General features: G+C 48.1%; 57 protein-coding genes, 1 pseudogene and 2 riboswitches (2 of these 60 cut by a window edge). Of the genes and pseudogenes, 56 read left to right on the top strand and 2 right to left on the bottom strand.

Translation table 11 applies throughout. The features are described 5' to 3' along the window. From THEAE_RS0108545 to THEAE_RS20480, 12 genes are all read left to right on the top strand, one after another. On the top strand, positions 1-303 hold the 3' portion of the coding sequence (locus tag THEAE_RS0108545) for a PRD domain-containing protein (RefSeq protein WP_028987175.1). The gene continues 51 nt to the left of window position 1, outside the view; only the last 303 of its 354 coding nucleotides appear in the window; its start codon lies beyond the left edge, outside the window; it ends in the stop codon at positions 301-303. Positions 304-309: 6 nt separating this feature from the next. Then, entirely contained in the window at positions 310-684 is a 375-nt protein-coding gene (locus THEAE_RS0108550; RefSeq protein WP_005584117.1) for a DUF2620 domain-containing protein, read from the top strand. A 12-nt stretch (positions 685-696) separates the two neighbouring features. Then, positions 697-2,052: a YhfT family protein gene (locus THEAE_RS0108555; RefSeq protein ID WP_005584118.1), complete on the top strand. Its 1,356-nt coding sequence runs from the start codon at positions 697-699 to the stop codon at positions 2,050-2,052. An 87-nt stretch (positions 2,053-2,139) separates the two neighbouring features. Continuing rightward, the gene (locus tag THEAE_RS0108560; RefSeq protein WP_039944379.1) at positions 2,140-3,054 is read left to right on the top strand and encodes a phosphotriesterase family protein; all 915 of its coding nucleotides are present in this window, start codon (positions 2,140-2,142) and stop codon (positions 3,052-3,054) included. 10 nt (positions 3,055-3,064) lie between these two features. Continuing rightward, entirely contained in the window at positions 3,065-4,162 is a 1,098-nt protein-coding gene (locus THEAE_RS0108565; RefSeq protein WP_028987177.1) for an aminotransferase class V-fold PLP-dependent enzyme, read from the top strand. Then, positions 4,155-5,198 (top strand): amidase family protein, encoded by a 1,044-nt coding sequence (locus THEAE_RS21980; RefSeq protein ID WP_028987178.1) that lies wholly within the window; start codon positions 4,155-4,157, stop codon positions 5,196-5,198. Before THEAE_RS0108565 ends, THEAE_RS21980 begins: the two co-directional genes overlap by 8 nt. 4 nt (positions 5,199-5,202) lie before the next feature. After that, entirely contained in the window at positions 5,203-6,354 is a 1,152-nt protein-coding gene (locus tag THEAE_RS0108575) for an alanine racemase (RefSeq protein WP_028987179.1), read from the top strand. Then, positions 6,351-7,541, top strand: coding sequence for a phosphopentomutase (locus THEAE_RS0108580; RefSeq protein ID WP_028987180.1), 1,191 nt, complete (start codon positions 6,351-6,353; stop codon positions 7,539-7,541). Before THEAE_RS0108575 ends, THEAE_RS0108580 begins: the two co-directional genes overlap by 4 nt. 37 nt (positions 7,542-7,578) lie before the next feature. After that, a complete protein-coding gene (locus tag THEAE_RS0108585) occupies positions 7,579-7,836 on the top strand; it encodes an HPr family phosphocarrier protein (protein ID WP_005584127.1) in 258 nt (85 codons plus the stop codon). A gap of 76 nt (positions 7,837-7,912) precedes the next feature. Further along, positions 7,913-8,662, top strand: coding sequence for a glucosamine-6-phosphate deaminase (gene nagB, locus THEAE_RS0108590; protein ID WP_005584129.1), 750 nt, complete (start codon positions 7,913-7,915; stop codon positions 8,660-8,662). A gap of 60 nt (positions 8,663-8,722) precedes the next feature. Beyond that, positions 8,723-9,532 carry a Cof-type HAD-IIB family hydrolase gene (locus THEAE_RS0108595; RefSeq protein WP_028987181.1) on the top strand — a complete coding sequence of 270 codons (810 nt, stop codon included), beginning with the start codon at positions 8,723-8,725 and terminating at the stop codon, positions 9,530-9,532. Between the two features lie 55 nt (positions 9,533-9,587). Further along, positions 9,588-10,814 carry a methyl-accepting chemotaxis protein gene (locus THEAE_RS20480; protein WP_052329871.1) on the top strand — a complete coding sequence of 409 codons (1,227 nt, stop codon included), beginning with the start codon at positions 9,588-9,590 and terminating at the stop codon, positions 10,812-10,814. A gap of 12 nt (positions 10,815-10,826) precedes the next feature. Here THEAE_RS20480 and THEAE_RS0108605 read toward each other — a convergent pair whose 3' ends face one another. Further along, entirely contained in the window at positions 10,827-11,153 is a 327-nt protein-coding gene (locus tag THEAE_RS0108605; protein ID WP_005584131.1) for a hypothetical protein, read from the bottom strand. A gap of 279 nt (positions 11,154-11,432) precedes the next feature. Continuing rightward, positions 11,433-11,552, top strand: a riboswitch (SAM riboswitch). A gap of 98 nt (positions 11,553-11,650) precedes the next feature. Here THEAE_RS0108605 and metX point away from each other — a divergent pair. The 37 genes from metX (at position 11,651) to THEAE_RS21990 (ending at position 51,098) form a co-directional block, all read left to right on the top strand. Beyond that, positions 11,651-12,751, top strand: coding sequence for a homoserine O-acetyltransferase MetX (gene metX / locus THEAE_RS0108615; RefSeq protein ID WP_245605544.1), 1,101 nt, complete (start codon positions 11,651-11,653; stop codon positions 12,749-12,751). A 44-nt stretch (positions 12,752-12,795) separates the two neighbouring features. Continuing rightward, complete coding sequence (locus tag THEAE_RS0108620) at positions 12,796-14,076, top strand: O-acetylhomoserine aminocarboxypropyltransferase/cysteine synthase family protein (RefSeq protein ID WP_005584132.1); 1,281 nt, start codon at positions 12,796-12,798, stop codon at positions 14,074-14,076. A gap of 586 nt (positions 14,077-14,662) precedes the next feature. Then, positions 14,663-15,562, top strand: coding sequence for a branched-chain-amino-acid transaminase (gene ilvE / locus THEAE_RS0108625; protein ID WP_028987183.1), 900 nt, complete (start codon positions 14,663-14,665; stop codon positions 15,560-15,562). Positions 15,563-15,680: 118 nt separating this feature from the next. Next, on the top strand, positions 15,681-17,354 hold the full coding sequence (gene ilvD / locus THEAE_RS0108630; protein ID WP_028987184.1) for a dihydroxy-acid dehydratase: 1,674 nt from the start codon (positions 15,681-15,683) through the stop codon (positions 17,352-17,354). Between the two features lie 45 nt (positions 17,355-17,399). Further along, entirely contained in the window at positions 17,400-19,124 is a 1,725-nt protein-coding gene (ilvB, locus tag THEAE_RS0108635) for an acetolactate synthase large subunit (RefSeq protein WP_039944382.1), read from the top strand. Next, complete coding sequence (gene ilvN / locus THEAE_RS0108640; RefSeq protein ID WP_028987186.1) at positions 19,121-19,609, top strand: acetolactate synthase small subunit; 489 nt, start codon at positions 19,121-19,123, stop codon at positions 19,607-19,609. The genes ilvB and ilvN overlap by 4 nt, the downstream gene beginning before the upstream one ends. A gap of 321 nt (positions 19,610-19,930) precedes the next feature. Then, positions 19,931-20,926 carry a ketol-acid reductoisomerase gene (gene ilvC / locus THEAE_RS0108650; RefSeq protein WP_005584136.1) on the top strand — a complete coding sequence of 332 codons (996 nt, stop codon included), beginning with the start codon at positions 19,931-19,933 and terminating at the stop codon, positions 20,924-20,926. 9 nt (positions 20,927-20,935) lie between these two features. Further along, positions 20,936-22,495 (top strand): 2-isopropylmalate synthase, encoded by a 1,560-nt coding sequence (locus THEAE_RS0108655; protein ID WP_028987187.1) that lies wholly within the window; start codon positions 20,936-20,938, stop codon positions 22,493-22,495. After that, positions 22,492-23,589, top strand: coding sequence for a 3-isopropylmalate dehydrogenase (gene leuB, locus THEAE_RS0108660; RefSeq protein WP_028987188.1), 1,098 nt, complete (start codon positions 22,492-22,494; stop codon positions 23,587-23,589). Before THEAE_RS0108655 ends, leuB begins: the two co-directional genes overlap by 4 nt. After that, positions 23,586-25,025 carry a 3-isopropylmalate dehydratase large subunit gene (gene leuC / locus THEAE_RS0108665; RefSeq protein ID WP_028987189.1) on the top strand — a complete coding sequence of 480 codons (1,440 nt, stop codon included), beginning with the start codon at positions 23,586-23,588 and terminating at the stop codon, positions 25,023-25,025. Before leuB ends, leuC begins: the two co-directional genes overlap by 4 nt. Continuing rightward, positions 25,003-25,614, top strand: coding sequence for a 3-isopropylmalate dehydratase small subunit (gene leuD / locus THEAE_RS0108670; RefSeq protein ID WP_028987190.1), 612 nt, complete (start codon positions 25,003-25,005; stop codon positions 25,612-25,614). Before leuC ends, leuD begins: the two co-directional genes overlap by 23 nt. 344 nt (positions 25,615-25,958) lie before the next feature. Further along, a complete protein-coding gene (locus tag THEAE_RS0108680) occupies positions 25,959-28,133 on the top strand; it encodes a molybdopterin-containing oxidoreductase family protein (protein ID WP_028987192.1) in 2,175 nt (724 codons plus the stop codon). Between the two features lie 5 nt (positions 28,134-28,138). Then, a complete protein-coding gene (locus THEAE_RS0108685; RefSeq protein ID WP_028987193.1) occupies positions 28,139-28,678 on the top strand; it encodes a 4Fe-4S dicluster domain-containing protein in 540 nt (179 codons plus the stop codon). 5 nt (positions 28,679-28,683) lie between these two features. Beyond that, positions 28,684-29,589 carry an NrfD/PsrC family molybdoenzyme membrane anchor subunit gene (nrfD, locus tag THEAE_RS0108690; RefSeq protein WP_028987194.1) on the top strand — a complete coding sequence of 302 codons (906 nt, stop codon included), beginning with the start codon at positions 28,684-28,686 and terminating at the stop codon, positions 29,587-29,589. 89 nt (positions 29,590-29,678) lie between these two features. Further along, positions 29,679-30,893, top strand: coding sequence for a 4Fe-4S dicluster domain-containing protein (locus THEAE_RS0108695; protein WP_028987195.1), 1,215 nt, complete (start codon positions 29,679-29,681; stop codon positions 30,891-30,893). Positions 30,894-30,946: 53 nt separating this feature from the next. Then, positions 30,947-31,576 carry a TorD/DmsD family molecular chaperone gene (locus tag THEAE_RS20485; protein ID WP_052329873.1) on the top strand — a complete coding sequence of 210 codons (630 nt, stop codon included), beginning with the start codon at positions 30,947-30,949 and terminating at the stop codon, positions 31,574-31,576. Between the two features lie 203 nt (positions 31,577-31,779). Continuing rightward, the gene (locus THEAE_RS0108705; RefSeq protein ID WP_005584151.1) at positions 31,780-32,007 is read left to right on the top strand and encodes a WYL domain-containing protein; all 228 of its coding nucleotides are present in this window, start codon (positions 31,780-31,782) and stop codon (positions 32,005-32,007) included. A 97-nt stretch (positions 32,008-32,104) separates the two neighbouring features. Then, positions 32,105-33,361, top strand: a complete 1,257-nt coding sequence (locus THEAE_RS0108710) for a replication-associated recombination protein A (RefSeq protein ID WP_028987196.1) — start codon at positions 32,105-32,107, stop codon at positions 33,359-33,361. 107 nt (positions 33,362-33,468) lie between these two features. Next, positions 33,469-33,810: a histidine triad nucleotide-binding protein gene (locus THEAE_RS0108715; RefSeq protein ID WP_028987197.1), complete on the top strand. Its 342-nt coding sequence runs from the start codon at positions 33,469-33,471 to the stop codon at positions 33,808-33,810. A gap of 135 nt (positions 33,811-33,945) precedes the next feature. Next, positions 33,946-35,763 carry a translation elongation factor 4 gene (gene lepA, locus THEAE_RS0108720; protein WP_028987198.1) on the top strand — a complete coding sequence of 606 codons (1,818 nt, stop codon included), beginning with the start codon at positions 33,946-33,948 and terminating at the stop codon, positions 35,761-35,763. Positions 35,764-35,788: 25 nt separating this feature from the next. Further along, positions 35,789-36,964 carry a radical SAM family heme chaperone HemW gene (gene hemW, locus THEAE_RS0108725; RefSeq protein WP_169729978.1) on the top strand — a complete coding sequence of 392 codons (1,176 nt, stop codon included), beginning with the start codon at positions 35,789-35,791 and terminating at the stop codon, positions 36,962-36,964. A 95-nt stretch (positions 36,965-37,059) separates the two neighbouring features. Next, positions 37,060-38,091: a heat-inducible transcriptional repressor HrcA gene (gene hrcA / locus THEAE_RS0108730; RefSeq protein WP_028987200.1), complete on the top strand. Its 1,032-nt coding sequence runs from the start codon at positions 37,060-37,062 to the stop codon at positions 38,089-38,091. Between the two features lie 44 nt (positions 38,092-38,135). Beyond that, positions 38,136-38,753, top strand: coding sequence for a nucleotide exchange factor GrpE (gene grpE, locus THEAE_RS0108735; protein ID WP_245605545.1), 618 nt, complete (start codon positions 38,136-38,138; stop codon positions 38,751-38,753). Between the two features lie 39 nt (positions 38,754-38,792). Beyond that, positions 38,793-40,625, top strand: coding sequence for a molecular chaperone DnaK (dnaK, locus tag THEAE_RS0108740; protein WP_005584159.1), 1,833 nt, complete (start codon positions 38,793-38,795; stop codon positions 40,623-40,625). A gap of 126 nt (positions 40,626-40,751) precedes the next feature. Then, positions 40,752-41,879: a molecular chaperone DnaJ gene (dnaJ, locus tag THEAE_RS0108745; protein WP_005584160.1), complete on the top strand. Its 1,128-nt coding sequence runs from the start codon at positions 40,752-40,754 to the stop codon at positions 41,877-41,879. Positions 41,880-41,917: 38 nt separating this feature from the next. After that, positions 41,918-42,859 (top strand): 50S ribosomal protein L11 methyltransferase, encoded by a 942-nt coding sequence (gene prmA / locus THEAE_RS0108750; RefSeq protein WP_005584161.1) that lies wholly within the window; start codon positions 41,918-41,920, stop codon positions 42,857-42,859. 2 nt (positions 42,860-42,861) lie between these two features. Next, positions 42,862-43,620 (top strand): 16S rRNA (uracil(1498)-N(3))-methyltransferase, encoded by a 759-nt coding sequence (locus THEAE_RS0108755; RefSeq protein ID WP_028987202.1) that lies wholly within the window; start codon positions 42,862-42,864, stop codon positions 43,618-43,620. A gap of 14 nt (positions 43,621-43,634) precedes the next feature. Beyond that, positions 43,635-44,339 carry an SOS response-associated peptidase gene (locus tag THEAE_RS0108760; protein ID WP_028987203.1) on the top strand — a complete coding sequence of 235 codons (705 nt, stop codon included), beginning with the start codon at positions 43,635-43,637 and terminating at the stop codon, positions 44,337-44,339. 236 nt (positions 44,340-44,575) lie between these two features. Then, entirely contained in the window at positions 44,576-45,262 is a 687-nt protein-coding gene (locus tag THEAE_RS20490; RefSeq protein WP_169729979.1) for an urease accessory protein UreH domain-containing protein, read from the top strand. 88 nt (positions 45,263-45,350) lie between these two features. Then, a complete protein-coding gene (locus THEAE_RS22970; protein ID WP_156920582.1) occupies positions 45,351-45,524 on the top strand; it encodes an ATP-binding cassette domain-containing protein in 174 nt (57 codons plus the stop codon). A 34-nt stretch (positions 45,525-45,558) separates the two neighbouring features. Then, a complete protein-coding gene (locus THEAE_RS0108775; protein ID WP_005584166.1) occupies positions 45,559-45,864 on the top strand; it encodes an urease subunit gamma in 306 nt (101 codons plus the stop codon). Positions 45,865-46,105: 241 nt separating this feature from the next. Continuing rightward, the gene (ureB, locus tag THEAE_RS0108785; RefSeq protein WP_028987204.1) at positions 46,106-46,480 is read left to right on the top strand and encodes an urease subunit beta; all 375 of its coding nucleotides are present in this window, start codon (positions 46,106-46,108) and stop codon (positions 46,478-46,480) included. Positions 46,481-46,512: 32 nt separating this feature from the next. Further along, positions 46,513-48,195 carry an urease subunit alpha gene (ureC, locus tag THEAE_RS0108790; protein ID WP_039944966.1) on the top strand — a complete coding sequence of 561 codons (1,683 nt, stop codon included), beginning with the start codon at positions 46,513-46,515 and terminating at the stop codon, positions 48,193-48,195. Between the two features lie 153 nt (positions 48,196-48,348). Then, the gene (locus THEAE_RS20495) at positions 48,349-48,849 is read left to right on the top strand and encodes an urease accessory protein UreE (RefSeq protein ID WP_052329876.1); all 501 of its coding nucleotides are present in this window, start codon (positions 48,349-48,351) and stop codon (positions 48,847-48,849) included. Positions 48,850-48,884: 35 nt separating this feature from the next. Beyond that, positions 48,885-49,544 carry an urease accessory protein UreF gene (locus THEAE_RS21985; protein WP_052329878.1) on the top strand — a complete coding sequence of 220 codons (660 nt, stop codon included), beginning with the start codon at positions 48,885-48,887 and terminating at the stop codon, positions 49,542-49,544. A gap of 148 nt (positions 49,545-49,692) precedes the next feature. Then, the gene (gene ureG / locus THEAE_RS0108805; protein WP_005588772.1) at positions 49,693-50,307 is read left to right on the top strand and encodes an urease accessory protein UreG; all 615 of its coding nucleotides are present in this window, start codon (positions 49,693-49,695) and stop codon (positions 50,305-50,307) included. Continuing rightward, a complete protein-coding gene (locus tag THEAE_RS21990) occupies positions 50,304-51,098 on the top strand; it encodes an urease accessory protein UreD (RefSeq protein ID WP_005588773.1) in 795 nt (264 codons plus the stop codon). Before ureG ends, THEAE_RS21990 begins: the two co-directional genes overlap by 4 nt. 62 nt (positions 51,099-51,160) lie before the next feature. Here THEAE_RS21990 and THEAE_RS0108815 read toward each other — a convergent pair whose 3' ends face one another. Further along, positions 51,161-51,472, bottom strand: a complete 312-nt coding sequence (locus THEAE_RS0108815; RefSeq protein ID WP_005588774.1) for a winged helix-turn-helix transcriptional regulator — start codon at positions 51,470-51,472, stop codon at positions 51,161-51,163. Between the two features lie 246 nt (positions 51,473-51,718). After that, positions 51,719-51,822: riboswitch (TPP riboswitch) on the top strand. Positions 51,823-51,911: 89 nt separating this feature from the next. Between THEAE_RS0108815 and thiM the strand changes: the two genes are divergently transcribed. The 7 genes and pseudogenes from thiM to deoC form a co-directional block, all read left to right on the top strand. Next, entirely contained in the window at positions 51,912-52,721 is an 810-nt protein-coding gene (gene thiM, locus THEAE_RS0108820; RefSeq protein WP_425426427.1) for a hydroxyethylthiazole kinase, read from the top strand. After that, positions 52,699-53,499, top strand: a pseudogene (gene thiD, locus THEAE_RS20510) (bifunctional hydroxymethylpyrimidine kinase/phosphomethylpyrimidine kinase); the annotation flags it as partial. The gene thiM and the pseudogene thiD, both read left to right, overlap by 23 nt. Positions 53,500-53,657: 158 nt before the next feature. Beyond that, positions 53,658-54,332: a thiamine phosphate synthase gene (thiE, locus tag THEAE_RS0108830; protein WP_005588778.1), complete on the top strand. Its 675-nt coding sequence runs from the start codon at positions 53,658-53,660 to the stop codon at positions 54,330-54,332. A 98-nt stretch (positions 54,333-54,430) separates the two neighbouring features. After that, positions 54,431-55,762 carry a tRNA (N(6)-L-threonylcarbamoyladenosine(37)-C(2))-methylthiotransferase MtaB gene (gene mtaB / locus THEAE_RS0108835; RefSeq protein WP_005588780.1) on the top strand — a complete coding sequence of 444 codons (1,332 nt, stop codon included), beginning with the start codon at positions 54,431-54,433 and terminating at the stop codon, positions 55,760-55,762. A 179-nt stretch (positions 55,763-55,941) separates the two neighbouring features. Then, the gene (locus THEAE_RS0108840) at positions 55,942-56,352 is read left to right on the top strand and encodes a YugN-like family protein (protein WP_028987207.1); all 411 of its coding nucleotides are present in this window, start codon (positions 55,942-55,944) and stop codon (positions 56,350-56,352) included. A 157-nt stretch (positions 56,353-56,509) separates the two neighbouring features. Beyond that, positions 56,510-56,965: an NUDIX hydrolase gene (locus THEAE_RS0108845; protein ID WP_039944387.1), complete on the top strand. Its 456-nt coding sequence runs from the start codon at positions 56,510-56,512 to the stop codon at positions 56,963-56,965. A 156-nt stretch (positions 56,966-57,121) separates the two neighbouring features. Beyond that, on the top strand, positions 57,122-57,671 hold the 5' portion of the coding sequence (gene deoC, locus THEAE_RS0108850) for a deoxyribose-phosphate aldolase (RefSeq protein WP_028987209.1). It continues 128 nt past the right edge of the window; only the first 550 of its 678 coding nucleotides appear in the window; the start codon lies at positions 57,122-57,124; the stop codon falls past the right edge of the window.

Here is a 57,671-nt window from a genome sequence, read left to right on the forward strand (position 1 = left end):
ATTACTCCTCCTATTCGGGAACACGTTAAGCGATTTGTGGAGTGGTTTGAAAATACCTACCAGATTCCTCTCGGTGAAGAAAATGCAGGAGCGTTTGTTACACACTTTGCCGTCGCGTGCGCCAGACTGCAACGTGGGGAACCGGTAACGGAGATCCCTGAGAGTATTGCGGAAATCGTTTCCCGGCATCCGGAAGTATACCAACAGGCACTCGGAATGTTTGAAGGGATTGCGGACAACGCCACTGAGGCAGAAATAGGCTTTCTCACCATGTACCTATGCCTGTTATTAGGAAAGGAGTAATAAGCGATGACGATTCGGATTATGATTGGCGGTCTCAAGAAAGAGGTGATGGAACGGGCCGTTCGTCAGGCTGGCGGCAACAAGGTAGAGGTAACGGTGACTTCTGATTTCGAAGCTGCAAAAAAAATTAAAGCAGGACAAGCGGATTACTATTTTGGAGCTTGCAACAGCGGAGGGGGTGCTGCCTTATCCGTTCCGATCGGAATACTGGGCTATGGGAATTGTGCAACGGTAGCCAAAGCAGGGGGACGTCCGAAAGCGGAAGAAATCGAAAAGCTCGTTCACGAGAACAAGATCGCGTTTGGCATGGCTGTGGAAGCGATTGAAGAAGCTGTACCCATTTTGGTAAGGTGCTTGTTAAAAAAACATGGTTTAGAATAGGGGGGATGTGGTATGGTGTTGAAACTTATTATCGTAGGCGTCCTTTGTGCCTTGACATCATTGGCGTCACACACAGGGCGAGCCGTGTTCCACGATGGGGTTCGACCGATTATGCCGGAGTATGTTGAAGGGAGAATGAGACGTGGAGAGATGGCATCCATCGCCTTTGGTTTGAGCGCCGGATTCGTATTTTCGGTTGGATTCGCATTTACCCTTGCATCGAAACTTTTAAATCCGTGGTTGCTCTTTTTGCCGACAGATATCCTTGGCGTTCTTGCTCCGAACAAGTGGATTGCTATCCTTTTCGGGGGAGCATGGGGGATCGCTGTAACCGTTGCGTTTGATGCACTCAACGTCTTTTTCGGTCTGTTGCCCATCAATTTCTTAAACGCTTTGGGTGCACTCTCTTCTCCCGTCGTTGCGGGTTTTGCATTGTTCCCTGTTCTAGCGGTTTTCTACCAGTTTGGCAAAGTGAAAGGTATTATTACACTTGTTCTTGAATTAATCTTCCGTCAATTGGCCGCCACCAAAATTCTCACCGTGGGTGGGACGGCGATTTATCCGGAAGCGTTGGAAATGTTCGTCGGTGTAATCCTCCTTGTTGGGTTTGCGATTGCCAAGGATGTGAAGGAAAATAAGACGAGAGAAAAAAGCGAAGGTTCCGGCGAAAGCATATTTGCAGTTCGTACTAAGCGCATTATGTCGTCCATTCCTTTGTTGGCGGTAATTGGTGGTTTGGTGGCTTTGATTAGCAACATGCAATATTTTGCGGGCTCCGAAGTTGACTTCCAAGCTCTTCACACTGCCTACCAATCGACCGCATACCAGTCGGGAGACATGAGTCAAATTGGAACGATTGCGTTTGCCGACATGATTCGGGGCCTGGCCTTTATCCCCCTGATTGTGACAACGGCGTTGGCTTCGGGGGTTTACGGGGTAGTCGGGCTAACCTTCGTCTATCCCATCGGATATTATGTTGCCCCTGTTTTGTTCGGAAACGGTGTGGCAGGTCACATCGCCGCGTTCGTTCTTGGAGCCGTCTGGATAAGCCTCGAGATGTTGGCCCTTCGGGCTATTGGGAAAGGACTTGAGAACTTTCCGTCATTGCGTGAAGCATCGGACAGTATCCGCAATGCGATGAACAACGTGTTGGAGATCGCTTTGCTCATCGGTTCGGCATTAGCCGCCCTGGGAATGACCCACTCACCTCAAGATCCGCAAAACTTCTTTGCTTTCGCAGTATTCGGAGCGTTGTATTTGATTAACGAGGCCCTTGGCCGCCCCGTCATTCGGTTGGCCGCCGCCCCTCTCGCAGCCATTATAACCGGTGTTGTCGTCAACATTTTCTATGTCTTGAACTTATTGTGACCTGACTTCCACTGCAAAAAAAACGGAACACCCATGGTAGGATGGGCCTTGCCCATCCTACATGGGTTGTTTAATGGGGTGAATCGTATGGGATTGATCAGAACCGTACTCGGCGATGTGAAACCGGAATCCTTGCAAGCAACCATGATCCACGAACACATCGCATTTGATTTGTCTCACGTTCGCAATGAATCGGATTCAATTCTTGGAGATACTCCGGAATTGGCGAACGAGCTTCTTCTTACGAAGGATTATGGGTGCAACGCGTTCGTGGAAGTAACGAACCGTGGGATGGGGCGGGACGTTCAGGCGTTGGCTGAATTGGCAAAGAGACTTGATATTTACATCATATGTGCAACCGGTTTTTATAAGGAAAATGTTTATCCCGTCGAGGCGTTTGAAAAGTCCAGAGAAGAGCTGGCGGAACTGTTCGTATCCGAGATTACCGCCGGAATTGACGGAACTCACATCAAGGCAGGGATCATCGCCGAGATTGGGAGCAGTTATCAGGAACTGACGAAAACGGAAGAGAAGGTGTTTCGAGCTGCTTGTGATGCCCATAAAAAAACAGGCGCACCGCTCAGCACACACTGTGAATTAGGCACGATGGGAATCGCGCAACTGCGGATATTCGAGTCTGAAGAAGTTGATTTTCGCCATATCTCGTTTGGTCATCAGGATCTCAACCGAAATATCGATGAACAAGTAACGTTGTTAAAAAGTGGAGCTTTTATCCAATTCGACACCGTCGGCAAGAACAAGTATCGTCCTCACGACGAGCGTGTATCGAACTTGTTGGCCTTACTTGATAAAGGCTTTGAGGATCAACTGATGTTATCTGTCGATCTTACGAGGAAATCCTATTTTCGCCAGAATAACGGTCCAGGTTATGTATATCTGTTTGATACGTTTCTACCGGATTTGCGGAACGCAGGTGTGCCGGATAGGGTCATCGAGAAAATGCTTATTGAAAATCCACGTCGTTTCCTGACGTTCGCCTAAGGTGATCAGAATGAAGTTCTACCCATTGGAACCCATTTCTCTGGACGATGCAAAGGAAGTGCAGTTTCGGTTTGTCCGGGCAATTGCCGATGTTTTTTCCGGTTCGGAATTTTTTCAGATGGGGGATGTGGGAGTCCCCCCGTCCGGAGCCCCTCTTAGGACACGGAAGGTAGAGAGGGTCTTAGCCAAGTTCTTTGGTGTTGAAGATTGTGCGTTGGTTCGCGGAGCCGGGACGGGGGCGATTCGATTGTCCCTGGCGGCGTATCTCGAAGCTGGTGAGACGGTGATTATCCACGATGCGCCTGTCTATCCTACCACTAAAGAGACATTTCGAATGTTGGGTCTAAAGACCTATATCGTCGATTTCCACGATGAAAAAGCCCTCTCGGATGCCGTACACCACGGCAAGCTGCTTTATATTCAGCACACGCGCCAAAAACCGGATGATCACTACGACTTAGGGAGAGTCATCGCTATCGCCAAACGCGTTCGTCCGGAGCTTCCGATCGTGGTGGATGAAAACTATGCCGTCTTTAAGACAAGACATATCGGAGTGCAAGTGGGCGCGGATGTGTCTACCTTCTCCGCCTTCAAACTGCTGGGACCCGAAGGGATTGGCGTCGTTTTGGGAAGCAAGGACTGCATTGAGCGGATCCATGAGAGGAACTATTCCGGTGGAGGACAGGTTCAAGGCCCTGAGGCGATGGAAGTGTTGCGGGCATTCACCATCGCACCGGTCCTGATTGCTGTCCAATCGGAACAGGTATCCCTCCTCGCAGACCTGTTAAATGCCGGATCTGTTCCGGGGATCCGCGAGGCTTACATTGCCAATGCCCAGTCCAGGACCGTCATCGCTCGCCTCGATGAACCTATTGCTCCCCAGGTGATTGCAGCCTGTGAAGCATTTGGCGCAGCACCCTATCCTGTTGGGGCGGAGTCAAAATATGAGGTTCTTCCCATGATCTATCGCGCTTCCGGAACGGTTTTAGAAAGTGAGCCGGCATTGAAACCCTATTTGTTACGGATTAATCCGATGAGAGCCGGTGCCCGGCTCGTTGTGGACATCCTAAATAAGGCGTTGGCGAAGGTACGATCCGATCATGACTAAGATGGAATGGATGGAACGGTTCGCCTACGCCTACGCTAACGCCTATCGGTACACCGATTCTATCGTCTGGGTTAACCCGACAGCTCCCACGAGCGCTAGGAAAAAACTGGAGCAGCATATGGAGCTTATTTTATTCGGTGTGAAGGATACCGATCAAATACCGATGAATGCAGTCCGGCAGCTCATCGAGGCACCCGACTTCGTATGGATGACCGTGGACCGAATGGCTCCGTATGGGAGGGCAATGGATCCGGGATTGACGAATCCGTTGACCGGCCGCCTCATGACCGGTTCCTCAAGCGGTAGCGCCCTCAATATTTTACGTGGAATTCATGATCTCGCCATCGTTACGGACGGAGGCGGATCAATCTTAGGCCCGGCGCTTGCCACTCAGTTATATGGGATCAACGCCAAGGGAATGGGGTTAACCGGGCTGCACCCGTCTCGTTCCACCGACGGATTTTCCCTGGAAGTGGGGATTGGAGTTATCAGTCACTCATTCGCCTTTGCGAAGAGTGGTATCGAAACGCTGTTGTGTCGAACCCTGGACGATCATGTAGAAGGACTGTATATTGCACTGGACCGTGCGGCGCCGGATAATGTAGAGGACCTATTGCGTCAGTACGGATGTACGATTCGCCGATTTGATAAAGGGGATTCGTATGAGAGAACTCGTGGGCTTTCTCTGATGAATGAACTTTTCAATGAAAACCAAGTGATTATCAGCATGGAAGGCCCCGTAGATGTAAAAGAGTATGCAGACTCTTTGGTCATGGACGGACGTCCGGACGGGCTGGGTGGAAAGTTTCTTCTGCGCAGCGCGAACCTGGCAAATACGACGTCCGTGGCCGTCCCGGGGAATAAGGCCGCATCGGGATTTATCGTCATTGCGCCAAGTGGCGTAGAATCGGGTAATCATGCGATCGCAGTGGCCGGCCTGCTGGCGAAACACTATCCACGATCCGCGCTATTTGAGGATTACTTCCTTCGACGCATGCGTTACGGGCAGACTGGTTTTTTTCATGAAGGGATGTGACATCATGTTTCTCGCTCAATTGCTCACTAGAAATGAAACGTTTATCGATCGTGCGCTTCAACTCTACAAGTCCGGATTCATCCCCCCCAATTCCTATGTTTTAGATGTGGACCAAATCCAACGGAACACCGAGTCCATCGTACAAACCGCAAAAAAAGAGAGAATTAATCTTTACTTCATGACCAAGCAATTCGGTCGGAATCCGGTTGTTTATCAATCCATCGTGTCGGCAGGTATAAAAAAGGCCGTTGCGGTTGATCCGGTGGAAGCCCTAACCTTGGCGCAAAATGGGGTGGAATTGGGACATGTGGGGCATCTTGTGCAAATCCCCCGATATTACATGGAGCCAATTCTCCGGTGGCGTCCGGAAGTGGTCACAGTTTTTAGTATCGATGCGGCGAGGGAGGTCTCCCGGGTGGCTTCCGACCTTGGCTACGAGCAGGATCTTCTGTTGCGTGTCGTACGGCCGGATGACTATTTGTACGACGCACAAGAAGGGGGGATACCGCTTAACGATTTGGAGGAAGTGGTTCAGACCATATCGGCACTTCCCAATGTGCGTGTGGTGGGAGTCACCTCTTTTCCGTGCGTCATTGTGCAGGATGGTGTCCCCACGTTCACCAACAACCTTAAAACACTTCAGTTGGCTAAAGAGCGACTTCAGGAATTGGGGGTTGAATTGAAGCAGGTGAACGCACCAAGCGTCACTTGTGTGGCAACCCTTCCCATGTTGCGAGCCGCGGGCGTCACTCATGGGGAACCGGGGCATGCTTTGACGGGGTCCACCCCTTTGCATGCGTTACCCGGGCAGGTGGAAGTGCCGTCCTACCTCTACATTACCGAAGTCTCCCACTACTTCAACGGTTATAGTTATGTTTATGGAGGCGGGTATTATGCCCGTGGACATATTCAACATGCGCTTGTGGGAGGTTCCTTGACAACGGCGGAACATGTTGAGGTAGCTCCTCTCCATGCGGAAAGCATCGACTACTACTTGAAAATTGCCGGTAAATTTCCAGCAGGAACACCCGTGATCCTCGCTTTTCGAACGCAGATGTTCGTAACCCGAGCTAACGTGGTTCCTGTAACGGGAGTTCATGAGGGGCGACTTAAGGTTGCCGGAATTTATAATGTTGAAGGGAAGCGAATCGGATGAAACGAGCAGTCCTGTGTGTTCTTGATGGATTCGGTGCGGGGGCGATGGAAGATGTTTCCGCTGTCCGTCCGCAAGATAGAAATGCGAATACGATGCGGCATGTCATTGAACAAACAAGTGTAAAGATACCCTTCCTTAGTCGGTTAGGGCTCCCCCATATCCTTAACGATCCTTCGTTATTAGCGCTTACTCCCCCTCTGGCGAGTTATGGCAAATGCAATCTATATCATTACGGGGCGGACAGTTATACCGGTCATAACGAAATCATGGGAGCAAAACCGATTATGCCAAAAACACAGTTTATCCGTGAATTGGCGCCGCTGATTGAAAAACGGCTGGTGGAAAGAGGGTTCAAAGTAGAATATCCGGTTGCAGGTACCGGCATTCTGCTCGTCGACAACGAGGTTGTCATCGCCGACAATATGGAAAATGACCCGGGGCAGATCATCAACATTACAGGAGCATTGGATACGACCCCGTTTGAAAAGATCTTTGAGATTGGGAAAATTGTACGGACCATCGCCGAAACCAGCCGCGTCATTCCTTTGGGAGGGACCGGCATTACCGTAAGTGATATTCTCTTGAACATTGTGATAAAACCGGAGCGGACCGGTGTGGATATGGGACGTCTAAATATATACAACGAGAACTATCAAGTTCGGCATCTAGGTTTTGGAATTGATCCCGACAAACAAATACATTCCATCCTCATGAAGCAAGGATTGGAAGTATATCTGTATGGGAAGATGGCGGATGTGATCACGGGAGAGGTGATGGAACGAAATCCCATGGTCAACAGCCAGGGCGTGATGGACCTAATCTGTAATCGATTGGAGAATATGAAGAGCGGATTTATCTCCGCTACCATTCAGGAAACGGATTTAGCCGGTCATGAGCAGAACCCGGAAAAGTTCGCGGCGGTCTTGGAAATTGCGGACGCAGGTTTACGCCGTATTTACGATATGCTTCATCCCGGAGAGCTCCTGATCGTAACCGCCGATCATGGCAATGACCCGACCATAGGCACAAGCCAGCATACCCGGGAAACAACCCCGCTTCTCGTCTGTGTAAAGGGATCTCCGGCGCGGGAACTGGGGCTACGCACCACACTCGCCGATGTTGCGGCCACAATAGCGGATTACTTTGGGGTGAGCGCACCGGAATTTGGGACTTCCGTGTTGTCGTAATCCCTTTTAAATGCTTCGTAAGGATAGGTGACGAATTATGTACGAAAAAAAAGCAATTGTTAACTTAAACCAAGGGCTGCACGCACGCCCTGCCACTGAGTTTATCCAAAAGGTACGTCAATTTGGAAGCAAAGTATTTGTGATCAAAGAAGGAAAAGCTGTGGATGCCGGAAGCATTCTAGGGTTGATGTCGATGGCTGTCGTTAAGGGAACCGAAGTTACCATTCGGGCCGAAGGGGCGGACGAAGTGGAAGCGGTAGAGACTCTTTGTAAATTTCTTACGCAGACGGAGTGAGATAAGTTATCACAAAATTCTTCAATGACAACGTGAAACCATTCTTGGGTCAATGGAAGAGAGGAGGGATGGCAAAGTGAAGATTCGAATCTTCAACAGCCCCCATGACGCGGGCATCTATGTTGCTGCATTAGCGGAACAGATCATTGAAAGTCGAAGGAAACCTGTTTTGGGACTTGCCACTGGGTCTACGCCGATTCCTTTTTACGAGGCATTGGTTCATCTGCATCAGTGTGGTCTCGACTTATCACGGGTAACGACCATCAACTTGGATGAGTATATCGGATTAGATTCTTCCCATCCTCAAAGTTATTCGTGGTTTATGTGGAAACATCTCTTTTCCCATGTAAACATACCAAAAGAGAATATATATCTGCCAAACGGGGTAGCAACCGATTTGGAAGCGGAATGCCGCAGATACGACGAAATCATCCATTCTCATCCGATTCACCTTCAGATCCTTGGGATTGGCGTTAATGGGCACATTGGTTTCAATGAACCGGATGACACCTTACTTTCCGGAACGCACATTGTTGAATTGCGCCCGGAGACCGTAATGAGCAACGCGAGATTTTTCAACGACATTGGAGAGGTGCCAAAGCGTGCGATTACTATGGGGGTTCAGGCCATATTACAAGCCGATAAAATCGTGTTGATGGCATTTGGGCGCGAGAAAGCGAAGATCATCGCTAAATCCGTCTACGGTGAGGTTCGTACGGACGTTCCTGCGAGCATCCTCAACTTGCACAAAGACGTGACCGTGGTACTTGATCGCGACAGTGCCGGTGAGTTGTTGGACGAAAGCGGCCGGTTGCGGACGAAATAACCGAAATGGCCCGAAGTTGGGTGTAAAAAGCCCAATTAGAAAGAAAAAAGGGGAAATGCCATGATTCGTATGTTCTTTTTTGATATCGACGGAACTCTCATCGTTCCAAAAAAAGGTGAGGTTTCGGAACGCGTTCGCCGTGCCATCTTCATGCTCCATGAACGAGGCATTGTTCCCATCCTAGTATCCGGCAGGCCCCTCTTCTCCATGATTCCGCTCGCCGAATCTCTTTCCATCAGGGGGTGTATCGCTTATAACGGAGGACTGGTTGTTGTCGATGGAGAGGTGGTGTATGACAACCCCATAGACGAAAGCAGGGTAGAACAGCTGGTTTCCTTTGCAAATTCTAATATGCATCCACTCATATTTCCTGGAATGGACGGTTATTACGCAACGACGCTGGATCATCCGAAGGTACGGGAAATTTTTCAATATACTACCACACTCAACCATTCCTATTGGAAACATTATACTCCCAAACTAAACCCATCGTATTGGAAAACCCATCCTATCTATCAAATGGAACTGATCGCGCCGATGGAAGAACTAACCCTATACCAGGAACGTTTTGGACAAGAATTTCAGTTTTATCCATGGCATGTAGCCTCGTCCGCGGCGAACATAAATCCTCTCGCCAACTCCAAAGCGATTGGAATGCACCATGTGTTAAAACGGTTTTCACTAGATGAATCCGTTGCGGCCGCCATCGGCGACGGACCGAATGATATCGAGATGATCCGCTCCGCACATCTCGGCATCGCCATGGGAAATGCTTGTAAAGAGCTTAAGTCTGCGGCGGATCTCGTTGCAGAAGATGTTACTGCGGACGGGGCCGCCAAGGCGATTGAAATGTTGTTGGAGAGCGGGTAAGGGAATGCTAGCGGTTTCGATAGAAGAGAACGTCTGAAAGAAAGGAGAGTTGAAGATGAAAATGAGGATCAAAATACCAATTCGGGTGAAACTGGTCGGTTTTATTTTATTCGTCGCCTTTTTATTCGGCATTACAAACGGTATTTCATCCTATTCCATAGGAGCCTTTATTGTAACGATTTTGATCGGTCTCGTCATTTCCCGGAAGATCACAAAACCGATTGCGTCTATGACGAAATTTGCGGAACAAATTGCAACAGGGAATTTAACTGCGGAGGAGATCAGAGTAAAAAACCGCGATGAAATTGGAGATCTTGCGAATTCGTTCAATAAGATGACCACAAACTTTCGCAGTCTAATCCATCAGATCAAAACCAGTGCGGAACAGATCGCCGCGTCATCAGAGGAATTGACAGCCAGCGCCGAACAAACCAGCAAAGCGACCGAACAAATTGTTTCGACCATGCAAGAAGTGGCGATGGGTTCCGAGAATCAAGTCCGCAGTGTAAGTGACGGCATAAGTGCGATTTATGAAGTCTCCACCACCGTGCAACAAATTGCTGACAATGCAGAAAGTGTCTCTGCTGCTGCGATTCAAGCTTCGGAAACAGCATCCGCAGGAAATCTTGCCATTCGGACGACGATCAAGCAGATGAATTCCATTAGTACTACGGTGAATGAGCTGGCCGAGGCGGTGAAAAGATTGGGTAAAAGTTCCCAAGAAATCGAACAGATTGTAGATGTGATTGCAAGTATTGCCGCACAGACCAATCTATTGGCTTTAAACGCTACGATCGAGGCCGCCAGAGCCGGGGAGCACGGACGTGGATTTTCTGTAGTCGCTGAGGAAGTTCGCAAATTGGCCGAGCAATCGGCTCGATCAGCACAAAAAATTGCAGAACTGATTAACTCGATCCAATATGAAACGAATCATGTGGTTCAATCGATGGAGACCACGACAAAAGAGGTGTCTGATGGGATTAAAGTTGTCAACAAAGTAGGTGAATCGTTTGAAGAAATTCAGCGCTCGGTAAATAACGTAGTGGCGCAGGCGCAAGATGTATCAGCCGCCACAAAGCAAATTTCTACGGGAACAGATCGAGTAGTCCATTCGATTAACCAAATTGCCAGCGTGGCAGGGGCAACCGCATCCGGAACCCAAAACGTAGCGGCGGGCACCGAAGAACAGTTGGCATCGATGGAGGAAATCTCATCGTCTGCCGCTTTCCTCTCAAAAATGGCGGAGGAATTTCTGGCGCTTGTGGGCAAATTTAAGGTGTGATCTCCCCGCCCTTCATGAAAGATATTCTTCATCTCCCTCTTCTTTTCTTTTGTCGATCACCCACTCATGGAGCAGGAACTCGATAAGACCAAGGAGGGTTATTCCCCATAATCCTTTAACTAAAGATTCCCTCCCCAATCGGCGGAGGAGATAGTACATAAGAGGAAGTCCAATGGATAGACTCCTTTTTGCTCCCATCTTAGACAACCAAATGGGATCTGCCACAGATCCTATAAGGGCCAGAAGAACTCCTGCACCTAACCATCTTTTGATCCCTCCTCCGCGCAGAAGAAGGGGGAAAAATAAAAATTTCATGAGGCTATTGGAGATGAAGATCACACCTTTCCCTCCTTTGGTTCTAACGATTGTTGAGGTTTTAAGGCGATTCGTATCATCCTTTTTCTTTTAAAAGGGATCGGGGTATGTCTCGTCCGATTCTTGGACCGTTATTTTCATTTTTGAGCGGTGCATCGAATCGGGAATCTTTCCTTTACAGGTTAGTATTCGAAAAAAAAAAGGAAAAAATAAAAATTACCGTTGACAAATGAATCCAGGTCGACTATGCTATATAGCAAATAGGATTTCACAATGAACTCACAATTGAAAAGAAATGAGATTCTCTTATCCAGAGAGGCTGAGGGACTGGCCCAATGACGCCCGGCAACCGGTTTTAAGCGGAAAGGCTTAAAAACGCGGTGCCAATTCCTGCAGAGCTTTAAAAGCTCTGAGAGATAAGATGAGTGTGATGGTGTGACAAAATCCCTCTTCTTATCGAAGAGGGATTTTTAATTGGGGAAATGAAGTGCGAAGAGAAAAAGGAGAAGGAGGGGATCAGGTTGACAAAAGCTGGGACAGCTATTCAACCCCATACAGGGGTACTCCCCATTGGGGACTTACTACTGGAATCCGGCAAGGTATTGCCGAATGTTAAGATTGCTTATGAACGTGTGGGTCCGGAAAGTGCACCTACCATCCTGGTCTGCCATGCCCTAACGGGAAATCAATACACCGTAGGGAGTGAATCTGCCCCTGGATGGTGGAGGGAATTGGTAGGCCCCGAACGTTTTATTGATACAAACCGTTTTCAAGTCATTACCACCAATGTGATCGGGGGTTGTAACGGTTCGACGGGCCCGCTAAGCCCCGATCCCAATACGGGAGAAGCCTATCGATCCAATTTCCCTTTTATTACAGTACGGGATATGGTCCATGCCCAACACCGCTTTCTTCAAAAAATCGGGATTTCCCATCTAAAGGCGGTTATAGGGGGATCGTTAGGCGGAATGCAGGTGCTTGAATGGGGTCTCCTTTATCCCGATTTTATGGATCTCATCATCCCGATCGCCGTTACACCTTTCCTCTCCGACTATGCTATCTCCTTTAATGCCATAGGTCGATTGGCCATTCTTAATGATCCCGCCTGGAAAGAGGGGATGTATGATCCTGAGGAACAACCTATCATGGGACTTTCCATCGCCAGAATCGCCGGGCTTCTCACCTATCGAACACCGAAACTCTTTAATCATCGTTTCTCCAGGGAGATGAAAGGGGGATGGGGGAGCGACCACAGGGAGATCGCATTTCAGGTTGAATCCTACTTAACCTATCAAGGGGAGAAACTTTCTAGGCGCTTTGATGCCAACTCATATCTCTATCTTTTAAAAGCGATGGATTATCACGATATCGGACGGGGAAGGGGAGGGGTGGAAAAAGCGGTTGAAGGATATCGCAGCCAAGTGGTTGCCCTGGCCTTTCAAGGAGATCTCCTTTACCCCCCCGATGAAATTTTCCGTTTCGTAGGACTTCTCAGAGAAAAAGGAGTCCGAGCAGATTATCATGAAGTAACCACTCATTTTGGTCATGACGGATTTTTAACAGAGTTTGACCGCTGGGGAGGTTTCATCACCGACGCTCTGAAATCTTCTTCCCTATCTTAAGAAAGGGGAAGTGAGATAGATACTTAAAACAAGGAGGAATAGGAATGGGAGAGTACCGCTTTGAAACTGTAGCCATCCATGGAGGAGTACAACCGGATCCGGTAACGGGAGCGAGGGCATTTCCCCTCTATCTGTCTACCGCTTATCAATTTGAGAATACGGAGCATGCGGCCAATCTCTTTGCATTAAAGGAGACGGGGTATATCTATACACGGATCCATAATCCCACGGTGACCGCCTTTGAAGAAAGGATTACAAAGTTGGAAGGGGGCGTAGGGGCTCTTGCCTTAGCCAGCGGCGCTGCCGCGATCACCCTGACCATCCTCAACTTGGCAAAAGCTGGAGATGAGATCCTCTCCTCTGTAAAATTGTATGGAGGAACATATAATCTTTTTTCCACCACCCTTCCGAAATATGGAATTCGTACTCGTTTCGTAGATCCGAACGATCCTCAAAATTTTAGAGAGGCGATTACACCCAATACAAAAGCGATTTATGCAGAGGTGATCGGGAATCCCAGCCTGGATGTGCTCGATATTGAAGAAGTGGCGAAAATCGCCCATGAAGCAGGCATTCCTCTCATCGTGGACAACACCTTTGGAACTCCTTATCTGGTAAGGCCCTTAGAACATGGGGCAGATATCGTGGTTCATTCGGCGACCAAGTGGATCAGCGGCAATGGAACCACACTCGGGGGAGTAATTATAGACGGAGGACGTTTTGATTGGAATTCTCCCAAGTTCCCCGAATTTACCACTCCCGATCCAAGTTATCATAACATCGTATACTCTGAAGCCTTTCAAAATGCTGCTTTTATCGTCAAGGCGAGAGTTCAATTGCTTAGGGATTTAGGTCCTTCCATCAGCCCATTTAATGCCTTTCAACTTGCCCTAGGATTAGAAACCTTAGCCGTCAGGATGAAAGAACATATTAAAAATACCAGGGATGTCGTCGCATACTTAAAAAGACATCCTCAGGTAAGTTGGGTCAATTACCCTGAACTTCCCGAACATCCTTCCCATCACCTGGCGGCGAAATACCTCCCCCGAGGTGCAGGCGCGGTGATCACATTTGGGATTAAGGGGGGGAGGGAAGCGGGGGCGAAAGTGATCAACTCCGTAAAACTCTGGTCCCATTTGGCAAACGTAGGAGATGCGAAGAGCTTGATTATTCATCCGGCCAGCACGACCCATCAGCAATTAAGCCCGGAAGAGATCGCCCAAACGGGAATCACAGAGGATCTGATTCGCTTATCCGTAGGCATTGAGAACGTAGAAGATCTCATCGAAGATCTCGATCAGGCCATTTCGGCAGCGACCCGTTAAAAAGTGTTGAATCGTGCCAATAGAGTCTTGGGTAAGAGACTATGCAGCCACATGGTCTCTTTTTTTTTTTTTTCAAAGAGAAAGCGGTCGGATTCATTTTCATCATGATATCTCTAACCTAACAATAAATGATAGAAAATAAAACATTACATGATATAAATAATCACAAAAAAGGGACGTAAAGACGGCATATTTGATTAATGTGTAAATTAAAATGACATCTGATAAACCGCTTTCAAAAACTTTACAAAGTTGTCACAATTATTTAGACCCCAAATCCCATGCGGCAGTAAGCGTTTACAAGTTTTCAACATGATTTCAAATTATAAAAAAAATTATTGAAAGCATGTTGCTTTCTTTTAATTTGCGTATTAGAATATTCGAAAAAAGAAAGGGAAAGACAGGAGGGTATCTAGGGTTCCGCCGTAAAAGGGACTGGACCGAGCGATATCAACAGGGGCAACCCTGTACACCGTGAGGAGAAAAACCTCTGCGGAAGGTTCTGGCTTTATGGAAGATCAACCTTCTCAGAGGTTTCCCTTTATCCTTTTCTTAAAAAACGTCAATGAAAGAAGGGCAGGGTAAGATGAGTTTACTAATCTACCTAAACGGGGAATATGTCCCAAAAGAAGAAGCGAAGATTTCTGTTTATGACCATGGTTTTCTTTATGGAGATGGAGTCTTCGAAGGGATTCGAGCTTATTCGGGAAATGTTTTCCGCCTGAAAGAGCATGTGGATCGGCTTTACGATTCCGCAAAATCAATTCTCCTTACCATTCCCCATACCCGGGAAGAAATGGAAGAGATTATTGTAGAGACGCTCCGGAAAAACGAGCTTGATTCGGCTTATATCCGGGTCATTGTATCAAGGGGAGTTGGGGATCTTGGTTTAGACCCAAATAAGTGCGAAAAAGCACAAGTGATCGTTATTGCGGAAGAATTGGCTTTATTTCCTAAAGAGTTATATGAAAAAGGTTTGGAAGTGGTCTCCGTCTCTGTGCGCAGGAATCGCCCCGATGTTTTAAGTCCTAATGTGAAATCCTTAAACTACTTAAATAATATTCTGGCAAAGATTTCTGCCCATCAGGCGGGAGTTTCCGAAGCTCTTTTGCTCAATACGGAGGGGTATGTCGCAGAAGGGACAGGAGAGAATGTTTTCTTGGTAAAGGATGGAGTCATCCTTACCCCCCCTGTTTATTTAGGAGCTTTAAAGGGGATTACCAGGGGAGCCATTATCGATATTGCTAAAAAATTGGGATATGAGCTTAAGGAACAGCCTTTTACTCTTCATGATGTCTACGCGGCTGATGAGATTTTCTTAACCGGTACTGCTGCTGAAGTGGTTCCCATCGTCAAGGTGGATGGACGGCCGATTGCCGATGGAAAACCAGGTGTGGTGACAAAGCATCTATTGGAAGGATTTAGGCAGCTCGTAACTACGGATGGGAGAAAGATTTACCCTGAGCGGGTCTCTCAAGCCGGTTAATCGGGAAGCCAACCGAATCCCATTCAACTGCATGGATTCTTTTCAACGATTTATTTTAACGATTTAAAGCCGTAAATTAAGATGTCTCTGATTCAGCATGAGAAGATGGAGGGATAAAATGCGAAGCGACATGATTAAAAAAGGGGTAGACCGAGCTCCTCATCGCAGTTTACTCTACGCCACCGGCTTGGTAAAACCGAAAGATTTGGCGAAACCCTTCATCGGAATTGCCAATTCTTATATTGATATTATCCCCGGTCATGTCCATCTAAAAGAGTTTGCGGAGGTGGTAAAAGAAGAGATCCGAAAGGCAGGAGGAATCCCCTTTGAGTTTAATACCATCGGCGTAGATGATGGAATTGCCATGGGGCATATCGGCATGAGGTATTCTTTACCCAGCCGGGAATTAATCGCCGATTCCTGTGAGACGGTGATCAATGCCCATTGGTTTGATGGAGTCTTTTTCATTCCCAATTGCGATAAGATTACCCCGGGAATGTTGATGGCTGCCGTTCGAACCAATGTCCCATCCGTTTTTGTGACGGGGGGACCCATGGAAGCGGGAAAATCGAAAAAAGGGGAAAACCTCTCCTTGGTTGATGTCTTTGAAGGGGTGGGAGGATATCTTTCCGGCAAAATTGGGGAGGAAGAGCTCCTCGAATTGGAACGGAATGCATGTCCCAGTTGCGGATCCTGTTCCGGGATGTTTACAGCGAACTCGATGAACACGTTGCTTGAGGTTTTGGGAATGGCCCCTTCAGGAAACGGAACAATCGTCGCCACTTCGAAGGAGCGGCATCGTCTGATTCAGGAGGCGGTAAGCTCGCTGATGAGTCTGATCGAAAAGGATATCCGCCCCAGGGATATCATTACCGAAGAAGCGATCGATGATGCCTTTGCCCTGGATATGGCCATGGGAGGTTCAACCAATACGGTTCTTCATACGTTGGCGGTCGCCCATGAGGCAGGAATTGAATATAACCTGGAACGGATTAACCAAATTGCAGATCGGGTGCCCTATCTATGTAAAGTAAGCCCAGCCTCGAGATATTCCATGGATGATGTGCATGCGGCGGGTGGGATTAAAGCCATTCTCCGCGAATTAATGAACGTAGAGGGAGCATTGCATCCGGATCGGATCACCATCTCAGGAAAAAGCTTGAGAGAGGTGATTTCGGATGGGCAGATCAAGAACGAAGAGGTGATCCGTCCTGTAGAAAACCCCTACAGTAAAAAAGGTGGCCTTTCGATCCTATATGGAAACATTGCTCCGGCAGGCGCCGTGATAAAAGTCGGAGCGGTAGACCCCTCCATCACCTTCTTCGAAGGGGAGGCGATCATCTTCAATTCTCAGGAGGAGGCGATCGCCGGGATTAATAATGGGTTGGTTCGGGAAGGTCATGTGGTGGTGATTCGATATGAGGGACCAAAGGGTGGGCCTGGAATGCCTGAAATGTTAGCCCCTACTTCTGCGATTGTGGGAAGAGGGTTAGGGACGAAAGTAGCCCTCATCACCGATGGCCGTTTCTCTGGGGCTACAAGGGGAATTGCTGTCGGGCATATCTCTCCGGAAGCCCAGGAGGGGGGACCTATCGCACTTATACAGCAGAATGATCTCATTCAAATTGATCTTACAAATCGAAGGATCAACCTCATGATTTCAGATGAAGAATTGGAAGAAAGAAGAAGAAATTGGATTCCTCCGGAGCCTAAAGTGAAACAGGGGTATTTAGCTCGCTACGCAAGATTGGTTACCTCTGCAAATACAGGAGGCGTTCTCAAAGTGGATTAAGTCTCGTCGGTAGAACCCGATTTTGGAAGAAGGAGGGGGATTTTCATGACAGGTCAGTACACCGTTAAGGAGATAGAGACAAGCGAGACGCCGTCTCCCAAATCAGGTGCGGAAATCCTAGTATCGGCATTGAAAAGGGAGAACGTGGAAGTGATCTTTGGATATCCGGGAGGTGCTGTCCTTTACCTTTATGATGCCTTGTATGAATGCGGAATTCCCCACGTTTTGACCCGGCATGAACAAGGGGCAATCCACGCGGCGGAAGGGTATGCTAGGGTTTCCGGGAAACCTGGCGTTGTGATTGCGACATCCGGGCCAGGGGCTACCAATTTAATTACGGGATTAACGGATGCCATGATTGATTCGTTACCCCTCGTCGTGATTACCGGCCAGGTTGGGACTTCGGTCATGGGAACAGATGCTTTTCAGGAAGCTCCCATCTTTAGCATGACGATGCCGATTACGAAATATAACTACCAGGTCAGATCGGTTGAAGAACTACCACGTATCCTAAAAGAGGCGTTCCATATCGCCAGCACGGGCAGGCCAGGTCCGGTTCTCATTGATTTGCCGAAGGATATTACTTCGAAAGCAAGTATCGTTGATGAAGAGGTAGAGATTTCTCTGCCGGGGTATAATCCCACCTACTCCCCGAATATGATGCAGATTCATAAGATCGTGCAGGCGCTAAAGATGGCGAAGAAGCCCGTTATTTTGGCGGGAGCCGGAGTTCTTCACGCCCGTGCCAGCCACCTATTGCGGCAGTTCGCGGAACGGATTGGCGTTCCGGTTGTTCATACTCTCCTTGGGCTGGGAGGAATGCCGGCGGATCATCCCCTCTTTCTCGGGATGGGAGGAATGCATGGGACCTATGCGGCCAACAGGGCTCTTTATGAATGCGATCTATTGATAAATATTGGAGCTCGCTTCGATGATCGTTTAACGGGAAATCCGGATCATTTTGCTCGCAACGCAAAAGTGATTCATATCGACATTGATCCGGCTGAGATCGGGAAGATCATTCCTACAGAGATTCCTGTTGTGGGAGATGCCGGGGAGACACTTCGCATTTTACTCGAAGAAGAATTGGAAAAGTGCGATGCTGAAGAGTGGATTCGGAGCTTACATTCCTTAAAGAAAGAGTATCCTCTCTGGTACAAAAAGGATGAGGGGACTTTAAAGCCGCAACGCCTCATCGAAATGATCCATGAAATCACCAAGGGTGAAGCCATTATCACCACCGACGTGGGGCAGCATCAGATGTGGGCAGCCCAGTATTATCCTTTTCAAACCCCTAACCGCTGGGTTACTTCCGGAGGGCTCGGTACGATGGGTTTCGGTTTCCCCGCAAGTATAGGGGCTCAGATCGGAAAACCCGGAGAATTGGTGATTGCGATTGTAGGGGATGGGGGCTTCCAAATGACGCTCCAAGAGTTGGCGGTGGTGAAAGAGTATCATCTGCCGATTAAAATCGTGATCGTGAACAACTTTGCGCTGGGTATGGTTCGTCAATGGCAGGAGCTTTTCTACAATGAAAGGTACTCTGAATCCCTGATTCCGACCCAACCTGATTTTGTGAAGTTGGCCGAATCTTACGGGATAAAGGGAATTTTGGTACAAACGGAGGAGGAGGCTTACGAAGCTTTTTCCAACAACTTCTTCCATAATGAGCCTGTGCTTATCGATTGTAGGGTGGCTCCTTTTGAAAATGTATATCCAATGATTCCTCCAGGAAAGGGAATTCACCAGATGGAGGGGGTGAAGCCATGAAACAAATCCTGGCGATCCTGGTAAATGACCACGCCGGTGTTCTAAATCGGGTGACGGGCTTGTTCCTTCGCCGGGGATATAATATCGACTCGATCACCGTGGGCCGGAGTGAGAGAAAAGGGCTCTCCCGCATGACGATCGTTCTCGATGTGGAAAATCCCATGCGAGCGGAACAGGTGGTAAAGCAGCTCCATAAGCAGATTGATATTCTGAAAGTGATCGACCTAACCGGCCGGGCAGCCGTGGAAAGAGAGTTGGCGATGATTCGGGTCTCCAGTTCCCTCCAGAATCGAGGGGAGCTTTATAACATCATTCAGCCCTTCCGGGCGACCGTGATTGATGTAGGGCGTGAGAGCATTACCATTGAGGCGACAGGAAGTTCCGACAAGATAGAAGCCTTAATCGAACTTCTAAGGCCCTACGGGATCAAGGAATTGGCCCGTACGGGTATCACCGCCTTCACCCGGGAGATGGAACCGGTGTAAAGGGCGCGTAACGGAGCGGCCGGCAAGGTAAGATATGATATATAGAAAGTACGGGAGTGGAGAGAAAGAACGGCGACGATAAAGAAAAAAAGAAAAATGAAAAAGAGAACAAATGGAGAGAAACCTACCAACAGCGTAAAACGTCCAAAAAGGTAAAAGAGTTTGGAGTTTAGGAGAGATCGGAGTAACAGAGAGAGAAAGAATCGATCCGTGCTTGAAGAGAAAGATATTTGATTAAAAGAAGGGAAACGGTACGGTTCCGGTCATCGTCAAACTCGTCATACCGCGTAGACAAATCAATCGATAGAGAGGAGTAATAGAATGGCTCGCATTTTTTTCGACAAAGACGTGAATTTAGAGGTATTGAAGGGGAAAAAGATCGCGATCATCGGCTATGGCTCCCAAGGTCATGCCCATGCGCAAAATTTGAGAGATAGCGGTCTGGATGTGATTGTGGGACTTAGAAACGGGAAGTCGTGGGATAAGGCGGAGGAAGATGGTTTTAAGGTATATTCGGTATCGGATGCGGCAGCCCAGGCGGATGTGATCATGATTCTACTTCCCGACGAACGGCAACCAAAGGTCTATGAAGAAGAGATTGCTCCCCAATTGAGGGAAGGGCAAGCCATCGCCTTTGCCCATGGATTTAATATTCACTTTAATCAGATCGTCCCTCCTCCCTTTGTCGATGTCTTTTTGGCTGCGCCCAAAGGGCCTGGGCATTTGGTGCGTAGGGTTTATGAAGAAGGAGGCGGTGTTCCGGGACTTGTGGCGGTTTACCAAGATGTGACCGGAAAAGCGATGGAAATTGCCTTGGCATATAGCAAAGGAATTGGGGGGACGCGGGCTGCGGTCATCGAAACCACCTTCAAAGAGGAAACGGAGACGGATCTCTTTGGAGAGCAAGCGGTCCTCTGTGGAGGAGTAACCGCTTTGGTGAAGGCCGGTTTCGAGACGTTGACGGCTGCCGGTTATCAGCCGGAAATCGCCTACTTTGAGTGTTTCCATGAATTAAAGCTTATTGTTGACCTCCTCTATGAAGGGGGATTAGAGCGGATGCGTTATTCCATTTCCGATACGGCGGAGTGGGGAGATTATACTTCCGGACCGAGGATCGTTACGGAAGAGACGAAAAAAGAGATGAAAAAGATTTTGGAAGAGATTCAATCCGGCGCTTTTGCGAAGGGTTGGATCTTGGAAAATCAATTAAATCGGCCGATGTTTAACGCACTTCGGCGTAGGGAGAATGAACATCCCTTAGAGGTCGTAGGAAGGGAATTAAGGGAGAAAATGCCCTTTATCAAAAAGAGGAAGTAGGTGGAGAAGATGCGGAGGGTAGAGATTTTTGATACGACCTTAAGAGATGGAGAGCAATCGGCCGGAGTAAATCTTCATCTCCATGAGAAATTGGAGATTGCCTATGCGCTGGAACAATACGGGGTAGATATCATGGAGGCAGGTTTTCCGGCCTCTTCCCCCGCAGAGTTTCAGGCTGTGAAACGAATTGCGAAAGAGATTCGAAATGTAAGTGTGGCAGGATTGGCCCGATCCGTAGAGAAGGATATCGATCAGGCATGGGAAGCCTTAAAAGAGGCGAGCAACCCCCGTATTCATATTTTTATCGCCACCTCTCCCATCCATATGGAGTATAAATTACGCATGAAACCGGAAGAGGTGGTGGAAAACGCCGTTCGAAGCGTCCGGTATGCCAGCCGCTTTTTCTCCAATATCGAATGGTCTGCGGAAGATGCGACACGTAGCGAGTGGGACTTTCTCGCCAAAATCATTACCCAGGTGATTGATGCGGGGGCGACCGTGATAAATATCCCGGATACGGTGGGATATACCCAGCCTCAGGAGTATGTGGGACTGATCCAGTATCTGAAGGAGCATGTGCCCAATCTTTATCGGGTAAAGCTTTCTGCCCACTGCCATGATGACCTGGGATTGGCGGTAGCCAATACGCTAGCTGCCATTCAGAGCGGGGTAGACCAAATTGAAGGAACCATAAACGGAATCGGCGAACGGGCAGGAAATGCTTCCCTAGAGGAGATCGGCGTGGCCTTAAAGGTTCGCCAAGATCATTATCAGGTAGAAACAGGACTTCGGATTGACCAGACGATTCGCATCAGCAAACTGGTGAGCAAATTAACCGGGATGCCTGTTCCGCCCAACAAGGCGGTGGTTGGGGCCAATGCTTTCGCCCATGAATCGGGAATTCATCAGGATGGGGTCTTAAAAAATACCTTAACGTATGAAATTATCTCACCGGAGATGGTGGGTCTCTCAAGCAATAAGCTGGTATTAGGGAAACATTCCGGCAGCCACGCGTTTCGGGAGAAATTGACGGAACTTGGTCTTAAGCTCAAGGAAGAGGATATTCTACGTCTATTCTCCGCCTTCAAAGAATTAACAGGAAAGAAAAAAGAGATTACCGATGATGATATCCTTGCTCTGGTGGTTGAAAATGCCAACCCAGGACAGAAATATGAATTCAATTTCCTTCAGGTCTCTTATGGCTCCAACATGATTCCTACAACCACCATAGGCATGACGACCCCTTTGGGTGAGTTCAAGCAGGAGTCCGCAACGGGGAAAGGAAGTGTGGAGTCGATCTTTAATGCCATCGCAAAGTTGGTTGATGAGAAGATTGAACTCCTCGATTATCGCATTCAGTCAACCACCGGGGGAGAAGACTCTTTGGCTGAGGTATATGTAAAGGCGAAGATCGGTTCCATGACCACGAGTGGTCGGGGGGTAGATAACGATGTCCTTTATGCCTCTGCGAAGGCCTTTGCCGATGCAGTGAACAGGGCTTATATGAAGAGAAAGATCGACGAAGAGAATTCCGAAACAGTACAGGATAAGGGGGTTATTGCCCATTGAAGAAGATCGCCCTCCTTCCCGGAGACGGGATCGGTCCAGAGATAACCAAAGAAGCGGTACTTCTTATGGAAGAAGTCGGAGCAGTCATCGGAGAAACCTTTCAATTTCAGGAAGGGGCGATAGGAGGGGGAGCTGTTGATCGGTACAGCACCCCATTGCCTGAAGAAACCATTCGGTTGTGCCAACATAGTGATGCCATCCTCATGGGAGCGGTGGGAGGTCCCAAATGGGATCGCCTACCGGGCCACTTACGACCGGAAACAGGTCTTTTGGGAATCAGAAAGGTATTAAATGTATTTGCGAATCTTCGCCCCGTTCATCTATTTCCCTCCCTTTCCTCTTCTTCCCCGTTAAAGGAAGAACGAGTAAAAGGACTTGATCTCATGATTGTACGAGAGTTAACAGGTGGGATCTATTTCGGCCAGCCCAAGGAGCGCAGAACGGTAGAGGGGAAAGAAGTGGCGGTAGATACCCTAACGTATACGGAAGATGAGATCGAAAGAATTCTCCACGTTGCTTTTAAATTGGCGCGAAAGAGAAAAAAAGAGGTTCTCTCCGTCGATAAGGCTAATGTTTTGGAAAGCAGTCGCTTGTGGCGGGAGAAAGCGGAACAGGTGGCACTAGCGTATCCCGACGTTACGCTTACGCATATGCTGGTCGATTCAGCCGCCATGCAATTGGTTTTGAAGCCGAACACCTTTGATGTGATCGTGACCGAGAATATGTTTGGCGATATCTTAAGCGATTTAGGCGGAGCCTTAGCCGGTTCCCTCGGGATGCTTCCGTCAGCCAGTTTGAGTGAAAATGGCCCCAGCCTCTATGAACCGGTTCATGGTTCTGCTCCGGATATAGCGGGGAAGGGAATCGCAAATCCCGTAGCCATGTTTTTAACCGTAAGCATGATGATGGAGCTTTCCTTTGGATTCACAGAGGTGTCCCGCTGGATTAACCAGGCGGTGGAAGAAGCGCTTGATGAGGGATATCGGACGAAGGATCTCACAGTCGGAGATGAGAAGTGGGTAGGAACTGAAGAGATGGGTCGTGTGATCCGGGAAAAATTCCGAACGCTGGCGAAAGGAGAACGAAATGGATGACATCAAAAACCATGTTTGAAAAGATATGGGAAAATCACGAAGTGGCAAGAGCAGAGGGAGGTGGAGTTCTTCTCTATATTGATCTTCATCTCATTCATGAGGTCACCTCTCCTCAAGCCTTTGAAGGCTTGCGAATGGCCGGACGTAAGGTGAGAAGACCGGATCTCACCGTTGCAACCATAGATCACAATGTTCCCACGGTTGATCCCTTTGATCTTAGGGATCCAATCGCGAAGAAACAGATCGAAACCCTTCAAAAAAATTGTAAAGAGTTTGGGATTCCTTTATACGACCTGGAAAATATGGAGCGGGGAATTGTCCATATCATCGGTCCGGAATTAGGCTTAACCCAGCCGGGGAAAACCATCGTTTGCGGTGACAGTCATACCTCGACCCATGGCGCATTTGGAGCTTTGGCCTTCGGCATCGGAACAAGCGAGGTGGAGCATGTCCTTGCTACCCAAACCCTCTGGCAAAATAAACCAAAGTCGATGAAGGTAGAGATCACAGGGACCAGAAAACCCGGCATTACGGCGAAAGATGTCATCCTCGCCCTCATCGCCCGCTTTGGTGTCGATTTCGGCAGAGGATATGTTTTGGAATATACCGGAGAAGTAATCCGCAACATGAGCATGGAAGAAAGAATGACGATCTGCAACATGTCCATCGAGGCCGGGGCCAGGGCCGGCATGGTCGCTCCGGATGAGGTGACGTATGCCTACTTAAAGGGGCGTCCCTTCGCTCCCAAGGGTGAAGAATGGGAACGTGCAGTCGCCTACTGGAGGAGTTTAACGACCGATGCAGGCGCCTCCTATGACCAGGAGATCTCCTTTGATATTTCGGATTTAGAACCGCAGGTCACTTGGGGGACCAATCCGGGCCAAGGGATATCGATCCGTGAAACCATCCCGGATCCGGCGTTTATCGAAAATGAAGAGGAAAAACAGACGGTCATCCAATCCCTCGAGTACATGGGACTTAGACCGGGCATGAAAATGACCGATGTGGAAGTGGATTACGTATTTATCGGTTCTTGTACCAATGGGCGTCTTGAAGATTTACGGGCTGCTGCCCAAGTGGTAAAAGGAAAGAAAGTCTCTCCCAAGGTGACCGCTATCGTGGTTCCAGGTTCTAAAGCGGTAAAAAAAGCGGCAGAAGAGGAAGGTTTAGACAAGATCTTCATCGAAGCCGGGTTTGAATGGCGTGAACCGGGTTGCAGTATGTGCTTGGCAATGAATCCCGATGTGGTCCCTCCGGGAAAGAGATGTGCTTCCACTTCAAATCGAAACTTTGTAGGAAGGCAAGGAAGAGATTCTAGAACTCATTTGGTAAGTCCCCCCATGGCTGCGGCGGCTGCCGTGAAAGGGAAATTTATCGCCGTTGAGGATTTGGAAAAGGAATGGAGGGAGAAAGGTGAAGCCCTTTACCGTGCATGAAGGACTCGTAGCCCCTTTGGACCGTTCTAACGTAGATACGGATCAGATTATCCCGAAGCAGTTTCTAAAGAGAATTGAACGTTCCGGTTATGGACAATTTCTTTTTTACGATTGGCGCTTTAAGGAGAATGGAGAGGAGAATCCTGATTTCGTCCTGAATCAGCCGGACTTTCGTAATGCGACCATCCTTTTATCCAGACAAAATTTTGGAAGTGGTTCTTCGAGGGAACACGCTCCTTGGGCCTTGGCTGATTACGGGTTCCGGGTGATCATCGCCTCCTCTTTCGCAGATATTTTTTATAACAATTGTTTTAAAAATGGGATTCTTCCCGTCCAATTAACTGAGAAAGAAATTGATTGGCTCTTTCAAAGGGCAGAGAAGGGAGGGCTTATCTTGAAGGTAGATTTGGAGAAGCAAGTTGTCCTCGCAGAGGAAGGGGTTCAGTTTTCCTTTACCGTGAACCCGGTTCACAAAGAGAGGATGTTAAAAGGATTAGATGAGATTGGGATAACTGAGTCTTACGAAGAGCAAATCGCCTCCTATGAAACCTCACGCCTTATGGTCTTTCATTATATGAACCGTGATTAATCATCCTGTAAAAGCATATCAAAGCGATCCATACGATAAGAGTGAAGAATGGAGCGGCCATTTCGATCTATCACTGCTGTTAATTTTGCATCTATTATCACTTGCTTCCATCTTGTCAGGTGAGAGGATAAAAAAATGACAATTATGTATAAAAAATGACTCACATTCAAAGCCAATCCTGAAATGGGATTGGCTTTTTTCCTTGTTTCCAAAGAAACATATGCCCGGTAGATATGAAAGGAATGTTCTAAGAGATGCTTATAGCGCAATCAAAAGGTTTTATTACCTGGACGTTTTCTGAGAAAGTTAGAATGAAAGTAGAACGTAGCAAAGGAGGAAGAGCTATGATCCCGAACCGGATATCACGCAGGACCTTCTTAAAAGCTTCTGCGGCTACCGCTGCCCTTTTATCCCTTGGGACTTTTGAATTGGAAACTTGGCAGCGCTTAAATGCAGAACGCGAAGGGGAAGTAAAGGTAACACCGACCCTGTGTAACGCCTGTTCCAGCAAGTGCGGAATTAAGGTGTACACAAAAAACGGGAGGCTTTGGAAAGTAGAAGGCCATCCCGATCATCCCTACAGCAAAGGGAAGATATGTGCCAGAGGCCATGGTCTAGGAACGTTGGCCTATTCTCCGGACCGAATTAAAGAGCCTTTAAAGAAAAATGGAGAGGGGAAATTTGAGCCGATCTCTTGGGAACAGGCTTATCAGGAGATTGGGCAGAAACTGAAAGAGATTGTGGCAAAGGATGGTCCGGAGAAGGTGGTTTATGTAGAGGACCCAAGGCCCACCGGAAAGTTCTACGGTCCGAGATTTTTAGCTGCGATCGGATCCCCCAATTATTTTAACCATTTGACGGTTTGCTCCAATGCGAGAGATACCGGGTTTCTACACACCATTGGTGCGGTTCCCGGTTCCGACATCGCCAATAGTAAATATATCCTGTTCATCGGGAGGAGCTATGGTGACGGCGTTCGTCCCGCATCCGTTCAAGCCTTGGTCCAAGCGAAAGAAAATGGCGCTCATGTGGTCATTGTAGACCCGCGGTTAAACAATACGGCACCATTGGCTGACGAATGGCTCTCCATACGCCCTGGAACCGATTTGGCCCTGGTCCTTGCCCTTTCCAACGTACTGATTGATGAAGGGTTATATGACAAAGAGTTTATTGCCAGATATGCGGTGGGATTTGAAGACTTTGCGAACAAGGTATCTTCTTACACTCCTGTATGGGCGGAAAAAATCACCGGCATTCCAAAAGAGACCATCACGCGAATCGCCAGGGAGATGGGAAAGTCGAAACCAAAGGCGGTGATTGAACAATCATGGCGGGGGGGATTTGGTTGCACCTATGCAAACAGTGTCGACACCGGAAGGGCGGTCGCTCTCTTTAATGCTTTGCTGGGGAATTTTCAACAGCCCGGCGGTTATATTTTTGGGAAACCGCCTCAGCTAGGGAAGCTGGATCCTACGCGTCATCCGGAACCTGGAAAGAGTTCTCTTCCCCGTATCGACCAGGAATTTTCGCTGGTAGATCCCCATAACGGAGTAGCCAGCATTCTTCCTAAGAAAATTGAGGAGGGGAAAGTGAAAGCGGCCTTCATCTGCCAAACCAATCCGGTTCGAGGCTATACCAACCCAAAAGTTATGGCGGATAGTTTAGAGAAATTGGAACTCATGGTAGTTATTGATGTGCTGATGTCTGAAACCGCCCTTGTTGCCGATTATGTTCTACCGGAGCCAAGCTATTTGGAACGGGATGATGTGATCGAAGGAATTTCAGGGGGGAAACCCGCTATTGCCCTGCGCCAGAAGGTAATAGAAAAGGTTTATCCCCATACCGTCCCTGCAGATCAGATCTTTACCGAGATTGCTAAAGCGGCAGGAATCGGAGAATATTTTAATTTTACTTTAGAGGAGTTAAATAGAGCACTCCTAGCCCCACTCTCGATCTCCTTGGAAGAACTTCGGGAAAAAGGGACGATCGTTCTGAATGACCCGGTGAAGATGGGGGAGGTTCCGAAATTAAAAACTCCTTCGGGAAAAATCGAATTTTATAATGAAAGCTTTAAGAAAGCAGGCTTCTCTCCCGTAGTAGAATGGAAGGAACCGTTGGTGAAACCTGAACAAGATTCCTTCCGCCTGATCACCGGAAAACAAAGTTTCCACACCCATGCTTATACGGTAAATCTCCCTTATCTCCTGCAGATCACCAAAGATTACGAATCAGAGCGACTCTGGATGAACCGGAAACGGGCCGAGGAGATGGGATTGAAGGATGGAGATTTAGTGGAAGTCTCCTCATCGGAGGCGACGAGTAAAATCCGCATTAAGGTGACCGACCGCATTCATCCGGAAGCTCTCTTTATCCCCTCTCCCTATGGAAATTACTCCCCCTACCTCACACTCGCCAAAGGGGTTGGATTTAGTTACATGGATCATGTACCCTATCGCATCGATCCAATGGGGGGGACCTCCATGATACATGAAGTGATCGTTAAGATCAGAAAGGTGTGAAGCAAATGGCACGTTATGGGATGCTGATCGATACCACCAAATGTATCGAATGTTTCTCTTGCCGAGTTGCTTGTCAGATGCAAAACGGATTGCCTCCGGAAGAATCGTTTATTAAGTTTTACGGACAGGAGGAGGGGACCTATCCCCATGTTTCTTATTATACGGTACCTGTTCAATGCCAGCATTGTGAAAATCCCCCTTGTGTAGCCAATTGTCCGACCGGCGCCAGCTATCAAACGGAGGAGGGGGTTGTCCTCGTCAATGAAGAAAAATGCATAAGCTGCAAGTATTGTATGGTTTCCTGCCCCTATCAGGCCAGGGTCGTCAGCGAAAAAACAGGCGTTGTAGAAAAATGCCGTTTCTGCATCGAAGAAGTAAGGCAGGGGAAAGAACCGATTTGCGTCACAACCTGTGTGGGGAATGCCAGAATCTTTGGAGATCTGGATGATCCAAACAGTGAGATCGTAAGGGCGATTGCCAAGAAGAAGGCGAAGCCTTTGCGCCCTGATCTAGGGACGAAACCGAAAATTTTTTATGTGAGGTGATGGGAATGGTTTGGGGTTCAATCATTGCATGGTATCTTTTCTTGGCAGGGGTAAGCGCCGGAGCTTACTGCACTGCGGTTTGGGTCGGTTGGAAATTCCCCCAAGCGGTTACGATACAGCGGACAGGTTATTATCTGGCTCCTCCTTTATTGGCCGCCGGGCTCCTTCTTTTAGTCATAGATGCGGAGGCGGGGCTCTTTCACCCTTGGCGCTTTCTCTATCTCTTTACAAATGTTCCAGGTTCCATGATGACGGATGGCACCTATATCATTTCAATCTTTATGCTCATTACTCTCTATCAAGCATATCTTACTTTTCAAGGTAAAAAAGCTCCAGGATGGATGACAGGTGTGGGCCTTCTGTTCGCCTTCGGGACTGCGGCCTATACCGGTCTTCTCCTCGGTGTGGTAAAAGCAGTCCCCTTGTGGAACACATCCATCTTGCCCGTTCTTTTTACCGTCTCCGCTCTATCCACCGGGATCGCCATGACGGTACTCCTTGCTACCTTGACGGACCAGAATGCCTGTAGCCAATTAATAAGCTTAAAAAAAATTCACTTTGGGCTTATGATCTTAGAAGGACTGCTTATCTTTATCATGGTTTACATCACCTCTTCGGCGAATGAAACTGCCTTTCAATCCGTCATGTCCCTTCTGACCGGGGAATGGAGTTTATGGTTTTGGATTGGTCTCATCGTTGTGGGCCTTCTTATTCCCCTGTTGTTGGAGGGATTGGAACTCTTTCATTCCCGCTCCTTGCAAGTCACACCTGCCGGTGTGGAAGCGACGGCAAGCGGTACGGGGAGCAGCCCTTTTGCGTTAACCATCGCGACCGAGGGATTCGTCCTGATCGGCGGTTATCTACTTCGTTTCCTCTTGTTGGCGGCCGGCACCTTTGTTACGCTCTTCTAGGTAAGATTTAGAGAAAAGTATGGGTGTGAAAGGAGAAAACGGACATAAATAGAGCCCAAGCCAAAAAATTTGTAAGGGGAGGGAGGAAGATGGGGATCTTAGATCTCCTGGAGAGTGAAAAAGTACATCTTACGGAAGAAGCATGCCTTAATTATTTAAACCGCATGGAGGTATGCCACATCTGCATCTCCTCTTGCCCTAAAGAGGCCCTCTCTCTCACCCATTCTGCCAAAAATCCCATTTCTTATCATTCTTTTTCCTGCAACGAGTGTGGGGCCTGTGTTGGAACATGTCCCACACTCGCCTTTGATTTTCCTCACAAACCCTATCTTTCTATTCTGGAGCAAATAAAGAAACATCCGGACCGCTCCATCACATGCGAACAAGACATAACACATCCAAACGGAATTAAAGTCCCATGTTATCTCTACCTTGATCTCACACTCTTGGGAAGCTTTGCGGAGAGGAAAGAGAGAATTACCTTTTCCCTTTATCCCTGTTTAAGTTGTAATAAGGGAGAGAAAGAGCAGATAAGGCATCATTTTGAAAAACTTCAAGGAGAATTGGATCGTTTATGCTGTAAAACACGCATTTTCCTTACCGATAAAGCCCTTCCGAAGGAGAAAGAGAAACCAGTGGAAGGAATAAGTCGGAGAGAGCTGCTTAAGATGCTCTCCCCTTCCAATCTGCGGGAACAATGGAATGAGCGATGGAAAGGGGGGAAGAAGAAGGAGGATCTGCTTCCTCTGAGGGAAAGGATGATCTTAAAAAGGAAAAGAGTTTTAACCTTAATAAGTTCGATGAGAAGGGAAGATCGCCCGAATGCTCCGTCTGATCTGCATGAGGAAGATTTGATTCAAGAGAGAGGAATCTCTGTTAAATCCCAAAGAAAGCAAAATGGCCATAAAAATGATCCCAATTGGGAATCGATTGAGATGAATCGTGTCGGAGCTCAGATCTCGGTCCGGATTGATGAAGAGTGTGACGGTTGTGCCGTTTGTGAGAAAATCTGCCCTACCGGAGCTCTTTATTGGGAAGAAAAAGATGGAGAGAGCCATCTTCAATTTCAGAGTGAATCATGTGTATATTGCAGGAAATGTACCCAATGCCCGAAAGGAGCGCTTCGCCTTATAATTTCAACCCATGACCGTACCGGGAAACAGCATCTTGTCAGGGGGAGACTTCCTTCTTTTTTACGTAAAATTTGTTCTAATTGCGGACAAGAATTTAGAACAAGGGGAATCGAAGAAGAATGTGAGGTGTGTCGCAAACGGAAGATGGATCCTCGTTTTTTTGCCCTTTGACCTAGGGTTAAAAAGGCCCCCAGCGAGGATGGCCGATGAAAGGAGGTAAAGGCATGCATCTTATTCCTATTTCTCCCTTAGAAGCGAAAGGAGAACTTTATTTAACCTTTGCCGAGTTTTATAAGGAACCCACGCCGGAATTTTTTGAAGAAGTTCATCAGGGAATGACCGAAGCATGGATGAAAGAGAAGATGTATGAAGGAGGATATCCAACTCACGAATTTCATTTAAAAGACCACTTTTCGAGTTACGAAGAGATGAAGGTAGCATATGACCGCTCTTTTCGAGGCATCGTAAAGCCCTATGCTCCACCGATCGAATCGGTTTATAAAGAATGGACCTTGGATCCTACGGTGGAGTTGCAGATCGCCCGCAGCAAGGGGTATCTCTTAGGCGATTCTGCCTTGCACATGAGATACCTGTATAAACTGGCTCGAATAGAAATTCCGGAAAATTACTCCGGCATGCCGGATCATTTAAGCCTTATTCTAGAATTTCTCTCTCTTCTTTTCAAAGAAAAAGAGGAACAATTGTGGAAGGGATTTATTTCAGATCATCTGGATTGGTTGGGAGAGTTTGAAAAGGCGTTGCAGTCCATCGAGGCGCCATACTTTTACAGGGAAGTTACATCTCTCTTGCGTCATTGTATAGAGGCAGAATCAAATGCCTCCAACCTTCATTAAGTTCGCTTACGCAACCAATTGAACAAGTTTTATAAGACGGATATATCCTTTCTTTCTCATGGGTAGAAACTCCCTTTATGAGAATGAAAGGATTTTTATATTGAAAAGAATCAATTTAGGATACAGGAACAAATGTTTTACTTTTTCTTCACAGTGATATATAATGGAAACAGTAGTTCTTGTTTTCAGGAGTTTGATGGAAGATGCGAGTTCTCTTAAGGAAAGCCTTATCCCAACAACTCCCCATTGAAGTGATCTACCTGGATGAAAAAGGCCTTCTCACCCAACGGGTCATTCAGGTTTATCACTTTGACGACACTCATCTCTTCGGTTATTGTTTTTTACGAAGGGAACCGCGAACCTTTCGCCTTGACCGGATTTTAGCCATGGCTGAGACAGGGAAAAAACGGAGCAAGAAGATCCCTGTTTGATGGATACGTATGGTACCGCCCAACTCTTTATAGCTACGATTCTGTTATAATGAAGGTAAAAATCCATTTCGTGATACCGAGCAAAGAAGGGAAAACCATGGATCTGTTTGATTATCAGCCTAATCGATTGTCCGTTCCTCTGGCAGAAAAGATGCGTCCCCGTACCTTGGAGGAGTTTTATGGGCAAAAGCATCTGCTAGGGGAAGGAAAACCTTTGCGAGAGCTGATCGAAAGGGATCATCTTCTCTCTATGATCTTGCAAGGTCCTCCATCGACCGGGAAAACAAGTCTTGCCTATTTGATTAGGGATCGTACCCAAGCGGATTTTATCCAGCTAAACGGGGTTAGCCTTACCACAAGTGAGCTTCGAGAGACGATGGAGCGGGCCAAGGAGAATCGCCGATTGTACCGGAGGAAGACGATCCTCTTCATCGACGAGATCCATGCGTTGAAGTCGAATGTACAGATGACTCTTCTCCCCGTTGTGGAGGATGGAACGATCATCTTAATCGGGGCGACCACGGAGAGCGTCATGCATGATCTCATTCCACCTCTCGTCTCCCGCTGCAGGGTCTTTCAACTTAAACCGCTATCAAAAGAAGAGATGAAGGAAATCCTCCTTAAAGCAATTGCCGATGATGAGAGGGGATTAGGGGAACTAGGAGTAACCATAACCGAAGAAGCCCTGCATTACCTTATAGACATTGTAGATGGAGATATTCGTAGTGCCCTCAATACCTTAGAAATGGCCGCTTATTCGGTAAAAGAGGGAAAGAAGATTACCCTTGACACGGTGAAGGCGGCTTTGGCGGTTCGGATTACAAAAACCTCGACCACCGATTTTTATGATCTGATTTCGGCCTTCATTAAATCGGTCCGGGCAGGGGCCACCGATGGAGCCTTGTATTGGCTTGCTCGCCTTCTTTACATTGACACTGACCCCTTATACATCGCCCGTCGACTGGTCATTTCCGCCGCGGAGGATATAGGTATGGCCAATCCCCATGCCCTTCAAATGGCGGTGGCGGCGAAACAGGCGGTGGAATTTATTGGAATGCCGGAAGCGAGAATCCCGTTAGCCGAAGCAACCATTTTCTTATGCGAAAGTCCTAAATCGAATTCGGCTTATAAGGCAATCGGCCATGCTTTAGAATGGGTGAAAGAGAACCCTTCCCAACCTGTCCCAGATCATTTGAAGAACAGCACCGGTTTATACGTAAATCCGATTGACCATCCAGGTACAAAACTCACATACCTTCCCACAGCGATGGAGGGGGTTACGTTTTACCGACCGCAAAATTCCGGCATTGAAGAACGAATATATGCCAAATACAAAAGGGAGAATAGGAGATAGTGTGTGGCACGGAGGATAAGAATTCTCTTAAAGGATGGATGTGGACATAGCATCTTTTCAGGGAATAGGCTATAATGAAAGGGAATCTTCGCAAGGGGAGTGAAAAGATGGGCGACTGTATTTTTTGTAAGATTATTGACGGAGAGATTCCATCCAAGAAAGTATATGAAGATGATCGGGTTGTCGCTTTCCATGATATTAATCCGATTGCTCCCGTACATGTACTCGTCATTCCGAAAAAACATATTCCCTCCTTATTAGACCTTAAGGAGGAGGACAAGGAACTGGTCGGTTACCTTCATCTTGTCATCCAACAGGTGGCGAAGGAGATGGGAGTGGATCGGGATGGTTTCAGGGTGGTTACAAATACAGGACTTCATGGACAGCAGACGGTCTTCCATCTTCACTACCATCTCATCGGCGGCAGGCAGTTACAGTGGACCATGTGATTGGAAAACCTATGAAGAGACGAAACCGAAGCTTCGATGATCCCGGATTTACACCGGGTTTTTCTTTTATTGCTCAACGTTTAATCATTTTGATATAATTCTCTGTATGAATTTACCCATCAGGGGGTTTTTTCTATGTCGGTAAATCATAATGAACGGCAGAAGCGAATCCGCAATTTTTCCATTATCGCTCATATCGACCATGGTAAATCGACCTTAGCAGACCGTTTGCTTGAATTTACGGGAGCTTTAACGGAACGGGAGATGGAGGACCAGTTCCTGGATCAATTGGATTTAGAGAGGGAGCGCGGAATTACCATCAAGTTAAATTCCGTTCGTTTAACCTATAGAGCAAAAGATGGGGTCGAGTACATCCTTCATCTCATTGATACCCCCGGTCATGTGGACTTTACCTACGAAGTATCCAGGAGTTTGGCTGCCTGTGAAGGGGCCATTCTGGTGGTGGATGCTGCCCAAGGGATTGAAGCTCAGACTTTAGCCAATGTATATCTCGCGTTGGAGAACGATCTGGAGATCGTTCCGGTGATCAATAAAATTGATTTACCCAGTGCAGATCCTGAAAAAGTGAGGAGGGAAATTGAAGATGTGATTGGTTTAGATGCAAGTGAAGCGGTCCTCGCATCGGCGAAAGAAGGAATTGGCATCGAAGAGATCCTGGAACAAATTGTTAAGAAAATCCCTGCTCCGTCCGGCGATCCCAATGCTCCTTTGCAAGCCCTGATCTTCGACTCTCTTTATGATTCCTATCGCGGCGTGGTTGCCTATATTCGAATCGTAAATGGAACGGTTAAAGTAGGCGATAAGATTAAGATGATGGCGACGGGAAAAGTCTTTGAAGTGAGTGAGGTGGGTGTTTTTGCACCGTATCCAATGCGGGTGGAGGAACTATCCGTCGGGGATGTGGGATTTATCACCGCGAGCATTAAATCGGTAAAGGATACACGGGTTGGAGATACCATCACCCATGCCAACCGTCCAGCCGATGTCCCCCTTCCCGGGTACAGAAAAGTGACTCCCATGGTCTTTGCGGGCCTATATCCCGTCGAGACGGACGACTATAATAACTTAAGAGATGCGCTCGAAAAACTTCAACTAAATGATGCGGCCCTTCAATTCGAGCCGGAAAGCTCTCAAGCCTTGGGCTTTGGTTTTCGCTGCGGTTTTTTAGGGTTACTCCACATGGAAATCATTCAGGAACGCTTGGAACGGGAGTTTAAAATTAACCTGATTACCACCGCTCCCAGCGTTGTTTACCGGGTAACAAGGACGGATGGGAGCATCGTCGAGATCGACAACCCTTCATTGATGCCCGAAACCTCCAAAATCGATCATATTGAAGAGCCCTATGTGAAGGCAACCATCATGGTACCGAATGCTTATGTAGGGGCTGTGATGGAGCTAAGCCAAAATAAGCGGGGCGAGTACAAAGATATGCGTTACTTGGACGAATCGCGGGTCCAAATTACCTATGAAATCCCTTTGGCGGAAATCGTCTATGATTACTTTGACCACTTGAAATCGAGCACGAAAGGGTATGCTTCCCTTGATTATGAGCTGATCGGATATCGTCCGTCCAATCTGGTGAAAATGGATATCCTCTTAAACGGAGAAGCGGTAGATGCTCTTTCGGTCATCGTTCATAAGGACCGTGCTTATGCCAGAGGGAAGGCACTTTGTGAAAAATTAAAGGATCTCATCCCCCGGCAGATGTTTGAAATCCCCATTCAGGCAGCGATCGGCAATAAGGTCATCGCCCGAGAAACCATTAAGGCCATGCGGAAAAACGTCTTGGCCAAATGTTACGGCGGAGATGTCTCCCGAAAAAGAAAGCTCTTGGAAAAACAAAAAGAAGGGAAAAAACGAATGAAAGCAGTAGGAAGCGTCGAGATTCCCCAAGAGGCTTTCATGGCCGTTTTAAAAATGGATGAGTAAGGGAGCAATGAAGGGGGAAATGAGATTGGATAAAAACGAACACCAAGAAGAGATAACCTCCCCGAAACATGTTTACATCCATATCCCTTTCTGTGCCCAAAAATGCTTTTATTGCGATTTTGCCGTCTTTGTATGGCAGGGAGAAGATTGGGTGGATCAATACCTTGGGGCTCTTGAGCATGAGATTTCCCGCGTTTTAGATCATCAGCCTCTCCCTAGGGTAGAGACGATCTATATAGGAGGCGGAACCCCATCCCTTCTCAATGAAAGTCAATTGGAGCGATTATTTTCCCTATTGGCACGCTACTTCCCTATTAGGACTCCGAACCATGAAATTTCGTTGGAAACAAATCCGGGGACACTTACACCCTCCAAATTGGAAATCATAAAAGCCGGAGGAGTGAACCGGATCAGCATAGGGGTCCAAACCTTTCACGATGCCATCTTGAAGCGCATCGGGAGGAACCACACCGCCAAAGAGGCAATCCATGCCGTTTACATGGTAGAGAAAGCCGGTTTTAATAATATCAACATCGACCTCATGTACGGGTTGCCGGGGCAGGAAATGGACCATTTACTGAGCGATTTGGACCAGGTTTCCCAACTGCCGCTAACCCATCTGTCTGCCTATAACCTTAAAGTGGAGGAGAATACCCACTTTGGCCGCTGGCAACGGGAAGGTTCCCTTCTACTTCCCGGGGAAGAGTTAGAAGCTGAAATGTACGAACGGATCATCGAGAAGTTGTCTTCGATCGGTTTAGAACAGTATGAGTTAAGTAATTTTGCAAGACCCGGTTTTCGCTCCCAACATAATTTGGGGTATTGGCTAAATCACCGTTTTTACGGATTTGGCGCCGGAGCTTGGGGCTACCTGGGAAGAGAACGCTATGGGAACATGAGGGCACTCATACCCTATATTCGCCATTCTATTAAGGGTCTTCCTCGGGAGGAGATCCTTCCCGTCACGGAACAAGAGGAAATGGAGGAGATGATGTTCCTCGGTCTAAGATTAACGGAGGGAATCTCGGATTCCCGATTTAGGGAACGTTGGAACGTGTCGATGAACCAGATCTATGGTGTACAAATTGAGGAATTAACGAATAAGGGGTTATTGGAAAAAAAAGAGGACCGCATCCGTCTTACTCCTATGGGTCGCTTCCTTAGCAACGAGGTTTTTGTCGCCTTTTTGCAAGAAAAATAATGAGGACAATTGACAAAACGGATTACAATTGATATTTTTTTTATGTATAGTTTAGCACTCGTTCATGAAGAGTGCTAACAGCAGGTGGTGAGAAAATGCTTTCTGAACGGAAAAAAGCGATCCTCCAAGCGATCGTAGAAAATTACATCCGTGATGCCGAGCCTGTCGGGTCGAGGAAGATCGCCAAACAGGCAGATATACCCTTTAGTCCCGCAACCATCCGGAATGAGATGTCTGATCTGGAAGAGATGGGTTTCTTGGTGCAACCCCATGCGTCTGCCGGTAGAATCCCTTCCCAAAAGGGATATCGCTACTATGTGGATCATATGATGCAACCCCAAGAAATAAAAGCGGAAGAACTGGAGAACATTCGTGTTTTATTCCAGAAACACTACCTCGAATTTGACCAGGCCATCCGCCAAACGGCCCATATCCTTTCAGAGCTTACCCATTATACCGTCATTGTATTGGGCCCGGAGATTTTCCAGACTCAACTGCGGTATTTGCAGATCATCCCGTTAGAAGGTAGAAAAGCGGTAGCCATCTTGGTTACCGATACGGGAAAAGTGGAGAACCGTCTCGTAGATATCCCGGAGTCCGTTTCCACGGAACAGATTGAGAGATTGGTACAGATGGTGAATGAACGCTTGAGGGGAACTACGATTGCGGAGTTACAGGCAAAGCTCTTTACCGAGTTTGCCGACGCGATGAAGCGGAACTTAACTCATTATGAGGAGATTCAACGTCTCATTAGCCAGTTGCTCATTCCGAAACAAGAAGATCGACTCATTTTAGAGGGGAAATCACAAATTTTGACTCAACCGGAGTTTCGCGATGTGGATAAAGTGCGAAACCTCTTGGAACTTCTCGACGAGGACGAGAAGGTGATCCGACTCTTCCATGGGAAGGGTAAAGGAGTTTTAGTAAGAATTGGCAAAGAGAACAATCACGAAAGTATAGAAGATTGTAGTATTGTAAGTGCCACCTATGAAGCGGGCAACAACGCGGTGGGGACCATCGGAATTTTGGGGCCTGTTCGCATGGATTATAGCCGTGTAATGGGTATTCTAAAGATAATCAGCCTCGAACTTTCAGATGTTTTTAGCCGCTTTTATAAATCAGGATAAGGAGAGGGCTTTTATCCCTATCCTGTGATATGAAGGATAAAGAGGTGAAATCGTTGGAGAGAAAAGATAAAACGGAAGTTGAAGGGAAGGAGCAACAACATGAACCTACCGGGGTGGAGGAGATCGATCCTTCCACCGACGAGGGGAATCCTTCATTCACGGATCGTGATGAAGGTCATACCTTGGAAGAAGGAGAAATTCATTCCTTGCAAGTTCAGTTGGAGGAAGAAAGGAAAAAGGCGGAGGATTACTATCAAAAGTACCTTCGCAGTCAAGCCGATTTTGACAATTACCGCAAGAGGATGATGAAAGAGAGAGAAGAATTAACCAAGTATGGGGTGAAGCCTCTTCTCGAGAAATTGCTCCCTGCCGTCGATAATCTGGAAAGGGCAATACAATCGGCCAAAACGGAAGAAAACGGCAATCTCGAGTCCTTTATTCAAGGTGTTGAGATGGTTTACCGGCAGATTATGGATGCGATGAAAGCAGAAGGGGCGGTTCCCTTGGAGACCGTCGGTAAGCCCTTTGATCCTTACTTTCACCAGGCGATCATGCAGGTGGAAACGGGGGAAGAGAAGGGAATTGTTGTAGAAGAGTTTCAAAAAGGGTATATGCTAAAGGATAAATTGATTCGACCTGCGATGGTCAAGGTATCTTCCTAAATGACGGGAGAACCTACATAAGTAAGGAGGCAAAATAAAATGAGCAAAGTGATCGGTATTGACCTTGGAACCACAAACTCTTGTGTAGCCATTTTAGAAGGAGGAGACCCTGTTGTTATCCCGAATGCGGAAGGAAACCGTACCACACCTTCCGTGGTTGCTTTTAAGCCGGATGGGGAGAGGCTTGTAGGTGAGGTGGCTAAACGGCAGGCGATCACGAATCCGGATCGGACCGTCATCTCGATTAAACGGCATATGGGTACGAACCATAAGGTGACCATCGATGGTAAATCGTACACTCCCCAAGAGATTTCGGCCATGATCCTGCAAAAATTAAAAGCCGATGCGGAGAGCTATCTGGGAGAGAAGATTGATAAAGCCGTCATCACGGTCCCTGCTTATTTTAACGATAGCCAGAGACAGGCTACGAAAGATGCCGGGAAGATCGCCGGACTTGAAGTTCTCCGCATTGTGAACGAACCTACGGCAGCCGCCCTTGCATACGGGTTAGATAAGAGCGGAGATCATACCATTCTCGTCTATGACCTTGGTGGTGGGACCTTCGATGTGTCGATCCTGGAGATCGGCGACGGCATTTTTGAGGTGAAAGCTACCAGCGGAGATAACCATCTGGGGGGAGATGATTTCGACCAGGTGATTATCGATTATCTCATTGAGCAATTTAAAAAGGAAAACGGCATTGACCTCAGCAAAGACCGAATGGCCTTGCAACGGCTGAAAGATGCCGCCGAGAAGGCGAAGAAAGATTTGTCCTCCGTTCTTACCACCACCATCTCCCTTCCCTTTATTTCGGCGGATGCGACGGGACCAAAACACCTGGAAGTTACGTTGACACGGGCGAAATTTGAAGAATTAACTCGGCATTTGGTGGAACGTACCATTGGGCCGACCCGCAGGGCTTTAGAGGATGCCGGCCTTACGCCGAATCAGATCGATAAGGTGATTCTCGTCGGTGGATCGACCCGTATTCCGGCCGTCCAAGAGGCGATTAAAAACTTAATCGGCAAGGAGCCCTATAAAGGGGTAAACCCTGATGAAGTGGTGGCGATGGGAGCGGCGGTACAGGCAGGGGTTCTTACGGGGGATGTCAAGGATGTCGTCCTTTTGGATGTGACGCCTCTTTCCTTGGGGATCGAGACCCTTGGCGGTGTGTTCACCAAACTGATCGATCGGAACACCACCATTCCCACCAGTAAATCGCAAATTTTCTCCACCGCCGCGGATAACCAAACCTCTGTGGAGATCCATGTTTTGCAAGGGGAACGCCCGATGGCAAAAGATAATAAAACCTTAGGCCGCTTCATCCTCTCCGATATTCCTCCTGCGCCTCGGGGGATCCCACAGATTGAGGTTAAATTTGATATTGACGCCAATGGAATCGTCCATGTGTCGGCGAAGGATCTGGGGACAGGCAAAGAACAGCACATTACCATTACTTCTTCAAGTGGACTTACGGATGAGGAAATTGAACGAATGGTAAAAGAGGCAGAGGCCAATGCAGAAGCGGACCGGAAGAAGAAAGAGCAGGCTGAACTCAAAAACGAGTCGGATCAGCTGATTTACACGACGGAAAAAACGCTAAAAGACCTGGGGGATAAAGTAGACCAAGCTGAGAAAGATAAGGCGAATGCCGCGATCGAATCCCTGAAAAAAGCGTTGGAGAAAGGTGAAGTGGAAGAGATCCGGAAGGAAAAAGAAAACCTCACACAAGTGGTTCAGCAGCTTTCCGTAAAGCTTTATGAAAAGGTAGCCCAACAGCAACAGAATGCTTCCGCAGAAAATGAGGGGAAAGGGAAGAAAGAAAATGTGGTGGATGCGGAGTATGAAGAGGTAAAAGACGATAAGAAATAAAAATCTCTTCAATCCTTTTGCATCATGGAAAAAGTCAAAGCTCTCATCAGCTTTGACTTTTTATACATTGAAATGCCAAGTTATGATATGATAACGGAGGGAAATTCGGCCTTTGGAGTGTGAAGGATGAGCAAACGGGATTATTATGAGGTGTTGGGTCTAAATCGGGGAGCATCGGCGGAGGAGATTAAAAAAGCATATCGGAAATTGGCACGGCAATATCACCCGGATGTGAATAAAGCCCCCGATGCGGAAGAGAAATTTAAAGAGATAAAAGAAGCTTATGAAGTCTTAAGCGATCCCCAGAAGAAAGCGTCTTATGATCAGTTTGGCCATGCCGGAGTCAATCAGGGGGCAGGAGCCGGCGGGGCAGGAGCCGGAGGATTCGATCCTTCTGATTTTGGCGGCTTCGGCGACATTTTCGATATGTTTTTCGGCGGTGGGGGGAGAAGGAGGAATCCGAACGCTCCCCGCCAAGGTGCCGATTTACAATATTCGTTGACGATCGAATTTGAAGAAGCTTATTTTGGCGCGAATAAGGAGATCCGCATCCCGAAAGAAGAAATTTGTCCGGAATGCCATGGAAGCGGCGCGAAACCGGGGACAACACCGGAAACTTGTTCCTTCTGTCGTGGGACGGGAGAAGAAGAAACGGTACAGCAGACCCCCTTTGGCCGTATTGTAAATCGCAGAACCTGTCATGTATGTCACGGCAAGGGGAAAATCATTAGAGAAAAATGTCCGAGATGCCAAGGAAGCGGGCGCATCCGGCAGACAAAGACCATCTCCGTAACCATTCCGGCAGGTATAGATGACGGGAGCCAGCTTCGGATCTCGGGGGAAGGAGAGCCCGGAATCAATGGGGGACCTCCTGGAGATCTCTATATTCTGCTCAGGGTGAAATCTCATTCCTTCTTTGAAAGGGAGGGAGATGACCTCTATTGCGAGGTTCCCATCAACTTCGCCCAAGCAGCCCTTGGTGCAGAGATCGAGGTTCCCACCATGGGAGGAAAGGTTCATCTTAAAATTCCTGCAGGGACGCAATCAGGCACCTTTTTCCGGCTGAAAGGGAAGGGTTTTCCGCGCCTGAGGGGAAACGGACAAGGCGACCAGCATGTCCGTGTGATTGTCGTAACCCCGAAGCATCTCACCGAACGGCAGAAGGAGCTTTTGCGGGAAATCTTTGCAGAAGAGCTCCCTCTTCACCAAGATACTTTTTTTGATAAAATGAAAAAGGCGTTTCGTGGGGAGTAGGCACTCCATTCATAGGTTCGTCTTAAGGAGAGATGCGGATGAAATGGTCTGAGATCAGTATTCATACCACCCAGGAAGCAATTGAAGCGGTAGCCAACATTCTCCATGAATCCGGAGCAAGCGGCGTGGTGATCGAAGATCCTCAAGATCTAACCCGAAAATGGGAAGACCAATACGGAGAGATCTATGAACTGAATCCTGCCGATTATCCGGAAGAAGGGGTGATCGTAAAAGCATATTTACCTGTAAACAGCTTTCTGGGGGAGACGGTGGAAGAGATCAAACAAGCATTAAATAACCTCGCTCTCTATGATATCGATCTCGGCCATGGTACCGTTCGCCTCTCGGAAGTCCATGAAGAAGAATGGGCAACGGCATGGAAGAAGTATTATAAGCCGATGCGTATTTCCGACCGCATTGTGATCACCCCAACTTGGGAGGAATATGTACAGGAATCTGAGCATGAAGTGGTAATCGAGCTGGATCCCGGCATGGCATTTGGCACCGGCACTCATCCCACAACCGTTCTTTGTATTCAGGCTTTGGAGGATTATGTAAAACCAGGATTTTCTCTCTTTGATGTCGGTTGCGGAACGGGGGTTTTGGGCATCGCTGCTGCCAAGTTGGGTGCCGGAAAGGTGTTGGCTTTAGACCTTGATGAAATGGCCGTCGAGATCGCCCGCATTAATGTCAAGTTAAATGGGGTTTCTGAACAAGTGCAGGTGAAGCGAAATAATCTCTTGGATGGGATTGTGGAAAAGGCGGATCTCATTGTGGCCAACATCCTGGCCGAAGTGATCCTCCGTTTCACTGCGGAGGCATATGACCATTTGAAGAAGGATGGGTATTTTATCGCTTCAGGGATTATTCAGACGAAGGAACCGATGGTCCGGCAAGCGTTGCAAGAGGCAGGATTCCACGTGGTGGAGGCACGGAAGATGGAAGATTGGTATGCGATCATCGCCAGGAAGGCGGTGTAGGGTTGCAGCGGTATCTCTTGTCTAAGGAGAAGATTATAGAAGAAAAGATCATTTTTACAGAAGAGGATCTTCATCATATTCTCCATGTGATGCGCTTCCAGGTGGGAGACAAGGTGATTGTGGGAGATGGCCAGGAGAGAGCTTATTTGGTCGAGCTTACCTCCCTTTCTCCAAAAAAGGGAGAAGGGATCATCTTGGAGCCTCTTTATGAAGAGAGGGAGCTGCCCGTTAAAGTAACCCTCGCCCAAGGACTGGCCAAAGGAGAAAAGATGGACTGGATCATCCAGAAGTCTACGGAGTTGGGGGTCTTTGCTATTCTTCCCTTTACTTCATCCCGGACGATTGTGAAACTGGATAAAACGAAAGAACAGGAACGCATTCTTCGCTGGCAAAGGATCGCGAAGGAGGCAGCCGAACAGTGTCATCGTACCCATCTTCCCCAGATTCTCCCACCTGTTCCCTATGAGAAACTACTTCAAATGGCTCAGGGGTATGATTTTTCTTTCATACCTTATGAGAAAGAAGGGAGCCGTTCTCTTTTTCCTTTTGTGGAGAGAATTCCGGTCAATCGCCGTATTCTGGTCGTCATCGGACCGGAAGGGGGCTTCTCCGAAGAGGAGGTTCAAAGAGCAGAAAAAGCAGGAATCTATCCTGTCTCTTTGGGGAAACGCATCTTGCGGACAGAGACGGCTGCCATTGTGGCCCTTTCCGTCTTTGTGCACCACTATGAAAGATCCTTTAACGAAACAGAGAAGGGTTGATTGGGGGAAGGATCATGTGCGGACGTTTTACCCTCTATACAGAGTTTTTAAAATTAATCGAACGCTTTGAGGTCGAATTTTTTCTTGGAGAGATCTCCCAAAGCTACGCTCCCCGTTATAATATTGCTCCTACACAGCGGATCCTGGCAGTAACCGAAGAAGGAGGGAAGAGAATTCTTCGCACTTTTCGTTGGGGGCTTATTCCGTTCTGGGCTAAGGAGGCGTCCATGGGAAACTCCTTCATTAATGCCCGTATTGAGTCGGTACTTACCAAGAACAGCTTTAAACAGAGCTTTGTAAAACGCCGATGCCTCATTCTTGCCGACGGGTTCTATGAATGGAAGAGAGAAGGGAGGAGGAAAATCCCTTATTATTTTTTTCTTCCGAGCAGGGAACCCTTTGCCATGGCCGGTCTTTGGGACCGGTGGCAGGCTCCTTCCGGTGAAGAGATCTTTAGCTGCACCATCATCACGAGAGAGGCTGCTGAAGAAATCCGCCCCATCCATGATCGAATGCCTCTCATTTTGCCAAAAGGGGAAGAAGAGACTTGGCTAGATCCTGCCTCTCACGCACTTACCCCTTCACAATTGCAAGCACGATTTGCCTCTTTAAGAACATTGCCTCTCCAAGCTCACCCCGTCTCCACTCTTGTCAACTCTCCGCAAAACGAATCTCCCCAATGCATAATTCCGTCAGATTCTCAGGGAAGCTTGTTTTAGGAAGAATATTGAACCTCTCTTCTTTCTTTTTTTTTTGGCAGCTTACAAGGTTCATGGTATGATGAGAGTAAATGATCCTTACCTCCTTTTGATTAACTTTACATACCCAAATAAACGTATGACTTCAAAAATTTTATAGTCTTATGGGAAAACAGGCGGGTGGCAGGAGCCGGAAATGGTGGTAAATGAGAGTTGAAAAGGTTTTCAATTTTCGAAAGATGGAAGGAGTAAAAATCATGTTTTGGATGGCGATGGGAATCGGAATCTTATTAGGCCTTAGACATGCTTTAGATGCGGATCATGTGGTTGCGGTTTCTACCATGGCTCTAGAAGAAAGGAATCTGTTACGCGGAGGCTGGATTGGATTTTGTTGGGGGGTAGGGCATGCGTTGGTACTCTTTCTATTCGGAGGGGCATTGATTCTGTCGGGCATTCGATTGCCGGAAGTGGTCGGCCGATGGCTAGAGGGAGGAGTGGGTGTCATGCTGATCCTCATCGCACTAGGATCGTGGAGGAGGATGAGGCGTTCGAAGCTCCATATTCACGTCCATCAACATGACGGGGAAAGATACCATACGCATTTCCATGTTCATGACGATTCTCCAAGGCATTTGGAGAAGCACCATGGTTGGAAAGGGAGCCATTCTTTCCTTATCGGAACGGTTCATGGGTTAGCCGGTACCGGTGCGGTGATGGTGTTAACCATCGCGGCCGTATCGGATCCTATACAACGGATTGCCTATTTGGCTAGTTTCGGTTTAGGAACCATTTTAAGCATGACCCTCTTTTCTCTTAGTTTAACCCTGATTACCAAACTCTTAAATCGACAATCTTTTCGATTTAGCCATGTTCTTCCCATGGGTGCAGCCGTGTTAAGTGCGGTGATCGGAGTGATGATTATCGTGGAGAGCATGTTGGGATGAGGAGAAGTATAGTTGGTCTTGAATGAACAATAGATGTAAATGTTTATTTTAAATATTGTAAGAAAACATGACATATGATAGATTAATATTGTTCTCTATTATCTCTTTCATCATGATCGCCGTTTTATTGGTGGAACAGAAGCTTGATTTTGTTGGAAAAATTGCGGATCGTTTTTATGTGATGGAGAAAGGAATGATCGTCTCGTCGGGAGATATTGAGGAGATGAATGATCAATTAATCCTTCAATATCTCGCGGTATAGTGAAATAGTTAGGGAAGAGCAGGGGGGATCGCATATGCATTTATCACCGAAAGAGAGGGATAAGTTGCTCATTTATTTGGCGGCAAACCTGGCCCGTGAGCGGAAAAACAGAGGTTTGAAACTAAATTATCCGGAGGCGGTGGCGATCATCACTTCGGAGCTTATGGAAGGGGCTCGAGAGGGAAAATCCGTTACGGAGCTGATGAGCTACGGAACCAAAATCTTGAGGAAAGCGGACTGCATGGAGGGAGTGCCGGAGATGATTGAAGAGATTCAGGTGGAGGCCACTTTTCCTGACGGGACGAAATTGGTCACGGTGCATCAGCCGATTCGCTTCTAAATATAAGTTAAGACTTCTTTCCTTAAAGAACACTTTTTGGGGTTAAGGTTGGTACTTTTCGCCACCATCTTTTTTGGTAATTTCGATGATTCCACGCGTTCATTCATGAGATTTGTACGAAAGATAAAACCATCCGTCTTCATGGGGATCAAATCTCTAGAACCCTCTAGAGATCTTCCACCTGTGAAGGCGTGCGCGGCTTCGGTACGGTAAAACGCTATTTGACAAGGGAGGATGAGGGATGAAACCGGGAGAAATTCTTCTACGTTCTGAACCCATCATGATCAATGAAGGACGGGAGAGCCGAATCTTGGAAGTGGTGAATGCCGGGGATCGCCCCATCCAGGTGGGATCTCATTTCCATTTCTTTGAAGTCAATCGCTATCTTCAATTTGACCGGGAGAAGGCGTTCGGATACCGCTTGGACATTCCCTCGGGGACGACCATCCGCTTCGAACCGGGAGAACGGAAGGAGGTTCCCCTCACCGCTTTTCCTAAAGGGGGAATCGTGATGGGATTCAATGGCTTAACCGACGGAGAAATCACTGAAGAAAGGAAAGAAAGGGCGATCGCCAATGCGATGGAGAAGGGGTTTAAAGGGGTGAACCCGGCGTGACGCAGAGGATTCCGAGGGAAGTATACGCCTCCATGTATGGGCCTACGGTGGGAGATCGGGTTCGTTTGGCCGATACGGATTTGATCATCGAAATTGAGAAGGATTTTACCGTTTACGGAGATGAGGCGAAGTTTGGTGGCGGGAAGGTGCTCCGAGACGGCATGGGACAGAACAGCCGTCTTACCCGCAGTGAAGGCGTGGTTGATCTTTTGATCACCAATGCGATCATTTTAGATCATTGGGGGATTGTGAAAGCGGATATCGGGGTGAAAGATGGAAGAATCGTGGGAATTGGAAAGGGAGGAAATCCGGATACCATGGAGGGGGTCCATGAATCCCTCGTGGTGGGGGCTTCGACCGAGGTGATCGCCGGGGAGGGACTCATCGTGACGGCAGGAGGAATTGATGCGCATATCCATTTCATCAGTCCCCAACAGGTGGAAGAGGCCATCACCTCCGGCATTACCACCATGATTGGCGGTGGGACCGGTCCAGCCACCGGGACTAATGCGACCACCTGTACCCCCGGTTCATGGAACCTCGCACGGATGTTACAGGCGGCGGAGGGATTTCCGGTAAACATCGGCTATCTCGGCAAGGGGAACTGCTCCACCCTCCCTCCGTTGAGAGAACAGGTGGAGGCAGGGGCGATCGGTCTTAAACTTCATGAGGACTGGGGAAGCACGCCGGCGGCGATTGATGCATGTCTTAAGGTGGCCGACGAATATGATGTCCAGGTGGCGATTCACACCGATACCTTAAATGAGGCAGGCTTTGTGGAATCTACGCTGGAAGCAATTGCCGGAAGGACGATCCATACCTATCACACGGAAGGGGCAGGAGGGGGGCATGCTCCGGATATTCTCCGGGTAGCCGGGGAGTTGAACATTCTTCCCTCATCCACGAATCCGACGCGTCCTTTTACCCAGAATACCATCGATGAACATTTGGATATGTTGATGGTTTGCCACCATTTGGATCGCCGTGTTCCCGAGGATGTGGCATTTGCCGACTCCCGCATCCGTCCGCAAACCATTGCAGCCGAAGATGTGCTCCATGATCTGGGGGTGCTCAGCATGATCTCTTCCGATTCCCAGGCGATGGGAAGGGTGGGCGAGGTGATCATCAGGACTTGGCAGACGGCAGATAAGATGAAGAGGCAACGGGGGCGTCTCCCAGAAGAGACGGGGGAGAATGACAACGTCCGGGCGAAAAGGTATATCGCAAAATATACCGTCAATCCTGCCATCACCCATGGCATTTCCGAATTTGTGGGCTCCATTGAAAACGGAAAGTGGGCGGATCTCGTTTTGTGGAAACCGGCTTTTTTCGGCGTGAAACCGGAGATGGTGATTAAGGGGGGGATGATCGCCTATGCCCAGATGGGGGATCCCAATGCTTCGATTCCTACCCCGCAACCGGTCTATCCACGGCCCATGTTCGGTTCTTTTGGGAGGGCCCTCTCCGAAACCTCCCTTACCTTTGTCTCACAGGCGGCCTATGCAAAAGGGATTGGGAATCTCCTCCATTTACAAAAGAGAGTTGTTCCTGTAAAAGGTTGCCGCAACCTCTCGAAGAAAGATCTGATTCATAACGACAAAACCCCTACCATCCAAGTGGATCCGGAGACGTATACCGTCCGTGTGGACGGGGAGATCATCACCTGTGAACCGGTGAAAGAGCTTCCCATGGCGCAGCGGTATTTCCTATTTTAATTGGTGGTATTGAAAAAGGTAAACCCTACCTTTTTTCGGGCGAAAAAACTTGAACATGATCAAGGGAATCCATAACCAAAATATTGTAAAAATCACATTTCCGAATGTTCAGTTCACAGAAAACCCAGAGATAGAGGGAGGAGGGGAGTAGGAATGCTGATTACGAAGGTGTTGGGCAATGTGAAGGAGACACCGGCTATAGAGTTGGAACAAGTAGAGTGGGAAAGAGTTTTTCTTCATTGGGAGGAATTGGAGAAACGAATTTTGCGGGTTCGTTCGGATCGAGGGAGAGAAATCGGGATACGTCTGGAAACGGAAAAGCGTTTGGAGGAAGGGGACATTCTTTTCAAGGAAGGGAATTTTTGGGGAACAATCTCCCTTCTTCCTTCGAAAGTGATCGTCATCGAACCCAGGGATCAGATGGAAATGATCCGTTTAGCCTATGAGGTGGGAAACCGGCATCTCCCCCTGGAAATCCGGATGCCGTTTTTGATCATCCTCCATGATGAACCGTCGGTAGAACTTTTACGACGACTGAACATTCCCTTTACCATCGAGGAACAACCTTTTCGCCCCATCCCCCAAAAAGCCCATTCCCACCGGAAAGAAAACCGGCAAACCCAGGAGCGGCATCTTCCTCCGTTTCCCCGGTAAAAGATGGAAGCGGAAGAACGGAGGAGTCGATAGGAATGTCCTGTTCCCTTCTGCATTTCCTGCAATTGAACGATAGCCAATGGCCGATTGGGGGATTTTCCCATTCGTTTGGATTAGAAACTTATATTCAGGAAGGATATGTTTACGATGCGGAGAGCCTAAAAAAATGGGTTTTATCTTATCTCTTCCATTCCGTGGCTCCGATTGATGGGATTCCTGTAAAATGGGCATGGGAAGCATCAAAAGCCCAAGATGCAGATTCACTCTTGGCTGTGAATGAGCGATTGACGGCCATAAAGCTCCCCCGGGAAGGGAGAGAAGCTTCTTTAAAGTTGGGGAATCGTTTTGCCGTTCTGGCTGCCAAGACATTTGAAATGACTTACCCCTGGGGAGAGATGCCGGTTCATCCGGCCCCCCTCTATGGTTGGACAGCCTACCGTCTTGGTATGGAGAAGGAGGAGACCCTCCTAGGGTTTTTCTATAATCAGAGCGTCGTCATGGTGAATAATGGGGTACGGGCGATTCCGCTGGGCCCATTGGATGGACAAAGAATCCTTCACGTGCTAAAAACCGATCTGATCCAACTTGTCCGGCGGGTGATGGAGGGAGAGATCTCCTTCGGTAATTCTTCCCCACTCTATGAGATCATGGCCATGAAGCATGAGCAGCTATATAGCCGCCTTTTTATGTCATGATTTCTTATCTACAGCGGAAGGGAGAACTTGGGAGGATTTCTATCCTTAGGAGGAACAAATTCTGAGGAACAAATTATGAGGAACCAATTCGAATCATGATTTTTGGTTCATCGGATGACAATCGTTGAATAGGAAGGAGTGAAAAAGATTGGGAGCGGTTCGCATCGGCGTGGCAGGTCCCGTCGGTTCCGGTAAAACGGCATTGATTGAGAAATTAACCCGCCACATGGCGAATGAGTATAGTCTTGGGGTGGTAACCAATGACATCTATACAAAAGAAGATGCCCTTTTTTTAGTAAGAAACGGGATCTTACCGGAGGAGAGGATTATTGGGGTGGAAACGGGAGGATGTCCCCATACGGCGATTCGGGAAGATGTTTCCATGAACCAAGAGGCGGTTGAGACGCTTCTCTCCCGTTTTCCGGACATCGAAATTCTTTTTATCGAAAGCGGTGGAGATAATCTGGCCGCCACCTTTAGTCCTGAGTTGGTCGATGCTTTTATCTATGTGATCGATGTGTCGGAAGGGGATAAGATTCCTCGTAAAGGAGGGCCAGGAATCACCCGTTCTGATCTATTGGTCATTAACAAAATCGACCTTGCTCCCTATGTGGGAGCCGATTTGTCGGTGATGAAAAGGGACACGGAACGAATGCGGGGGGATCGACCTTATATCATGACCAATCTGATGAAAGAAGTGGGCCTTCAAGAGATTATCGGTTGGATTAAGCGCCATGTTTTGCTGGAGGATTTGAGGTCATGATAAGCGCTATGACGGGTTCCTCCATGAAGGGTAGGATCGAAGCTACGGTCGAGTTGGTGGATGGAATTTCAACGGTAACGGAGGCGTATTGGCAAGCTCCCCTGAAGTTATCCCGCCCTTTCAACAGGAATGGAGCCGTTCACCTGATCGGGATGGATGCGTGTGCCGGGATGCTGGATGGGGATGAGCAAATCTTTCAGTTTACGGTGGGTGAGGGAGCCCGCCTTCTTTTTACCACCCAATCGGCCACGAAAATCCATCCCTCCTTGGGAAAAGGGGTTAGGCAATACGTGAAGATTTTTGTAAGTCGTGGAGGTGCATTTCAATTTTTTCCGGAAGGGAATATCCCGTTTCATGGTTCGATTTTTAATGGGCAAGCACACATAGAATTGGAGGAAGGTGCGAAACTGGCTTATCTTGAACTATGGTCTGCGGGAAGAATAGGAAGCGGGGAAGCTTTTCAGTTTCAATCATGGAAGCAAAATGTGGAGATCTACCAAGGGGGAAAGTTCATTCTTTGGGAAAAGAGCGATTGGAATCCAGGGAGAGAGTCCTTTACCGATCTTTTTCACTTTGGCTCTTATACCCAACTTGGCACCCTTTATCTGATCAGAGAGGGATTGGGGCAAAAGGAGGCGGACTCTATCGCCCCGTCCCTCTCTCGTCCCCCCGAGAGGATCGGAGGGGTTACACTTCTTCCTTACGGTGCCGGGTTGGGTGTAAAGGTCCTGGGAGTAAGACGAATGGAACTTCGCAGCCTCTTACTGGAAATCGGGGAGACCTACTTCTGAGTTTTTCGGGAGCAACCGATTGAGTTTTTCGGGAGCAACCGATGAAGAGTTGGGACACTTGGCTAATTCATCCAATGGTCCGCCCAGGCTTGGATCGCTTCAATGATCGGTTCTAAATCTCTTCCTTTTGTCGTGAGTACATATTCGATGCGCACAGGGGTTTCTGGATAGACGCGTCGTTCCAGAATACCGGATAACTCCAGTTCCTTCATGCGATCGGAGAGCATCTTATCGCTCATCTGGGGGATTTGTTCCTTGATCTCTTTGAATCGTTTCGGCCCGTGAAGAAGAACACGGATAATAAGTCCTGTCCACTTTTTTCCTAGGATCTCTATGGCCGCTTCGTATTTCGGACACATATGCGAGTAATCCATGGCATTCACTCCTCCGCTCATTGTCTATTGTATCACAAAGATGGACGATTCTTTTTATTTTTGTTTGCTGTAAACACTGCTTTTATCTGTCAAACGATGGCTGCACATCGGGGTGATCAACCTCAGCCTGTCCATGATGTGACCCCAGATCCACAAAGGCGACACCCAGCATTTATAAGCGGGGATCGTTCACTCTTGTTTTTAAGGTGGATGAAGAGTATACTGGTAATTAAGTTCATAGCGCGATTGCACTACTAGGGGTGCCGTTTTGCGGCTGAGAGAAGGAGACCCTTCAACCCTTTGGACCTGATCCGGGTAATACCGGCGTAGGAAAGTAGGAAGCGTTCCTGCCGTAGACAGGGAATGGAGGAGTAAACAGGTCCAATTCATGGATCTGTTTTTTTATTTGAAAAGAAAAAGAGGGGAGAGCTGCGCAATGATTGAGTTAAAGGAAGTAGGAGAATTGCTGGAAAAAATCAGAAAGGAGAGGCCTCTCATCCACAATTTGACCAATACGGTGGTGACCAATTTTACGGCCAATGGGCTCCTCGCATTGGGGGCTTCCCCTGTAATGGCGGATGCCGAGGAGGAAGCGGCCGATATGGCGAAGGTGGCCGACGGGGTGCTCCTCAATTTAGGGACCATTTATCCCAGGATCGTGAACGCTATGGTGGAAGCCGGCAAATCGGCCAACCGCCGTGGCATTCCCGTCGTCATGGACCCGGTGGGGTTGGGGGCCACCCCATACCGTCTACAAGTCTTCAAAGAGATCCTTCAACAGGTGAGAGTGGATATTCTCCGGGGGAATGCCGCTGAGATGGCCAATGCCGTCGGTGAGGTTCTGACCATTAAAGGGGTGGATGCGGAAGAGATCTCCAGGGAGGAGAAGGTTCGAATCGCGGAAAGAGTGGCCCGGGAATTGGGTACGGTTGCCGTTGTGACGGGGAGGGAAGATGTGGCATCGAATGGAAAAGAAACCTATGTGATTGATAATGGTCATCCTCTCCTCACACGGGTGACGGGGACCGGTTGCCTCCTAGGCTCCGTCATCGCAGCTTTTGCGGCGGTGGAAGAAGATCTGCTAAAAGCTGCGGTTTCGGCGTTGGTGGTCTATGGAGTGGCTGCGGAGAGAGCAATGGAAGAAATCGGGGAGGAAAGGCCGGGACGGTTCCAAATCGCTTTTCTCGACCGGCTCGCTCTCCTGTCGGGAATAGAGGTGCTTACGTATGGAAAAGTGGCCCGTTTATAAAGCTTTAACCATTGCCGGCTCCGACAGCGGCGGCGGGGCCGGTATTCAAGCGGATCTGAAAACGTTTCAGGAGCTGGAAGTCTTCGGCATGACCGCCGTAACAGCCGTCACCTCTCAAAATACGCTTGGGGTGAAAGGGGTATATCCGGTTGAGACCGCAGGGATTCTGGAGCAGATCGATGCGATTGCCACCGATATTGGCGTGGATGCCTTAAAGACGGGAATGCTGTTTAGCGCGGAGATCATCGAAGCCGTAAGCGAACGGATTGCTCACTATGGATGGAGGAAGCTGGTGGTGGATCCGGTCATGGTGGCAAAAGGAGGGACTCCTCTCCTGAAAGAGAGCGCCATAAAGGTTCTGAAGGAAAAGTTAATCCCTCTTGCTCTCCTGGTTACTCCCAATCTTCCCGAAGCAGAGGTATTGGTAGGGAAAAAGATTACAACGGAAGAAGAAAAGCGGGAAGCGGCGAAAGAGATTCTTAAGATGGGCGCGGGAAGTGTTGTGATCAAAGGGGGGCATGAGGGAGGAGAATGGGCGATTGATCTCTTCTATGATGGGGAAGAATTTCTTCAGTTGGGGAAACCGCGGATACCTACGGAAAATACCCATGGCACAGGGTGTACCTTTTCTGCGGCGATTACGGCGGAATTGGCAAAGGGAAAAGGTCTACGAGAAGCGATAGAAACGGGAAAGGAATTTGTCCATCAGGCAATTCTCCATTCCCTAAAGATCGGCGGGGGGCATGGCCCTACCAATCACTGGGCTTATCAACGTTTCATCATCCATAGAACAGATGAGTTACCAGTAGCAAGGAGTGATGTGCTCGAAGAATGTGGGCTTGGCCTGGATCGGATGACGCCACGGCAGAATCGTTGCTTTCATAAGCAGGATGGGAAGGAGATAACCGGACAAATGGAAGAGCGGAGGAGAATACGATGATCGAGACATTGGGGATGAAAGAGAGTTTGCTTCTTTATTTCATCATGGGAAGCCATAATACCCCCCATGATCCTCTCTGGGTGTTGCAGGAGGCGATCCAAGGAGGGATTACCTGTTTTCAGTTTCGGGAGAAAGGGGAGAAGGCTGCACGAGGAGCGGAAAAGGTGGAATGGGCAAGGGCGTTGCAGGAGATTTGTCGTGCCTATCGCATTCCCTTTCTGGTGGATGATGAGGTGGATCTGGCCCTTTTCCTCGATGCGGAGGGGGTCCATATCGGCCAGGAGGATGGAGAGATTGAAGAAGTAAGGAGAAAAATCGGGGACCATAAGATTCTGGGAGTTTCTATCCATACGGTGGAAGAGGCACATATCGCGCAAGAAAAGGGGGCCGATTACCTGGGCGTTGGTCCCATCTATCCCACCTCATCGAAGAAAGATGCGAAAGAGCCGGTGGGCCCCGCCTTTATACGGGAGTTGCGGGATCAGGGGATTCATCTTCCTATTGTAGGGATTGGCGGGATCACGAGGGAAAATGCGGCGAGGATTACGGAGGCGGGGGCGGATGGAATCGCTTTGATCTCTGCGATTTGTCAAGCCCAAAACCCAAGGGAGGAGGCCGCTCTGCTGCGGAAAGAAGCAAAGTTGGGCATCTATAGGCGGATGGAGAGGTAGAAGGACGAGAGCGGTTCAATCCATATTGTGACGTTGCTTTTTCTATTCCCCTTCCCTATAATGATTCTATTATGGTATGAATGGAAGGGGGAATGGAGATGCCGACCGTTGCTTTTCATACCCTGGGATGTAAAGTGAATTTCTATGAAACAGAAGCGATCTGGCAATTGTTTAAGAATAAAGGATATACCCAAGTAGATTTTGAAGAAGAAGCCGATGTGTATGTGATCAACACCTGTACGGTGACCAATACAGGGGATAAAAAGAGCCGGCAGATGATCCGCCGTGCGATTCGCAAAAATCCCAATGCGGTGGTGGCGGTGACCGGTTGTTATGCCCAGACTTCGCCGGCCAAAGTGCTGGAGATTCCAGGGGTGGATATCGTCATTGGGACTCAGGGACGAGATCGACTCCTTGATTATGTGGAGGAATATAAGAATTCCCGCATGCCGATCAATGCAGTGGCAAATATCATGAAACAGAAGGAATTTGAGGAGCTAAGTGTCCCCACTTTCTCTGAGAAGACCAGGGCGTTCTTAAAGATCCAGGAAGGTTGCAACAATTTTTGCACGTTTTGCATTATTCCATGGGCGAAGGGTCTTTCCCGAAGCCGTCAACCGGAAAGTGTCCTTCAACAGGCCCGCACTCTCGCGGCCAATGGATATCGGGAAATTGTGCTCACAGGGATTCATACCGGAGGGTATGGGGAAGATTTGGAGGATTATTCCCTTCCCCGATTGCTGATGGACTTAAAAGAGATTGAAGGATTGCACCGCATCAGGATTAGCTCCATTGAGGCGAGTCAAATCGGTGAAGAGATGATTGAAGTTTTCCGAAATAACCCGAAAATGTGCCGCCACCTTCATATCCCGTTGCAAGCGGGGGATGATACGATCCTTAAGAGCATGCATCGGAAATATACAACCGCCCAGTATAAAGAAAAGATCGAAAAGATTAAAGAAGCGCTCCCCCATGTGGCCATCACCACCGATGTGATCGTCGGTTTTCCTGGGGAGACGGAGGAGATGTTTCAAAATACGTATGATTACATTCGGGAGATTGGTTTTGCTGAGCTCCACGTCTTCCCTTATTCGAAGCGGACGGGGACACCTGCCGCCCGCTTTCCGAATCAGGTGCCGGAAGAGGTAAAGAAGGAGCGGGTAGATCGTCTACTGGAGTTAAATCGAGAATTAACTCTGCGTTATGCCAAGAAATTCGAAGGGGAGGTTCTCGAAGTGATTCCGGAAGAGTATTATGATGGTGATCCGAAAAGCGGCAAAGTGGTTGGTTATTCCGATAATTATTTGCGCATTGCCTTCATGGGATCTAGGGATTTGTTCGGGAAAGTGTGCCGTGTCCGCCTCGATGAAGCGATGTCCGAGATCTGTGAGGGAACCTTTGCCAGGGTATTGGAGCCGGCTTCGGTGTAGAAAGCAGGGAATCGTAGAAACAGCCCCGCCGTCTGAGAATGTATGATAAGATGAAAAGCCCTTATGTTGCAGAAAGGGCTTTTCTTTTTTCTGCACCACGATCCCATCAATCTTCCAGGATATAGATGAAGTCGAACGGTTGATTAGGAAATCCTAAGGAGAAAAGGAGGTTGTTACACATGATTGAAATTCCATCCCGTTTGGAAGGGAAAACTTTCTTGCTTGATACACTGGAGGAGAAATTGAAACCGCTGGGTTTCACGATTGGAGGAAATTGGGATTATGATCAGGGGTTATTTGATTATAAGCTAGCCGGTGAAGCGGGGGGGTATCTTTTTTTGCGCATTCCGTTTAAAGCGGTGAAAGAACAGCTTGATTCGTATGGAACCGTGGTCGAAACCGGCACCCCTTTTTTATTGTCGCATAAGTTTAAAGCCGGACCGGATGATCGTTCCGAGATAGGTGTCTTAAGCGCTGCAATAAATCAATTTTCCGAACCGCAAGATCCGGATGCAGCGGTTCCGGAGAAGTATATCCCCGTTGGGCGGAGACTTGTCCATGATTTAGAACTAATTCTCCTTGAAGACTAGGGTGCCACGATCGACATTGGAATGTTATTCTCCTTTTATGTGTGGAAGAGTTATTCTTGGCGCATTGAATACCATCTCCGTAGAAAAGATGTTGTGTGTGGTGGATAGGATAGAGTAAGATAAGTGGGGAATGTACGAAAGATGGGGAGGAAGGAAGATGGCTGAAGTGGCTGCAGGAGGGATCGTTTACCGCCGCCAAGGGGGAGGGACCGAAATTCTCATGATTGAAGATCGCTTTGGGCATTGGTCCTACCCAAAAGGTCACTCGGAGGGGAATGAAAAACCGGAGGACACGGCTTTGAGGGAGATTCAGGAGGAGACGGGGATCATAGGGAAAATCATCGCTCCTTTGTCCAGCATCTCTTACCGGTATGAAGCGGAAGGAAGAAGAGGGGAGAAGAGGGTTGATTATTTTCTCGTTGAGTATGTGAGCGGGAAGACGAGGCCCCAGTTCGAGGAGATAGGCAATGTACATTGGCTTTCTCCGGAAGCGGCGTGGAAGAAGCAGGTGGAACAGGGGTATGAGAATAACCGCATCCTCTTAGAACAAGCTTTTATCAAACTTGGACTTTCTCTACCTGAAGATCGTTCGAATCGGGAATGTTCCCCTTGAAAAGTTTACGATCGCACCCTTTTTCCGAAGGGGCGCCTCCTTTTTGATCGAAGAATTTCTCCGGCCGATACATAGCATCGTTATTTAAACCGAAGGCAATTGCGATAAAGCAAAATGACGCTCAATCTTTTCCCCAAGGGATGAAAGGAGATTATGATGGAAGCACAAGAGTTGTCCCGCTATATCGACCATACTTTACTTAAACCGGAAGCGGATCGGGATTCGATCGTGAAATTATGCCGGGAAGCCAAAGAATATGGATTTGCTTCCGTCTGCGTCAATCCGATGTGGGTTCCCCTTTGCAAAGACGAATTGGAAGGAAGCGATGTGAAGGTATGTACCGTTATCGGATTTCCTTTGGGCGCCAACACGACGGAAACAAAGGTTTATGAAACCTTAAAAGCCATAAAGGATGGCGCCTCCGAGGTGGACATGGTGATCCGGCTGGGAAGCGTGAAATCCGGAGACTGGAAATCGGTTGAAGAGGATATTCACGCCGTGGTGGAGGCGGCGAAACCAACCGCTCTGGTCAAGGTGATTTTAGAGACGGGCTATCTTACCCGAGAGGAAAAGGTGAAAGCTTGTCGGGTGTCTGAAAAGGCCGGGGCGGATTTTGTCAAAACCTCCACCGGGTTTGGAAAAGGAGGAGCAACCCTTGAGGATATCCGTCTGATGAGGGAAACAGTGGGAAAGCAGATGGGAGTAA

Origin of the sequence: Thermicanus aegyptius DSM 12793 (genome assembly GCF_000510645.1) — a bacterium.
Lineage (GTDB): Bacteria > Bacillota > Bacilli > Thermicanales > Thermicanaceae > Thermicanus > Thermicanus aegyptius.

Bases quoted from the DNA above. Each gene is read 5' to 3' on its own strand.
- THEAE_RS0108550 (WP_005584117.1), top strand. From the start codon at position 310: ATGACGATTCGGATTATGATTGGCGGTCTCAAGAAAGAGGTGATGGAA.
- THEAE_RS0108555 (WP_005584118.1), top strand. From the start codon at position 697: ATGGTGTTGAAACTTATTATCGTAGGCGTCCTTTGTGCCTTGACATCA.
- THEAE_RS0108560 (WP_039944379.1), top strand. From the start codon at position 2,140: ATGGGATTGATCAGAACCGTACTCGGCGATGTGAAACCGGAATCCTTG.
- THEAE_RS0108565 (WP_028987177.1), top strand. From the start codon at position 3,065: ATGAAGTTCTACCCATTGGAACCCATTTCTCTGGACGATGCAAAGGAA.
- THEAE_RS21980 (WP_028987178.1), top strand. From the start codon at position 4,155: ATGACTAAGATGGAATGGATGGAACGGTTCGCCTACGCCTACGCTAAC.
- THEAE_RS0108575 (WP_028987179.1), top strand. From the start codon at position 5,203: ATGTTTCTCGCTCAATTGCTCACTAGAAATGAAACGTTTATCGATCGT.
- THEAE_RS0108580 (WP_028987180.1), top strand. From the start codon at position 6,351: ATGAAACGAGCAGTCCTGTGTGTTCTTGATGGATTCGGTGCGGGGGCG.
- THEAE_RS0108585 (WP_005584127.1), top strand. From the start codon at position 7,579: ATGTACGAAAAAAAAGCAATTGTTAACTTAAACCAAGGGCTGCACGCA.
- THEAE_RS0108595 (WP_028987181.1), top strand. From the start codon at position 8,723: ATGATTCGTATGTTCTTTTTTGATATCGACGGAACTCTCATCGTTCCA.
- THEAE_RS20480 (WP_052329871.1), top strand. From the start codon at position 9,588: ATGAAAATGAGGATCAAAATACCAATTCGGGTGAAACTGGTCGGTTTT.
- THEAE_RS0108620 (WP_005584132.1), top strand. From the start codon at position 12,796: ATGGGAGAGTACCGCTTTGAAACTGTAGCCATCCATGGAGGAGTACAA.
- ilvE (WP_028987183.1), top strand. From the start codon at position 14,663: ATGAGTTTACTAATCTACCTAAACGGGGAATATGTCCCAAAAGAAGAA.
- ilvD (WP_028987184.1), top strand. From the start codon at position 15,681: ATGCGAAGCGACATGATTAAAAAAGGGGTAGACCGAGCTCCTCATCGC.
- ilvB (WP_039944382.1), top strand. From the start codon at position 17,400: ATGACAGGTCAGTACACCGTTAAGGAGATAGAGACAAGCGAGACGCCG.
- ilvN (WP_028987186.1), top strand. From the start codon at position 19,121: ATGAAACAAATCCTGGCGATCCTGGTAAATGACCACGCCGGTGTTCTA.
- ilvC (WP_005584136.1), top strand. From the start codon at position 19,931: ATGGCTCGCATTTTTTTCGACAAAGACGTGAATTTAGAGGTATTGAAG.
- THEAE_RS0108655 (WP_028987187.1), top strand. From the start codon at position 20,936: ATGCGGAGGGTAGAGATTTTTGATACGACCTTAAGAGATGGAGAGCAA.
- leuC (WP_028987189.1), top strand. From the start codon at position 23,586: ATGACATCAAAAACCATGTTTGAAAAGATATGGGAAAATCACGAAGTG.
- THEAE_RS0108680 (WP_028987192.1), top strand. From the start codon at position 25,959: ATGATCCCGAACCGGATATCACGCAGGACCTTCTTAAAAGCTTCTGCG.
- THEAE_RS0108685 (WP_028987193.1), top strand. From the start codon at position 28,139: ATGGCACGTTATGGGATGCTGATCGATACCACCAAATGTATCGAATGT.
- nrfD (WP_028987194.1), top strand. From the start codon at position 28,684: ATGGTTTGGGGTTCAATCATTGCATGGTATCTTTTCTTGGCAGGGGTA.
- THEAE_RS0108695 (WP_028987195.1), top strand. From the start codon at position 29,679: ATGGGGATCTTAGATCTCCTGGAGAGTGAAAAAGTACATCTTACGGAA.
- THEAE_RS20485 (WP_052329873.1), top strand. From the start codon at position 30,947: ATGCATCTTATTCCTATTTCTCCCTTAGAAGCGAAAGGAGAACTTTAT.
- THEAE_RS0108705 (WP_005584151.1), top strand. From the start codon at position 31,780: ATGCGAGTTCTCTTAAGGAAAGCCTTATCCCAACAACTCCCCATTGAA.
- THEAE_RS0108710 (WP_028987196.1), top strand. From the start codon at position 32,105: ATGGATCTGTTTGATTATCAGCCTAATCGATTGTCCGTTCCTCTGGCA.
- THEAE_RS0108715 (WP_028987197.1), top strand. From the start codon at position 33,469: ATGGGCGACTGTATTTTTTGTAAGATTATTGACGGAGAGATTCCATCC.
- lepA (WP_028987198.1), top strand. From the start codon at position 33,946: ATGTCGGTAAATCATAATGAACGGCAGAAGCGAATCCGCAATTTTTCC.
- hrcA (WP_028987200.1), top strand. From the start codon at position 37,060: ATGCTTTCTGAACGGAAAAAAGCGATCCTCCAAGCGATCGTAGAAAAT.
- dnaK (WP_005584159.1), top strand. From the start codon at position 38,793: ATGAGCAAAGTGATCGGTATTGACCTTGGAACCACAAACTCTTGTGTA.
- dnaJ (WP_005584160.1), top strand. From the start codon at position 40,752: ATGAGCAAACGGGATTATTATGAGGTGTTGGGTCTAAATCGGGGAGCA.
- prmA (WP_005584161.1), top strand. From the start codon at position 41,918: ATGAAATGGTCTGAGATCAGTATTCATACCACCCAGGAAGCAATTGAA.
- THEAE_RS0108760 (WP_028987203.1), top strand. From the start codon at position 43,635: ATGTGCGGACGTTTTACCCTCTATACAGAGTTTTTAAAATTAATCGAA.
- THEAE_RS20490 (WP_169729979.1), top strand. From the start codon at position 44,576: ATGTTTTGGATGGCGATGGGAATCGGAATCTTATTAGGCCTTAGACAT.
- THEAE_RS0108775 (WP_005584166.1), top strand. From the start codon at position 45,559: ATGCATTTATCACCGAAAGAGAGGGATAAGTTGCTCATTTATTTGGCG.
- ureB (WP_028987204.1), top strand. From the start codon at position 46,106: ATGAAACCGGGAGAAATTCTTCTACGTTCTGAACCCATCATGATCAAT.
- ureC (WP_039944966.1), top strand. From the start codon at position 46,513: ATGTATGGGCCTACGGTGGGAGATCGGGTTCGTTTGGCCGATACGGAT.
- THEAE_RS20495 (WP_052329876.1), top strand. From the start codon at position 48,349: ATGCTGATTACGAAGGTGTTGGGCAATGTGAAGGAGACACCGGCTATA.
- THEAE_RS21985 (WP_052329878.1), top strand. From the start codon at position 48,885: ATGTCCTGTTCCCTTCTGCATTTCCTGCAATTGAACGATAGCCAATGG.
- THEAE_RS21990 (WP_005588773.1), top strand. From the start codon at position 50,304: ATGATAAGCGCTATGACGGGTTCCTCCATGAAGGGTAGGATCGAAGCT.
- THEAE_RS0108815 (WP_005588774.1), bottom strand. From the start codon at position 51,472: ATGGATTACTCGCATATGTGTCCGAAATACGAAGCGGCCATAGAGATC.
- thiE (WP_005588778.1), top strand. From the start codon at position 53,658: ATGATCGAGACATTGGGGATGAAAGAGAGTTTGCTTCTTTATTTCATC.
- mtaB (WP_005588780.1), top strand. From the start codon at position 54,431: ATGCCGACCGTTGCTTTTCATACCCTGGGATGTAAAGTGAATTTCTAT.
- THEAE_RS0108840 (WP_028987207.1), top strand. From the start codon at position 55,942: ATGATTGAAATTCCATCCCGTTTGGAAGGGAAAACTTTCTTGCTTGAT.
- THEAE_RS0108845 (WP_039944387.1), top strand. From the start codon at position 56,510: ATGGCTGAAGTGGCTGCAGGAGGGATCGTTTACCGCCGCCAAGGGGGA.